This window comes from Phyllobacterium sp. OV277 (assembly GCF_900104355.1).
Lineage (GTDB): Bacteria > Pseudomonadota > Alphaproteobacteria > Rhizobiales > Rhizobiaceae > Phyllobacterium.
On record NZ_FNIY01000011.1, the window covers coordinates 1 to 57671 of the forward strand.

Below are 57671 nucleotides of genomic sequence, written 5' to 3' on the forward strand. Positions count from 1 at the left end.
CAGGTTCTGATCCAGCGTGCCAAGAAGCGTCTGGAAAACCTTGAATTCTTCCAGACCGTCAACATCTCGACTGCTCCAGGCTCGCAGCCTGATCAAGTCGTGCTTATTGTGGACGTCGTTGAAAAATCATCCGGCGATTTCTCGATTGGTGGCGGCTACACCACAAGTGGGGATGAGTCAGGTCCTTCAGTAGAAGGTTCAATCACCGAGAAGAATTTTCTTGGACGCGGCCAATATCTCCGCTTGTCGGCGGGAACAACCCTGTTCAACGATCAGAATTATCAATCCTATGGTCTGTCTTTCACGGAGCCTTACTTTCTCGGCGAACGCATCTCCGCAGGCTTTGACCTTTACAAACGCCAATCAGGGGTAACCGACAAATACCAGACAGATACCACAGGCGGGTCGATCCGTTTCGGACTCCCCATCGGTAATGATCTGACGGCGGGAGTGGCCTATAATCTGTCGCAGCAAACCATAACGATCGACGACGCTGCATTGACCGCAGCTGGCATTCCCGATCCGACGCAGGTCTCGCAAGCCTATATCGATGCTGCTGCGCAAGGCGCATGGGTAAAATCATCTGTGAGCTGGTCCCTCATCTACAACACCATCGATGACGTCAAGAATCCGCATGACGGGATTTACGCAAAGTTCGAGCAGGAAGCCGCCGGTCTTGGCGGCGATGCCAGCTTCCTCAAGACCACGTTCAAAAGCAGCGTCTACAAGACGCTGTCTGAGGAGCAGGATATCGTCGGGCTGGTGCGTGTTGGCGGTGGCTATATCAAGGAATTGGGAAGTAACGGCCTGAGTGTCTTTGATACGTTCCAGAATAACACCGATATGATCCGCGGCTTCAGTTCAGCTGGTATCGGTCCGCGCGACACCCGCGTTACGGACAGTGATGGCAGTTTCATCGGGGGTACAACCTATCTCAATGCGACGGCCGAGACCCAGTTTCCGATACCGCTGATACCCGATAGTGTTGGAATTAGAGGCGCTGTATTCAGCGATGTCGCCACGCTGTTCGGCAATGACAGTTCCTATGCCGCCAACACGGACATGCAGTGGCGCGCTTCAGTGGGCGCAAGCATTATGTGGGCATCACCATTCGGGCCGATACGCTTTGATTATGCAGTACCCGTGCTGAAGGTCGACGGCGATCAGGTGCAGAACTTCAACTTCAATATGTCGAGCAAGTTCTAGTCATCCAAGAACAGCGAAATCAGAAGTCGATGGATGCGTAGAAGATCGCAAAAACACCGTCCAGCACGATAACGATGAAAATCGATTTCACCACAGATGCAGTCACGCGCAGGCCCAGCGATTCAGCGCTGCCGCCAACCTTCATCCCTTCAACCGCTGCAATCGTCCCGATGATCATGGCCATAAAAGGGGCCTTGATCAGACCGGCCAGAAAATACTGGACGCTGATGGCATCACGCAGATTGGCTATGTAGATACCCGGTGACACGTCCGAATAAAGCCATAGGGCAACAGCACCGCCTGCAAGGCCGGCGAAATCTGCAATAATCGTCAGAAGTGGCAAGGAGATGCTCAACGCGACCAGACGGGGAAACACCAGCACGCTGATGGGATTGAGGCCGATGACGTGAAGAGCATCAACTTCCTCACGCATCTTCATGGACCCAAGCTCCGCTGTAATTGCACTCCCCGAGCGACCGGCGATCATAATTGCGGTGAGAAGAACACCCGTTTCACGCAGCACCAGCACGCCAACAAGGTTGACCGCATAGGCTTCGGCTCCATAGGTGCTGAGCATGTAAGCGCCCTGCTGCGCAACGATCGCGCCCATAATGAACGAGATAAGGACCACGACCGGAATTGCACCAACACCCAGCCGGTCGATCTGATGAAAGAATGCGGGATACCTGATCGGGCCGCCCTTGCCTGCCCGCACTTGGGAGCCTGTCACCACGGCACCCAACACATGCATTGATTTGATAAAATCGTCCCCGAAATTGACAACTGTTCTGCCAATTGTATCGAGAAGCTGAATACCGATATTCATCTTGTGCGGGGCCGCATAGGCATCTGCAGGCGCGGATGCGGTTTTGCCGACTGCATCAAACAAAGTTTCCCAGTGCTTCTTCAAGCCCCGGATTTCCACCTGTTTACCCGCACCCTCAAGGGACACACGCAACCGGTCCACCAGCCAGGCACCCGCTGTATCCAGGGCGTCCACATCCGACAGATCAATGACGGCACTTGAGAACTCTTTCCGGTGCTCGATCTTGTGCATCTGCGCGTTGACGCGCCCGACGTAGCGGGTGATCCAGGAACCTGCCAGCACAACTGTTGCCTGGTCATTCTCGGCACTGAAACTAACGTTGAGGGGCTGCCCAGAAACGCCGGATTCGTGTGTCGCATCAACCATGGCCGAAATACTTTCGATTTTTGAATTTGCTGTTCGAACAAGCAGGCTGCTTTATCCCCCGCCTGTGCGGTTCTGGCAAGCACAACCCAAAACAAATTGCCTCTGGCCCTCAATGGCTTGCCAAACATTTGCGCGACCGATGCATTCCAGCACCTGTTATTGAATCTCCCCTTCGAAACAGGGTCAAGCAATAAGAGAAAGCCGGTTGTCACACATGGTAACGACCGGCTTTCGATTTTCTGTCGGTAATAGCGCTGCGTAACTAGCTACCGCTACGGGAATGAAGCTGCGGAATGAACAGATCCGTCCAGCTTGCGGGTTTGACCTTGATCGTACCGGCAAGGTTCATGAACTCGGCAAACTGCATCACGCCATTTGGTGTTGTGGAGAATTTGGAGTCCTTGTCGTTCAACATTTCAAGAACTTCTTCGACGGAAACCTTTACCTTTGAACTCTTGGCAAAGATTTCTGCCGCAGCCTGCTTGTTACCGGCGATGAAAGCATTGGCCTCATCCAGCGCGGCCAGAAATGCCTCCGTGGTTTTCGGATTGGCATCGACAAATTTCTTGGGCGCGAAGGTAACATCAAGCGTGATATTGCCGATAACATCGACGGAATTGACCACACGATGCATTTTCGGGTCTTTCAACTCCAGATAGGAGAAGGGAGGCGAAGTGAAGTGCGATGTGATCTCGGTCTGGCCACTCGTCACCGCTGCCAAGGCTTCCGGATGCGGCAGGCTGACCGTCAACGGGTCGAGCTTTGCATAATTCTCACGCCCAAATTCGTGGGCTGCCATCATCTGCAGAACAACAGCCGAAAGCGACGTCTTGATCCCCGGCAAGGCAATCTTGTCCTTGGGCGTCAGATCCTTCAGCGTTTTGACTTCAGGATTATTCGAATTGAGCCAGAGCGATGTGGCGCTTAGCCCGCTGATGCCAACAACTTCAACATTGGGAATACCCTTGGCTTTTGCCCACAGGGTAACAAAACCGGGCGCTCCAGTTCCTGCGAAATCGAGCGAACCCGCCATCATGGCGTCATTGATCACATTTCCGCCGTCCAGCATCAGCCATGTGACTTTAACGTCGCCGAGGCCTGCCTTGGCTGCCTGCTTTTCCATCAGCTTCTGATTTTCCATAACGATCAGCGGCAGGTAGAGAATGCCGTAGCCTTTGGAAATCCTTACCTCGTTGACCTCAGCCTGGACGGGTGCAACTGCGCCTGCCAATCCAAGTCCGACGCCCAGCGCAGCGGCACATAGTTGTTTCAAGATGTTCATCATATTCCTCCCTTTATAGATACCGGCTCCCGGCGGTTTAGAGTCAAGCCTGCATTCCCCAGCGGCGAATGGTCTTCTTTTCAATCGTGGCAAAGATCAGGTTTTCAACGGCAAGGCCAATCAGGATAACGGTGAACAGGCCCGCAAAGACGTTGGCGGTTTCAAGCTGGTTGCGGTTTTCAAAAATGAACCAGCCAAGACCACCCGAACCCGAGGACACCCCGAATACGAGTTCGGCTGCAATCAACGTGCGCCATGCGAAAGCCCACCCCACCTTCAGACCTGTCAGGATCGACGGGAACGCGGCGGGTATCAGGATGTAGCGGACGAGCTTGAGGCCGCGCAGGCCATAATTGAGACCCACCATCCGCATCGTGTTGGATACGGATTTGAAACCGGCATGGGTATTCAAAGCAATCGCCCAGAGCACCGAGTGCACCAGAACAAAGATCACGCTTCCCTGTCCGAGGCCAAACCAGATCAGCGCCAATGGCAGCAATGCAATCGCCGGAAGAGGATTGAACATGGACGTCAAGGTTTCGAGCAGATCAGCGCCAATGCGCGACCCAATCGCCAGCGTGGTCAAAAGTGAAGCAAGCACAATGCCGATGCCATACCCGATGAGCAGGGTTTTCAGGGATGCCAGCGTTCTGGCCGGAATGGTTCCGTCGGCGATATTGGAGACAAAGGCAGAGAACGTTTGGGTAAAACTCGGAAACAGCAAGGGGTTACCCAGCCAGCGCCCGTACATCTCCCAGACAACAGCCAGAACGAGCAGGATAAACGCCTTTCGCACAGCACCGATACGGTAGATGCGTTCAAAGCCGGAAAGCGTCTTTTCGACCTGCAGAAAATCCTTCTTGCTGTCGCCACGCAGAATTTCCGGTCGTGTGTAGAGAACTTCGGTCATCATTTTATCCGATCTCAGCTGGCAAACAGCATGTCGTTGATGCGGGTTTCGAGAGCTGCCTGCGTACCGGTTCCAAGTTCGCTGGGAGGTATGCTGTTCAGCTCAGCCTTGACCTGTCCCGGATGGGGCGAAAGCAGCAAAATGCGTGTACCAATGCGGATTGCCTCTTCGATGGAGTGTGTGACGAACAGAACCGTAAAATGCGTGTCATCCCAAAGCTGCAGCAGTTCATCCTGCATCTTGCGGCGCGTCAGCGCGTCAAGCGCAGCAAACGGTTCGTCCATGAGCAGTACATCCGGCTCCATAGCCATGCCGCGCGCGATGGCGACGCGCTGCTTCATCCCGCCTGATAACATGTGAGGATAGCTGTCGATGAATTTTGTGAGCCCGACCTTGTCGATATAACTGCGTGCACGCTCGCGGGCTTCTGCCGGTTTTGCGCGACCGCTTGAAGTGAGTGCGAAGACAACGTTCTCGCCAACCGTTTTCCAGGGCAGAAGTTGGTCGAATTCCTGAAACACCATCATGCGATCAGGGCCGGGTTCCGTGACTTCCTTGCCCTTGAGCTTGATCTGGCCTTCGGTCGGCGTGAGATAGCCGCCAATTGCCTTGAGCAAGGTGGACTTGCCGCAACCTGACGGTCCAAGCAGGACAAAGCGATCGGATTGAAAAACCTGAAAATCGACACGGTGCGTGGCCGTAACCAGCGTGTCTTCGGTCTTATATTGCAATGTGACGCCCTCAACGCTCAGCAATGCGCCGCGAGCATCAATCGACTGATGCAAAGTCATACTTCCTCCCAGTGCGTCTTCTCTTTTGCGCAACGCTGTAACGTTGACAAAACTCCCAAGCCGACTGTACTTGCGGTAACTGACACATACCTGACTCAAGTTTCGGGGGCACGATTTGCGCATTCTTGTCGTGGAAGACATGCCCGACATCGCCAAGGCAATTGCCCAGCGTTTTGAAAAAATCGGGCATGCGGTTGATTGCGAAACCAATGGCCGCACCGCCAGTGAAGTGCTGCTGGTGCAGGACTATGACCTTATCATCCTCGACATGATGCTTCCCGGAGCAGACGGCTTTGAAATTCTCAAAGGACTGCGTGCTCGCAAAGACAAAACGCCGGTTCTGGTGTTGACTGCGCGCTCTGCTGTCGATGACCGCGTGGATGTTCTTGATCTCGGAGCCGATGATTATCTGACCAAGCCGTTCGATTTTCGCGAGTTGGAAGCGCGGGCCCGCGCGCTTCTGCGCCGAAGCGCGGGGATGTCTGACAATGCGCTGCGATTTGGTGATCTTGTCATCGATCAGGCCGGACGCACGGCAAGCATTGCCGGTACGGCTCTTGACCTCACCCGCCGCGAGCTGATCGTGCTGGAGATTCTGGCGGCACGGCCAAAGCGCTTCATCTCTAAGGAGGAGTTGGTGGAACAGCTTTTCAACTTTGATCAGGAGCCAAGCGCCAATGCGGTTGAGCAATATGTAACGCGCCTGCGGCGTAAACTGGCGGATACAACAATCGAAATTCGCACCACGCGAGGATTGGGCTACCAGCTTGCAATCAAGTGATATCCGTTATTCGCTCCACGTCCGGATCATTGTGTTCATCGCGCTCATTCTGGGTGTGGGCGCGATCGTCCTCGCTTTTGCCGCCTGGCAATATGCAGGAATCGCGGCGCGCGATGCCTATGACAAGCTATTGATCGGCGGCACAATACAGGTTGCTGAAAACGTCTATGTTCAGGGCGGGGTTGTAACGCTCGACCCTCCTGCGGCTGCTTTCGCCACACTTTCCGCCTATGATCTTGTCTTCTATCGCGTCACCGATCCGCGTGGGGTGGTTGTGGCCGGTTATGGCGATCTCGCCCCGAAAATTCCGTCAGAGGAAATCCGTAAGGGCGTGGTTCTCACCGATGATACCTATCAGGGGCAACCGGTTCGCATTGCGGCCATTGGCAAACAGATCGATACGCCCTCGGGGAGCGGTTGGGTGGAAATCGTATTGGCACAGACATTGCGGGCACGGCAGTCACTTGCATGGGATCTGACCGGCAAGGCTGTTGGAATGATTGCCATCATGAGCCTGCTTGCCTTGATAGCCGGAGCCATTTCCGTTCGCATCGCATTGAAACCACTCACGCGTATCGAACGGGAAATTGCAGCACGCAAACCTGATGATCTGCGCGCGATCCGCGTTACACCTCCCCATGAAATCCGCGCATTGGTTGGTGTTCTTGACGACTTCATGCGCCGTCTCGCAGACCGTATTGCCTTGATGCAACGTTTCATTGCCGATGCAGCCCATCAGATGCGCACGCCTTTGGCAGAGCTTAACGCGCAAGTCGAAATCCTCTCGAATGATGCAGACCCCAAACTGCAGAACCAGATTGGCAGGCTTGGCGCCAAAGTAACCGAACTCGGCAATCTCACCAGCCAGCTTCTGGACCACGCCATGGTCATCCACCGCGCCGGTACTGTTGCATTTACTTCGATTGAGTTGAATGGCTTGGCCAAAACCACTTTGGCGCAGTCGGTGCCGCTTTCTCTCGAACGCGAGGTCACGATTGCGTTCACGCCCAGCCCGGCAGAACTTCATATTCAAGGCGATGTGATCAGTATCCGGGAGGCGCTGACAAATCTCATCCAGAATGCCTTGATTCATGGAGCATTGACCCGATTGTCGGTGGAACTCAACCACGATGCCAGTAAGGCTTGGATCAATGTTTGCGATGATGGACCAGGTATTGCACCATCAGAACAAGAGCGGGTGCTGGAACCATTCGAAACAGGGCTTGGCCATACATCCGGTTCCGGTCTGGGCCTTGCAATTGCTGTCGAAGTAGCAAAAGCACATGGTGGAGAACTTACTTTCAGCAATGCACCGGGTGCATTTTGTGTTCGGTTGACCTTTCCACTTTGATTGAGTGAACGGGCGTAGCCATCGTCGTGATGTTTCGCATTATTTCTCGCAAGAGACCGGATTGATCTGCTATTGCCAGTTTCACAATATCTCTTTTACGGGGAACGGCATGTCGCGATTTTCGCCACTCGCCGCAATACTGATTGCGGTTGTGATATTTGCGCTGGATACGCTGACGAGCTTTGATATGGCCATCGCCGTGCTCTACGTCACGGTCGTGCTCCTTTCCCTCTCATTTGCCACGAGAAAGGGACTTCTGTTTATCGGCGCTGTTTGTATAGGCCTGACACTGCTCAGCTTTGCCGTTTCCCACGGCGAAAATCCCACGTCGGATTCTACCGCCCGGTGTTTTGTAAGCCTTGCCGCCATCGGCATCACCACGTTGCTGGCATACAGGGTCAAAACGGCTATCGCTGTCCTTGGCGAGAGTGAACAAAGATACCGGACCATCTTTCTCGCAACGGGCGTTGCTATCCTTGAAATGGATTTTACCGCCGTTAAAGCTGCAATTGAACGGCTCAAAGCCGATGGCTTCCCTGATATGCGGACAGCCGCAGAGGTCAATCCCGACTTTGCACGCACTGCAATCGGGATGATGAGGCTGACCAACGTCAACAACACCACCCTGACCACTTTCAAGGCAAAGGACCTTGATGCTTTCAGGACCGCTTTGCCAAAACTTATCGGCAAGGAAATGGAGGGATCAATCTGGGCATTGCTCGAGGCAATATGGGACTCCAACACATCATTCGAATCCGAAACGATGATGAACGATCTCGATGGCAACCGTATCTCTATCCTTTACAATGTTGCCATGCCGCATGACCGTCCATCGCTTGACATGGTGCTAGTGAGTATCGTGGACGTAACAGCGCGGCATGAGGCTGAAAATGAATTGCACCAGGCCCATGCGGAACTGGCTCACGTCACCCGTGTTGCCACGCTGGGGGAACTCACGGTGTCTATCGCCCATGAAGTCAACCAGCCGCTCGCGGCTATTGTTACCAATGGGGGAGCAGGTTTGCGCTGGCTCAAACGAAGTGAGCCTGACCTTGACGAGGTCGAAACATCAATGCAGCGCATGATCGCCGACGCGGGCAGGGCCAGCGAAGTTATCAAACGTTTGCGAGCGCTGTCGAGTAAAGCGACCTCGCAGACAATCCCTGTTAATCTCAACGAGGTCATCAGGGAAACCGTAGTGCTGGTTCAACGGGAATTGAGCAACCAGCGGATAGATCTGCAACTGGAACTCGTAGCTGACTCCCCATCGATTTCCGGCGATCCCATACAACTCCAGCAGGTCATCATCAATCTTATCCTCAATGCCGTTCAGGCGATGTCTGATCCGGCAATCAGGACCCGTAAACTTCTGGTGCAAACCGCCGTTGCCGGTGGCGTGGTTGTGACGAAAGTTCGCGACACCGGACCGGGTTTTGCCGCTGAGAAAGCTGCAAGCCTGTTCGATGCCTTTTATACGACCAAGTCAAACGGCATGGGCATGGGACTATCGATTTGCCGGTCGATTGTCGTTGCGCATGGCGGGCGGATCAATGCAAGCTCTGAACCTGGCAAAGGTGCCATCTTTGAGTTCACCATTCCGTTGCAAGAGGAAGCTGTGTCATGATCCAGAACACGCCGCCATTGGTGTTTGTCGTTGATGACGATGCTTCCTTGCGCGAGGCATTGGGCAGCCTTTTCAGATCAGTCGGTATGCAGGTCGAGCTGTTTGGCTCGCCGTCAGAATTTCTGGAACGCGGTCCCGTAGCGGCAGGCGAAAGTTGTCTTGTACTGGACATCCGCCTCCCCGGCGTAAGCGGGCTGGATTTCCAGAACCAGCTTGCGAAACTTGGCAATAATATTCCAATTATTTTCATGACCGGTCATGGCGATATTCCGATGTCCGTACGCGCGATGAAAGCGGGAGCACTCGATTTTCTTATCAAGCCATTCCGTGATCAGGATATGCTCGATGCCGTCTCGAACGCTCTCGCGCTTGATCGGGAGCGCCGCGCGACGGATGGCGAACTTTCCAATCTGAAGTCACGGTATGAGAGCCTGACGGCGCGCGAACGGGATGTTATTGCCTTGGTAACCACCGGGTTGATGAACAAGCAAGTTGCCGGAAAACTGGGCGTAAGCGAGATTACCGTAAAGATCCATCGCGGCCACCTGATGGAAAAAATGGGCGTCAGAACGCTTGCTGAACTGGTCAAGATTTACGAGGCGCTCCGGCCTGTTCTGGGCAAATAAAGCCGCGACCTAAACCTCTGTATGATATGATTCGGCGTCTGAAAAGCGCATCTTCGGCGTGCGTGAGCTGCATTGCGCATCCCATCAAAAGGACGGGCCGTGTCTGAAGTAAAATCCATAGCCATTATAGACGATGACGCGTCGGTGCTGGATGCTACCGAGAATCTGGTGCGCTCCTATGGTTTCAAAGTCAGCAAGTTTACTTCTGCTGAATCCTACCTTGCTTCCGTCGGAGACATCGAAATCGATTGCCTCATAACCGACGTACAAATGGACGGGATCAGTGGCGTCGAGCTGTCGCAAATCCTGTGGGAGAGCGGGGTCAAAACGCCGATAATCTTTATCACCGCGTTTCCCGATGAACGGATACGCAACCGTGTCATGGCGGCGGGTGCCATTGGCTTTCTGGGCAAGCCATTCGAAAGCAAATCCCTGATTGATTGCATCGAGCGTGCGCTGACCAACTGAGCGCTGCCCACGCGCTTGGTCTTTCCGATATCTGTATGATCCGACCAACACCTAAGTATGATTACCTAGACGAACCGCCGGATGTAACAATTGGTGAGTACACCCCGTACCTATCGACAGGAGACGCATCGTGACGTTTAGCAAAATCCTCGCTCCAGCCCTGGTTGCTGGCTTTCTTTCTATCGGTGTTTCCAGTGCCGCATTCAGCGCGCCACTGAAATGCGTCGTTCTCGTGCACGGTGCGTTTGTCGATGGATCAGGCTGGAAGCCCGTGTATGATATTCTCAACAAAAAGGGCTACAATGTCAGCGTTGTCCAGCAACCTCTCACTTCAGTTGCAGATGATGTCGCTGCAACCAAACGCGTGCTCGACCTTCAGCAAGGTCCGTGCATTCTCGTTGCCCATAGTTATGGCGGGGCCATCATAACCGAAGCTGGAAACGATCCCAAAGTTGCCGGGCTGGTTTATGTCGCAGCGCATGCGCTTGATCAAGGCGAAACCGAAGTCGGCAATGGCAAGCTCTTTCCTCCCGCTTACAAGTCTCTCGTGAAAACGCCTGATGGTTTTACCTATATTGACCCGGACCATTTTCATGCCGACTTTGCAGCTGATCTTCCGGCCAAGCAGGCGGATTTCGCGGCACACTCCCAGATGTGGACTGCCGCTGCGGTATTTTCGACACCAGCTACAGACCCCGCATGGAAGCATAAGCCGAGCTGGTACGTGGTGGCAAAGAGTGATCGGATCATCAATCCTGATCTGGAACGCATGTACGCCAAGCGTGCTGGCAGCCACACAATCGAAATAGCAGGTGCAAGCCACTCGGTTTATGAAACCCACCCTAAGGAAGTCGCAGCCTTGATCGAACAGGCTGCACAACAGTCGGTAAAATAGGTCGAGCCCCAAGGCAATGTACACCCCGCCACTGGCGAACGCCGGGGACGAGGTGAACTATTGGTCTACGGCATTCTCGTTGAACTTGATCTCCAAGAACCCTTGAACTTTGCATCTTGAAACCAGCGTAAAGCGTTTCTAGGGTTTGCGCAAAATGAACCTTTGGATACGAAGGAAGCAGGCGATGTTGACCCGTCGAATGATATTGGCTGCAATCGGCATGACCGCCCTCCCCACCAGACTTTTTGCCAGCACTGCTGATACCGTGCTTCCACTTTGGCCAGCGATACCGCCTGGTGGCGGTGGCCCAGCGGGTCCTGCCAGTGAAAGTGCCAAGGGCGCTCTCAGCAACATCGCTGCACCGTCGATAGAAGTGTTCCAACCCGCAAAGCCGAATGGCGTTGCGGTGCTCGTTGCAGCAGGCGGCGGTTACAAGCGGATTGAAATGAAAAAGGAAGCCCTTCCCGCAGCGAAGTGGCTGACAGACAGGGGTTTCACGGCTTTTGTCCTCACCTACCGGTTGCCGGGAGAAGGTTGGAGGGATGGGCCACTTGCGCCATTACAGGACGCGCAACGCGCATTGCGGCTGATCCGTCAGAATGCCAGTCGTTTCCAGATCGATCCGGAACGTATTGGCATACTCGGATTTTCCGCCGGTGGCCATCTGCTCGGACTGGCTTCCACGCGTTCAGCCTTCTCGTCCTATAATGCTGTCGATATGACAGACAGCCTTTCAGCACGGCCGATATTTGCAGGCCTGATCTATCCGATTATCACGCTGGAGGCACCTTACGATCATACGTCCACCCGCCGTATTCTAATCGGCAAACATCCAAGTCCTGCGGAAAGCGCGGAATGGTCGGTTCAAACCCATGTCCGCAGCCAATGTCCACCCATGTTTCTGGTTCAAGCGAAGGATGATCCCATTTCCGACCCGGCAAACACCCGCATCATGGCGGACGCCTGCAAACAAGCCGATATTCCAGTTGAACTTCATCAACTGGCAAGCGGAGGGCATGGCTTCGGAATGGGGGAAATAGGGACGCCAACCGGCGTGTGGCCGGATTATTTCGCCACCTGGCTTGCAAAGGTCGATGTTTCAGCGGCGCAACAACACCGCTGAAACCATTGACGCTCAGTTTCAGGCGGCGCGCGTGATGCGTATCGGGACCGACTTGAACGACGGTGTTCCCGATCGCTTGTCATAATGCGACAAGGCGACCAGCGTGTTCATCTCCGGATAATAACCAGCAGCGGAACCGCGCGGAATATTGTACATCACGGCTGTCACACGCTTGACGCGGCGTGGCCGGTCATCGGGTTCGCCAGGATTTCGGGCCGCTTCGATATCGATCATATCGCCATCCGATAATCCTCGGTCGGCCAGATCATCTGCGTTCAGAAAGATCACGTCGCGCCGCCCGAAAACACCGCGATAGCGGTCATCCATGCCATAGATCGTCGTGTTGTACTGGTCATGACTGCGGATGGTTGTGAGCGTCAGCACATTGGGTTCCAGAATGCGCGGGTCTTCATTCAGCCCATTGACCACCAGAAAACATGCCTTCTGGTTTGGCGTTTTCCACTCGCGATGCGATGCGGGGACACTCAGGCGAAAGCCACCCGGCTCTTTGATGCGCGCGTTGAAATCCTTGAAATCGGGAAAAACAACTTCGATCTTGTCGCGGATACGGCTGTAGTCTGCGATCATGGCGTCCCATTCGATACCGTAACGATCACCCAAAGTCGCTTTGGCCATCCCTGCAATCACGGCTGGTTCGGAGCGAATATCACCACTTGGCGGGTTAAGAAAACCGCGCGAGGCATGCACCATCGACATGGAGTCTTCCACCGTAACCGATTGCCTGCCGGTTTCCTGCATATCGGCATCGGTACGGCCGAGAACTGGTAAGACGATAGAGGTCTTGGCCGTCAGCAGATGTGAACGGTTGAACTTGGTCGTCATATGCACGGCAAAGTCGAGCTTGCGCATTCCGGCAAAAGTGGCATCAGGGTCCGACATGGCAACAGCCAGATTTCCGCCGAGGCAGACCAGCGCCTTGGACCGGCCATCAATAATTGCCTCAATGGCTTCGATGGCATTGTGGCCCCTATCGGCGGAGGGCTTGAAGCCGAAAGCCCGTTCCATGCCGTCAATCAAAGCGGCGTTGGGAATTTCGGTGATGCCAACCGTGCGGTCGCCCTGAACGTTGGAATGGCCGCGCAAAGGACAGATACCGGCGCCTTCCCGTCCGATATTACCGCGCAGCATCAGAAAGTTGGCAATCTGCTGGACGTTTGCGGTCCCGTTCCTGTGTTGGGTGATGCCCATGCCATAGCAGAGAATGACATTCTTCGATTTGGCATAGACATCGCCGGCGCTCTCGATAGCAGCACGGGTAAGGCCGGACATGAGTTCAATATCATCCCAGCTGGTCGCCTCGATATCATCCCTCAAAGCCTCAATGCCGTCCGTATGCTCAACGATGAAATCGCGATCAAGTACTCCGTTTCCGCCGCGTTCCAGATCAAGCCTGTCGAGCTCGAACACACGCTTCATCATGCCTTTGAGCACCGCGACATCGCCGCCGATACGAACCTGATGATAGGCCGAAGCAATATCCGTTGAGCCGAGCGTGACCATTTCTACGGGACTTTGCGGCGAAGCAAAGCGTTCAAGCGCGCGTTCTTTCAACGGATTGAAAACGATAATGGGAGCACCGCGCTTTGCTGCTTCGCGCAATGTTGTCATCATGCGGGGATGGTTCGTGCCGGGATTATGCCCAAAGCTGAAAATGGCATCGGCATGGTCAAAATCTTCCAGCGTCACCGTCCCCTTGCCGACCCCGATTGAATGCGGCAGACCGACACTTGTCGCTTCATGGCACATATTCGAACAATCGGGAAAATTGTTGGTTCCGTAGGCTCTGACAAACAATTGATACAGGAACGCAGCCTCGTTCGAAGCTCGCCCCGATGTGTAGAATTCGGCCATATTCGGATCAGGCAATGCATTCAATGCCGCGCCGATAGTCTCGAAAGCTCTCTCCCATCCAATGGGAATATAAGTGTCCGTTGCCGCATCATAAATCAGCGGATCGGTCAGGCGGCCCTGATCTTCGAGGTCGTGATCCGACCAATCCCATAGCTCCGTAACAGTGTGCGATGCAAAGAAGGAGGGCCCGACACGTTTGGCTGTCGACTCCCACGTTACAGCCTTTGCGCCATTTTCGCAGAATTCGAAAGAAGAGGTATGTTTCGGGTCGGGCCACGCGCAGCCCGGACAATCGAAACCATCGGGTTGGTTGGCCTTGAGCAAGGTTGCCGTGCCTTGGGCGACAATCTGCTGCTGGGCGAGACTTTCCGCAACCGCTTTCAACGCCCCCCAGCCACCCGCCGGTGCATTATAGCGCTCAATACCTTCGGGTCTCTTTTTGGCCATTTCAAACTCCTCGGAACTTAATCAACGATTGGCAGATATGTTGGGTTTCGTTGTAGCAGATAATAGAGCTTTTGAGTGCTGTGTGTCGTCTGACGATGTTGCATTTTGCCGAGACGCGGAGGTCTGCACCCAATATCCCAGAGCGATCATCACCGCGCCACCGCACAGATTTCCCAATGTCACGAAAGCAAGATTGTAGAAAGCGCCACCTACGGTAATGTTTACGGGATGCGTGCTTAAAAGTGCCAATGAAAAAGCGAACATATTGGCCACGCAATGTTCAAAGCCCGCAGCGACAAAGATCATGATCGGCCAGAAAATAAGGATGGCTTTGGCCGCGTCATTCTGCGTGCGATAGGTCATCCAGATGGCGAGGCAGACAAGCCAGTTACAGATCAGCCCGCGTGCGAACAACTCCGATGCAGGTGCATTCATTTTGGCGGCAACTGCTGAAATAAATGCTGCGTTTCCATCGCCGAGCAGGACGCCGCCGCCGCCAAGCTTGAAAAGCCACGCAAGCATGAAAGCGCCAAGCAGATTGCCGAGCCAACAGACCGCCCAAACTCTCAGCGTGTCCATAAAACTTACCTGCCTGCTCAGCAGCGCGAGCGGCATATACATGGCCGTTCCGGTGAAAAGTTCAGAGCCCGCAAAGATGACGATTGTTAAAGCCGCGGCAAAGACGGCACCCATCACCAGATGTGCCCATGCAGGGTCGGCATGGGCACCGACCGTGAACATGATGATGTCACCGAACCCGATATAAGCACCGGCCATGGCCGAGCCCACGATGAATGCGAGCGAATTGTATTTCAATGTGACGGATTTGGAGTGACCTGCCTCTGCAAGCCTGCTGATGGTGTCTTCGTACATGATGGTTTCCTTGCGAAATCACAATTCGCGTAAAAAGCGATCGACTTACACAAATCCGAGCCTATGCCGCGTTGTTCAACCGGGATATCGGATGTTGGTTTCGGCGACCCTATACCTTGGTATAGGCCTGCAAAATAGACCGGAAATCATGCATGAAATTCTGTCGCTCCGGCACAGGTGCACGCGGGCGGACAAATGCCAAAAAGCATTCTCGTATAAAAAGAAATGGGCACCACCGAAACGCATTCGGTGGTGCCCATGCAAACAAGCAAAAAGCTTATCTTAGTTTGCCGATGCAAGTGTCATCGATGTACCTGTAGCAGCAATGTTCAGGCCGATCTGGCCAGTTACACTGATTGCCTGCAGGTGAACCGAACCAGCAGTGCCGCCAAACAGAACGTTGGTACCAATGCCAGCGCCGAGTGTGGCTTCAGCTGTCGCACCGCGATAAACGCCGCTCAAGGAACCCTGATGGTAACCTGCTGTCGGCGCAAATACTGCCCAGACAAGACGGCTGCGTGTTGTGAAGCCAAGATCAACACCGAGCTTCTTGATCGCGCCGGTGTAGTGATCCGAACGCTCACGGCCGACAGTCGACCGGAAGACACAATCAACTTCCTTGGCCGAGCCAAGAACATAGCCAACGCCGCCATCGATATCGCACGTCAGATATCCGATCCGCACACCGTTGCGTGCGTCTTCTTCCTGGTAACGCGTCTGCATATCAGCTGCAGTGGCAGCCGTTACGCCAGCAATTGCCAAAGCTGTGGTCGCGAGTGCCATAGCAAGTGTCTTCTTCATCATTCTCTCCTTCAAAATTGTGACCGGTGCACCGCTATCGATCCTCCAGCCAACAAATTCAGCACCAGATTACGGACGATATCGCAGAGCGATTTTAATCGACGCAACTGACGCAGCACATGTTGAGGCGTGCCGGAATGCGCAAGTGACAGACGGGTTACAGTTCGCCTCATAATGGGACATTTTGAAGGCATCACGGAAAATGTTTACACAAAATTAACAGTTTAGCCTTGGCTGTCAGGAGTTATTCCTGTGACCGTTGCGCCTTTGCCACGGCAGGCGCAAAGCTGTGAATATCGTCTGCGGTAACGGATATTTCATTGTCCAACGTCATCCAGACTGGACGAAATTGCAATTTTAGATTGATCTCTTCGCCACGATTTGCAACGACACAGTTGTATTTTCCGTTCAACCGGTTTTCCCTATACATTCTGTTTCGGTCCGTTTCGTGGATACCAAGGCTGCCCTTTATGACGAAGAAAATGTACATTGTCGGTAATGGACCAATAAAAGAGGATTTGTCCGCCGATATCGACGGGTCTGACTTTGTTGTACGCTTCAACGAACCCAAGAGTTCCATTGGGATGTCCGGCACCAAGACGGACATACTTTTCATGTGCAATGCGGGTAAGCCGATGCAGCGGCGGCTGAACGACCCGCGCTTTATTGATTCCCCGATCGTCCGCGCGGCCAGCCAGATTGTCTTGGCCTATCATCCATTCATTATCGACCGTTATTTCCCGAAGCCGAATATCCTATCGCGCCTGAAAGGTCGCCGTTCTGACTGGACAATGGCAACGATCAGATCATTGGGCGGGGTAGGCAAGACAAACATTGTTCTGCCGGAGCAGTTCTATCTCGATGGCTGCCGGGAACTTGGACTGCCGGAATCCAAAATGGCCGAGGTTTTCCCAAGCACCGGTTTCTTCGGCATCTATTATATTCTCAACCATCCTGATTATGCGGGCTGGGACATATCAGTCTGCGGCTTCAGCTGGCAGGGATGGAAACGTCATGCCTGGGCGAATGAGCAGGAATGGGTAAGGAACAAGGTCGATAGAAAATTGTTATCTGTCATCGACTAATAAAAGTGACGTCTCTCGGAAGGAATGCAACATGACGGAACAACTCGACATCTACGTAGGGTGGGATTCACGCGAACCGATAGCCTATGAAGTGGCGAAAAGCACAATATTGAAACATGCATCGATTCCCGTTGGCGTCGAACCTATTGTGCTTGAGAATCTGGTGAGCAAAAATGCCTACACGCGTGACATCGATCCGCTTGCATCGACCGAGTTCACCTATTCGCGTTTTTTCACGCCATGGCTCGCTGACTATAAGGGTTGGGCGCTGTTTTGTGATTGCGATTTCCTGTTCTTTTCCGATGTTGCCGATCTGCTGCAATATCGCGATCCGAAGAAGGCCGTTTACTGCGTAAAACATGATTACACGCCCAAGGAAGGCACGAAAATGGACGGAAAGGTCCAGACCAGCTATCCCCGCAAAAACTGGTCATCATTCATGCTTTTCAATTGCGAGCATCCTTCCGTTCGCAAACTCACGCCTGAGCTTATCAACCGGGAAAGCGGCGCCTATCTTCACCGGATGCAATGGGCTGCCGATGATGAGATCGGAGAAATTCCAACAGCTTGGAACTGGCTTGAGGGCTGGAACGAAAAGCCCGCAAGCGGAACGCCGAATGCGGTTCATTTCACCAATGGCGGACCTTGGTTTAAAGACTGGCAGGACGTCGAATATGGCGATGTCTGGCGTAAAGAAGCCTTGAAAATCGATCCCGATTTCAAACCAATCTGAGATAATCATAACCCATCAAAATCCCGGCGTTTCCAGCGCCGGGATTTTTTATTTGCCCTTGGGAAGGCTGAAATTGACGGCTGCCAAATGCTCACATGCTGATTTCAGTTTCGCCTCAGCCTCATATAATTCTCCACTCAGCCATCTCTGATAAAAGCTGTGATGTATCTGGTTCGAATTCTCCTGTGCGGGCAGGAGCAATCAACCGGGAAACGCGTCTGCTGAGCGGTTATCCGGAGAATATACTCAATGCTTTTTGCACTATCTGCCCGCGATTGGTTTGTGATTCTGGCCACCATAGGCGCCAGCCTCAGTGCCTTGAAAGCCGCCTGGCACTGGCACGCCTCTACCGAGATATTGACGAGGGACGAAGTCGCGGGCCTGTCTGACGGGCGAAATGTACTCGATGACGTGCTCGACATCGCCCTTGCACAGAGTTTGGCGAATGCAAAGGCAGCTCAGGCCGCCATCTTCGCTGCTCTATTTGCCGTTATTGTATTCGTTACATGCCTGTCCAGCTGACAATATCGAGCCCGGGTGCAATCCAGTACGAATGCTCTACCCGTCGTGCGTCAGAAGAGAGCCGTCACTTAATCGATTGACAATTTTCATCCCAGAAGCTGCAGTTGATACGACCATCCAAGATGGGCATAACAACCGGAACTATGGGAATCCAATGAATTTTCGGCAGCTTGAAGTTCTTCGCACATTGCTTGTCACGGGCTCCACGACAGCAACGGCGCGAGCCATGGGTCTCAGTCAGTCAGGTATCAGCCGGTTATTGCAACAACTTGAATCCGATCTGTCGATGCAGCTTTTTGCGCGGGACAAAGGCCGGTTGATCCCAACCCCGGAGGCTGAAAAGCTTGCTTATGATGCGGAACTTGTCCTTGCGGGAATAGACCGGTTCACCAATCTTGCGCAGGATTTGCGCAGCGGTGCGGTCGGGCCGGAATCCGTGCGCATAGCTCTGCCCAACAGCCTTGCAGATCAGTTCACCCCCGATCTTCTGGCAGCCTTCGACAAGGATTTTCCACGCGTACGCATTGAGACTTTCTTTGATACATCAATGGCTATCACGCGGCTTATCGAACAGCGCATCGTGGATTTTGGTTTCCTTCGCTATGAGGGGCAACAAAGTGCTGGTGTTGAGCTGGACGTGATCGTCAGTGGCCGCAAAGTGTGTGTCATTCCAGCTGGTCACCCCTTGGCTGATCTGGAGGTGATTACCCCAAAAGATCTGCGGAATATTCCATTGATCCTGACAGGTCGTAACCGGCCCAATCGCATGAAACTTGATGAAATTTTCCGGCGCGCCAGCGTCACGCAAACGGTCAAAATCGAAACACACAGCAACAACTCTGCATTTGCCTATGCGGCCCATGGTCTTGGTGTTACGATCATCAGCAGTTTCTTCGCCAATCTCACCAAGGACCCAAGAGTCGTGATCCGCCCGTTTGAGCCGGCGCTGCGGCAAAGCTTCGGCCTCGCCAAGGCAGCAGGCGTTCCGCTTTCCATTGCCGCTGAAGCGTTGAACAATCGGATGAAGGAAATGCTTCTTGCGGTGCAAGACGTCAAAATCTAAGCCTGCGGGCGCTATTCGACAGCACTCATGATCTCCCGCTGAACATCCGCATCTTCATGCATAACACTATGACGTTTACTCATAATATTGCGCATACTTTCCACATATGCTCATAGTCCAGCACTCAATGGCCAGACAACCGCTGGATACATGCCATCGGTCAAAAGAGCAGAATGGGAACAACGTGATCAAATTTATACTCAGCCGAATGCTGATGGCTGTGCCCACGATTATCATTGTGGCAGTTGCAGTATTCACCCTTATACGCTTCATACCCGGCGATCCGGCCGCCCTTATGCTGGGGGACCTCGCTGACCCGCAACAGATCGCAGCATTACGTTCAACATTGGGTCTCGACCAGAGCATCCCCGTGCAGTTCATGATATGGGTCGGCCATCTGTTCCAAGGCGATTTTGGTAAATCCATTGTTACAGGCGAACCTGTCCTGCATCTCGTCTTGTCCCGGTTTTTCATCAGTGCCCAGATCGTTGTTCTTGCTGTTTTCATTGCAAGTGTGATCGCCGTTCCGGCGGGTGTTATTGCGGCATGGAAACAGAACAGCCTCACTGATCTTGCCCTCGTCGGTACGGCAACGGTTCTTTTGTCCATTCCGACTTTCTGGCTTGGGCTTTTGCTGCTGCTCTTCTTTGGTCTGAAACTCGGCTGGGTGCCGGTACTGGGCTACGTCTCCGTGACAACCGACTGGAAAGCCGGGCTCATCTACATGGCGCTTCCGGTTGCCACGCTTTTTATCCACGAGATGGGCGTCATCATCCGCATGGCTCGCGCCTCAACCCTTGAGGTCCTGCGTCTCGACTATATCACCCATGCGCGCGCCAAAGGGCTTTCCGAACAGGCTGTTCTCTGGCGTCATGCCTTCAAAAACGCTTTTGGTCCCACATGGACAATGATTGGCCTGATCCTCGGGAACCTGCTGGGCGGTATTGCAGTGATCGAAACTGTCTTCTCGATACCCGGCCTTGGCCGCTTGCTGGTCGACAGTATTTTCCAGCGCGACTACCCCGTCATTCAAGGCTGTCTTCTCCTCGTCGCCCTCGCCTATGTGCTGGTCAATCTCGTCATTGATCTTCTCTATCCACTCTTCGACCCGCGGGTGGTGGCAGAATGAAAAAGTTTACATTCAACGGCGTTATCGGCGGGACTATTATTGCCCTGCTGTTTGTGGTTGCCGCTATCGGAATGGTCTGGACGCCATTTGATCCGATGAAGCTCAGTTTTTCCGCGCGCCTTGCAGCCCCAAATGGGTTGCATCTTTTGGGAACAGACGAGTTCGGACGCGATGTTCTGAGCCGGTTGATAATTGGTGCGCAGGCCAGCGTCTGGATCGGCCTCGCAACGGTCTGTTTTGCGGTATTGTTCGGTACTTTAATCGGTCTGACCAGCGGATATCTGCGTGGCTGGGTGGACGGGATCATCATGGCATTCAACAATGCCCTTCTGGCATTTCCCGGCATTTTGCTGGCGCTCGGTCTCCTCGCGGTTTTCGGTGCCAACCAGTATGGCATCATCTTTGCGCTGGGTATTGCCTACACCCCCTCCATGGCACGTATTGTCCGTGGTGCAGTTTTATCCCTGCGTGAGCGGGAATTCATTGAAGCCTCGAAGGTTATGGGCAACAGCGAGATCTACACGATCCTTCGCCACATCCTTCCCAATTGTCTCGCACCGATCACCGTTCTTGCCACATCCATGTTCGGCTGGGCGATCCTTTCCGAAAGCGCCCTCAGCTTCCTCGGTCTTGGTGTGCCGCCACCCGCGCCAACCTGGGGCAATATGCTTGCAGCCGGTCGTCCGTTCATTGAGCAAGCCGCATGGCTCGGCTTCTTCCCGGGACTGTGCATCGCATTCACCCTTCTTGGCATCAACCTGCTTGGCGATGCCCTGCGCGACAAGCTTGATCCCCGCATGAGAGGTTTGAAATGAGCAGTCAGAACACCCTTCTCAGCGTTCGCGGGCTGACCCTTGAAGTCATCCACAATAATGGCGCGGTCGTCAAAAATGTCAGCTTCGACGTTTCATCCGGTGAGATCGTTGGTATTGTCGGTGAATCCGGATCGGGAAAAACCCTCGCGACTCGCTCCATTATTGGATTGATTGCGCCCGGTATCCGCCATACCAGCGGTTCAATCCTCTATAAGGGTCAGGATATCCTCAAGGCCGGTGATCGCGCGCTGCGGCGCTTGCGTGGTGGTGAAATCGGTGTCGTCTTTCAAGAACCGATGACTTCCCTCAATCCCTCGATGACCATTGGTCGCCAGCTGGAAGAAGGACTTATTCTCCACACCAAACAAACATCCGAGCAGCGCCGCACTAATATCCTCCACATGCTGACCCGTGTTGGCCTGAAAGACCCGTCGGGCGCATTGACGGCCTATCCGCATGAGTTTTCCGGCGGCATGCGTCAGCGCATCATGCTTGCCTCGGTCATGCTTCTGAAGCCTGCCCTGCTGATTGCCGATGAACCCACAACGGCACTGGATGCCGTTGTTCAGCGCGACGTCATGGAACTCATGGTGGAACTGACGAAAGAACAGGGCACCGCAGTGCTTTTGATCAGCCACGATCTGCCGATGGTCGCGCGATACACCAATCGTTTTGTCGTGATGGAACGCGGTGTCGTTGTCGAACAAGGCACGACGGAGGAAATCCTGTCGGCTCCGAAACATCCCTATACACGCAAGCTTCTGTCTTCCCTGCCATTCCGGGGAGATGTCCGCTCGATTGACACCACTGCGGGGCCCATAGTTTCCGCGCGCGATATCGTCGTCGATTATCCGGGGCGCAAAAGCCTGTTCAAGAAAGGCATTGCAAAGCGCGCCCTGCACGGCATCAGCATAGATATTCATCCCGGCGAGGTGGTGGCCTTGGTCGGTGGCTCGGGTTCGGGAAAAACCACTCTCGGCCGCACGATTGCGGGACTGGTCAAGGAGACAAGCGGCGAAATCCTGTTTCAGGGCAAGAGTCGCCGAAGTGACTGGTTTGATTACCGCATGAATTGCCAGATGGTCTTTCAGGACCCCTACTCATCGCTCGACCCGCGCATGACGATCATGGCTCTGGTCGAAGAAGCGCTCAGGCTCATCCCCGATCTGACAACGGCCGAGAAGAGACAACGCGCCGCCGAGACACTTGAAGAGGTTGGTCTCGATAAAGCATTTGCTGATCGTTATCCGCACCAGCTTTCCGGTGGCCAGCGGCAACGTGTTGCCATTGCGCGGGCGATTGCACGCCGCCCCAAATTCCTGATTGCGGACGAGCCCGTCTCAGCACTTGATGTCACCGTGCGTGCGCAGGTTCTCGACCTCTTTTCAAACCTGCAAAAACGGTATGGCTTTTCCTGTTTGTTCATCAGCCATGATCTGGGTGTCGTCGAGCAGATCGCCGATCGTGTCATCGTCATGCAGGACGGTGAGATCATCGAGCAGGGCGACCGGAACGCAATCTTCGATACGCCAAGGGAAGCCTATACCCGCAAGCTGCTTTCGGCCATTCCCGCGCTGGACCTCAACGACAATGGCGGCGTCAAACTCAAATGGCGGCTCGACGCCTGAACCAATGAAAAAGGGTGGAACATGAAGAAAATACTTCTCGCAGGAACAATCCTGATAACGACTGTTGGTCTGGCTCAGGCACGGGACATCAATATCGCGCAAAGTTCGGATATTCGCAGCAACATCCCCGGCGTTAATCGCGACGGCAATACGGACTCGGTCATCTTCCATCTGGTCGAAGGACTGGTTGGCTATACGGAAAACGGTGACGTAAAACCGCTTCTCGCGCAGTCCGTCAACGTATCAGCCGATGGCCTGACCTATACATTCCCTCTGCGCGACAATGTGAAATTCCACAATGGCGATCCACTGACGGCTGAAGATGTCGTGTGGAACTGGAACCGCTATATGGCGGAGGACACAAAGTGGACTTGCCGTGCGGATTTCGATGGCAGCAGGACCGTTAAGGTCACTGGTATTGAAGCTGTCGATCCCCATACCGTTGCCATGACGATTGCAGCACCCTCCGCTGTATTTCTCGGGCTCATGGCACGGCCCGAATGCGGTTATACCGGGATTATCAGCCCCAAATCGATAGCAGCTGATGGCAGTTTTGTGGCGCCTATTGGCACAGGACCATTCAAATGGGGTGAATGGAAGCGCGGCGAATATGTGCGGCTGGCAAAATTCGACGCCTATGTCTCACCACCAAACGATGGCAAACCCGATGGCATGGTCGGCTCCAAGCGGCCACTGGTGGATGGGGTAAAATTCACAGCAGTTCCCGATGCTTCAACGGTTAAGGCCGGATTGCTCGCAGGTGCGCTTGATGCGGCTGAGGTACCCGCCGACCTCGTCCCGGAACTGAAGGACAGCGCGATACAGCTGATCATGAAGCGCAACAACGGCAAAAACCTTCTCTATATCCAGACCCGCGATCCCGTTCTGAGCAAGGTCGGCGTGCGCCGTGCCATGGCTGCTGCGCTTGATCTGGATGATCTGGTCGGAGCTGTTTCCAATGGCACAGGGACCGCGAATGCTTCCATGGTTTCGCTGGACTCAATCTACTATTCCGGTGTTCAGAAAAAGCGGATTGCCACAGATCTCGAAGCAGCGAAGAAAGAACTCGCGGATTCCGGCTACAAGGGCGAACCAATCAAGATCATCGCGAACAAGCGCGGCAATGTTCCAAGCTATCCGGTGGCTGTTGTTGCTCAGGCCATGATGGCACAGGTCGGCCTCAATGTGCAGATCGAAGTTCTCGATTATGCCACGCAGGTCGACCGGCGCCGCAGCGGCAATTATCAGATTATCTCCCAGTCCGTCACGCCGCGTCTCGATCCGGCGCTGATGTATAGTTTCTATGTGGGCAACAAGGACAAGAACGCTTCGCTCATGTGGGATAATCCCAAGGCGATCGAACTCATGGATGCAGCTTACAAGGAAGCGGACCAGACCAAACGTCAGGCCATATTCGATCAGTTTCATGAACTCATGCTGCAGGAGGTTCCCGGCATCTTTCTTTATGATCTCATGGATCTGTGGGGCGCATCGAAAAAACTGCACGGCACACCCGTATGGCAGTCGAATGCACGCGTTTGGGAAGTATCGCTCGACGATTAATTCGAAGGTTTATTGCCGGGCATCCGTGTTCGGGCATTGAAGAACCAGAAGGAAGAAATGATGACGACCAAGCAAACTGTTGCGGCCATAGCCGCAGCTGTCGACCAGTTGCAGCCTGAATTTGCAGCCATGAGCGATGCTATCTGGGATTATGCGGAGCTGAGCTTTTCAGAGCACCAATCGGCACAGACGCAGATTTCCATGCTGGAAAAACACGGCTTTCGCATTGAGCGCGAAATCGCCGATATTGAAACCGCCTTTATCGGCGAGTCGGGCGAGGGCAAGCCGATCATTGCCTTCCTCGGAGAGTTCGATGCACTTGCAGGGCTGAACCAGAAGGCAGGCATTGCCATCGAACAGCAGGAAAAAACCGGCGGCACCGGTCATGGATGCGGGCACAATCTGCTTGGCACGGGTTCAATGCTGGCCGCTGTCGCCCTCGCGAAACATCTGAAGGCAAATAATCTGTCAGGCACCATCCGCTATTATGGCTGTCCCGGCGAAGAGGGTGGATCGGGCAAGACATTCATGGCCCGCGCCGGAGCTTTTGATGATGTGGATACGGCGCTGACCTGGCACCCTGCCCCGTTCAACGGCGTGCGGTCCACCAACAATCTGGCGGTGCTGGAGATTTATTACCGTTTCAAGGGCATCGCCGCCCATGCATCAAATGGCGCGCATCTTGGCCGTAGTGCGCTTGACGCACTCGAACTGATGAATGTCGGCGTCAATTTCCTGCGTGAACACATGCCGCAGGATTGCCGTGTCCATTACGCCATCACCGATGCCGGCGGCAAAGCCGCCAATGTGGTTCAGTCGCGCACCGAAGCGCTTTACCTCGTTCGTGCGCCGGAATTGCCGATCGCCCTCGACCTTGCCGCCCGCGTTGACCGGATTGCCAAGGGTGCAGCGATGATGACGGATACAGAGGTTGAAATCGTGTTTGACCGGGCAGCTACAAATCTTCTGCCCAACATCGCGCTTGAGAGCGCTATCCACGCCAATATGATTGATCTGGGTCCAGTACCATTTGACAATGCAGACATTGCCTTCGCGCAGGAGATACAGAACACACTGACGCCAGAAGCGGTTAAAAGCAGTGTCAGGCTTTACCAGATCAAAAACGACGTGTTCCTCAATGGCAAGGTCGATGGATCAAGCCCGCTGCATCTCGGCTTGCGCGACTTCGAAGGCGAATCGCATTTCCGCGCCGGTTCAACCGATGTCGGCGATGTAAGCTGGATCACGCCAACGGCCCAGTGCTGGGCTCCGGCATGGGCAATCGGTACCGCACCACACACATGGCAGGTGGTCGCTCAAGGCAAGAGCCCAGCGGCCCACAAGGCTTTTGTTCATGCCGCAAAATCTCTGGCCGCTACGGGTCTTGATCTCATTCTCAATCCCGATCTTCTGGCTCAGGCAAAGGCAGAATGGCGGGAAAAAACCGAGGGTCGCCCCTATCAATGCCCTATTCCAGCGCATATAGGCCCAAAGATCGGTAGACCCTAGACTTTACCGCAAGCCATGACTATCTAGCCAGTTACACCCAGTAACCTCTGACGGCAGCTATCACATTGCTCTGGAAGTTATGGCATATTTGCCGTAGAGGTTCTGGCGCAACGAGGCCCGAAGGCCTTGTTGGAGGCAAGATTATTATATCGCCCCACCTCGGCATAAAAGATCGTGAACTTGAATGCCTGCAGCCAACATAGCCGCCGAAGCGCCCGGAGCCATTGCAACACTTCTGAGCTTTGGTCTCGTCGGCTTTGGATCACTGGCACTCCTTGAAAAATTCATCCCGGTTATCCCATCTTACGTGCTCTTCATGCTTTTGGGCATGACCGTGCCGGATAGCGGTGGGCTGGGACTGGCTATTCTCGTTACCACAATCGGGTCTGCGGTCGGTGCGTTGGGCTGGTTTTCCCTTGGCTGGCTGCTTGGGCCAACAAGGGCCGAAGGGATTGTCGCGCGCTACGGCAAATATGTTTTCCTGAAGCCCGCCTTCTACGAACGTCTGACAAACTCCTATCGCAGCAATCATTTCTGGGTAACGCTGACGGGACAGATTATCCCAACAGTCCGGATCTATCTTGCGCTGCCCGCCGGAGTCCTTCGGCTTGATCCCCGTTCATTCACCGTGGCAACGACGGTTGGCACTTTCCTTTGGAATACGCCATTCCTGTGCCTGGGTTATGCACTGCGGGGCACCCCCTATGATCCAATTCACGTTGGATTCTGGGCGTCGATAATTCTGTTCGTTGCTGAAGGTTCGGTCATTCTGTTTTTCAGCCTGCGCCGCAAACGTCTGGCTCGACAGAGCTAGAAACTTTTCTGAAGCCGATGCCACTTTGATTGCAGGATAAACCACAGATCCGGCATGATCCCCAGCGCGTGCTCTATACGCACGGCAATATCGAGCGTTATCGGATGCTGTCCGCCGATGATCGCCTCAATGGTCTCCACCGGGATTTCCGCGAGCCGGGCAAAATTCTCGCGGGATAGCCCGTGCGCACTGATGCAAACGGCGAGATGCTCGCCGGGATGTACGGCCCAATGCGGGTTCCATTGATCTGCTGTCGAGTGCATTTTCCATAACCGATTCAGTTTCGCTTCGGTGAGAGATTCGTACCAGTTACTCATGTCAGGCCCATGTAAAAAACATGGCCTGAAAGTGGCAGTCTGCAAACAAATGTTTCTCCGAAAACACTTCTGAATCGAAAGAACCGCCAATAAATCTTGTGCACAGATTTTGAGCAATAACATAATTGCTCAAAATACCGTCTTGACGTCGTTTCAAAAATACCGTCGATTGAACCAATCCAACAATTGGTCCGAACCAATCACACATGGCAAGCAATCAATCCCAGGAGAATTCCAACTACGCGCTTGATCGACTGCGCCATCTTCTGATGTCGGAAGCATTCGAAAAAGATGGCAAACTACCGACAGAGCGGGCGCTTTCTGAGTCCCTTGGCGTCAGCCGTCGTTCAGTCCGCCGCGCGCTTGAGGTATTGGAAGCCGAAGGCCAGATATGGCGCCGTCAGGGTCATGGGACGTTTGCCGGGCGCAAACCCGATGGCTGGGGAGAACATGTCGGCACAATTATCGCCGGTACCGATTTCATGGAAATCATGGAAGTTCGGCTGAGGATAGAACCTCAATTGGCACAGCTGGCCGCAATGCGCGCCAAGGCTTCTGAAATCGCTCGTATGCGGGAGCTGGCGCTGAAATCAAGCGAAAGTCAGGACCCAGACTCGCATGAGCTATGGGACGGCGCATTACACCGGCAAATCGCCCAGAGCGCTGGCAATCAGTTTTTCCTGACTATCTTTGATGTGATCAACCGGGTGCGTTCTGATGAAGCATGGCAAGTCATCCGTGAACGGGCGCGCAGCGGAAACAACTCCGGATCAAAGTCTTACGCCCAGCATTTAATCATCATTGACGCCATTGAAGCCCGCGACCCGCTGAAAGCCGGTGAAGCGATGCGTCAGCATTTGTTGATGCTGCAGGAGTGGCTGATCCGGTTGACTTCAATGGATGGAGCTGAAACGGGCCAAACCAGCGAAGCGCCCTAACGCATATCATTACGACGTTACGATAAGGACCGGAGCATAACCGGCCATCAATACGGAACAAACAAGCGGATTTCACCGCTCTGACAAAAGAGGAGAACTTCGATGAAAAAGGCAAGGCTTCTTGCAACCCTGGTCGCTGGCATTCTTATCGCTGCCCCCGCTAGCGCCGCTGACTTGCGTATCGGCCTTCAGGACGATGCCGATGTGCTCGACCCCGCGCAGTCGCGCACCTTCGTTGGGCGCATTGTCTATACGGCATTGTGCGACAAGCTGGTGGATGTAAGCCCCACGCTTGAGATCGTGCCGCAACTGGCAACGGATTGGAAATGGTCGGATGATGGTTCTGAATTGACCATGAACCTGCGAAAGGATGTGGTCTTTCATGATGAGACGCCGTTCAATGCAGCGGCTGTCGTTGCCAATATCCAGCGATCACAGACCTTGCCGGAGTCTCGCCGCAAGAGCGAACTCTCTTCAGTAAAGAGCGTCGAGGCAACAGGTGATTATCAGGTCAAATTCACGCTGAAAAGTCCGGACGCCTCGCTGCTCGCGCAGCTGACGGATCGCAGCGGCATGATGGTTTCGCCGACAGCGGCCAAGGAACTCGGAGCCAATTTCGGCAATAAGCCGGTTTGCTCAGGTCCGTTCAAATTTGTCGAGCGGGTCCAGCAGGATCGTATCGTGCTGGAGAAATTCGCGCATTACTGGAATGCGGCCAATATATTCATCGACAAGGTAACTTTCCTGCCGATCCCCGACTCGACTGTCAGGCTTGCTAACCTGCAGTCGGGTGACCTTGATATGCTGGAACGGCTTGCCGCCACGGATGCCGCAGCCGTGAAAGCGAATTCAAATCTGACCTATGCCGATGCAATTGGCGTTGGATATCTAGCCCTCTATACCAATATCGCCAATGGCCCGCGTGCCGACAATCCATTCGGCAAGGACAAGCGGCTGCGCCAAGCCTTCTCTCTGGCCATTGATCGCGACGCGGTCAATCAGGTTGTTTATGAAGGCACATCCGTCGCCGGTAACCAGCCCTTTCCCCCCAACAGCCCCTGGTACGACAAGGACATTCCTGTACCTGCCCGGGATGTAGAGAAAGCCAAAGCCTTGATGAAGGAGGCTGGCTTTGAGACACTCGATATCGATCTGCAGATTGCAAACAACCCCGTACAAATGCAGATGATGCAGATCATCCAGTCGATGGTTGCCGAAGCCGGATTCAACGTCAAATTGAGGACGACGGAGTTCGCAACGCTTCTGTCCGAGCAGACAGCGGGCAATTATCAGCTTGGCCGCTCCGACTGGTCGGGTCGCGTCGACCCTGATGGCAATCTACATCAGTTTGTCACATGCAAGGGCGGTATCAATGATACCAAATACTGCAACCCCGAAGTGGACACGCTTCTCAACGATGCCCGCGCCTCAACTGATAATGCGGTGCGCAAGCAGAAGTACGATGCAGCGGCACAGATTCTCAATGATGACCTGCCCATCATCTATCTTGGCCATCAGGCTTGGATCTGGGCACTCAAGAAGAATGTGACGGGCTTTGTGCCCTCCCCCGACGGCATGATCCGCCTGCAGGGTGTCAAGAAGAGCTAACGAAACAGCGATGGGCAAAGCTGCGGGTTTTGCAGCTTTGCCGCAACGCGACACGTCAGGATTTTCAGGCCATGTATACTTACATCGGGAAGCGGCTATTGCTGGCCATACCGACACTGATCATCATTTCGATCTTTGCGTTCTCCCTGCAAAAGCTGTTGCCGGGGGATCCGATCCTTGCCATGGCAGGAGAGGAGCGCGATCCGCAGGTACTGGAATTCCTGCGCGACAAATATCGTCTGAATGACCCTGTCATCTTCCAGTATTTCTATTGGATCGGTTCTGTCCTCCAGGGTGATTTCGGCATATCACTGCGCACCAATCAGCCGGTTCTGTCACTCATTGCCGAAAAACTTCCTGTGACCGTTCAACTGGCCATCATGGCCATGAGTTTTGCCTTCGCCATCGGCGTTCCCATCGGAATATTGGCTGCGGTCAAGAAGAACACCGTCGTCGATTACATCGCCAACATCGTTGCTTTATCCGGTCTCTCCGTCCCCAATTTCTGGATGGGTATTATGCTCATTCTGCTCGTCTCGGTGAAACTTGGCTGGCTTCCGGCATCGGGTTACGAACCGTTCTTCAGGGACCCCGTGCGATCCCTGCAAACCATGATCATGCCAGCCTTCGTTCTCGGACTGGCACTGGCAGCGACACTCATGCGCCATACGCGATCGTCCATGCTGACCGTGCTGGGTGCCGATTACATCCGCACAGCCCGCGCCAAAGGCGTTTCGGAGCGCTCGGTCATTCTCAGCCACACGTTCCGTAATGCGCTTCTTCCGATCATCACAATGACTGCTCTGCTCTTTGGCGAACTTCTGGCGGGCGCCGTGCTGACAGAACAGATTTTCACCATTCCCGGCTTCGGCAAACTCATCGTCGACGCTGTTTTCAACCGTGACTACGCGGTTGTGCAAGGCGTCGTGCTGTGCACGGGGGCAGGCTTTATCCTGATGAACCTCGTTGCGGATGTGCTCTCCCTCCTCCTCAACCCAAGAATGAGGGCAGCGCTATGACCATGCCGCAAACAATGCCGATGGCACCACAGCAAAGCCGCTCAAACAACCGGGCATGGAAAAAACTGAAGGCCAACAAAAGCGCTCTTGCCGGTCTCATCATCATCAGCATCTTCCTGATCCTTGCGCTCGCCGCACCTCTGTTGCCGATAGCCGATCCCGTCGCTACGAGTTGGTCTGCAATTCGCAAGGCTCCCTCCGCTGCGCATTGGCTAGGCACCGATGATATCGGCCGGGATATTCTCTCTCGCATGATCTGGGGCGCACGCGCCTCGCTGATGGCCGGTGTGTTTTCCGTGGGAATAGCTGTTGCTGTCGGCGTTCCGCTCGGGCTCATTGCCGGTTATTTCGGTGGCTGGATCGACATTGTCATTTCGCGCATTACCGAGGCATTTCTGGCCATGCCATTCCTCATCACGGCCATTGCCTTGGCTGCCTTTCTTGGGCCAAGCCTTGGCAATGCGATGATTGCCATTGGCTTTTCCGCCATGCCGCTTTTTGTACGTTTGACGCGCGGGCAGGTGCTGACTGTAAAAACCGAGGATTATGTGGAAGGCGCGCGCTCCGTCGGGCTCAGCCACTACAGGATCATCACCCGTTACGTTCTGCCGAACGTGTTCTCCCCCCTGCTCGTCCAGGCCAGCCTTACTATAGCCACTGCAATTATCGCCGAGGCCAGTCTCTCCTTCCTTGGGCTCGGTCAGCAGCCTCCCGCTCCCAGCTGGGGCTCGATGCTCAATGTGGCAAAGAACTTCCTGTCCCAGGCTCCATGGATGGCCATGTGGCCGGGCGCTGCCATTTTTCTTGTCGTTATCGGCTTCAACCTACTTGGCGATGGATTGCGCGACGCCCTCGACCCGCGCGAAGCATAATTCTGAAAGGACAATTCAATGACCCGTTTTACCACCCGGCCCGAAATTCTAGGAACTTTTGGGGTTGTCGCGTCGACACACTGGATCGCCACAGCAGTCGGTATGAGCATTCTTGAAAAGGGCGGCAATGCCTTTGACGCGGCCGTCGCAACAGGCATGGTCTTGCAGGTGGTGGAACCGCATCTGAATGGCGCAGGCGGCGATATGCCTGCGATCTTCTACTCAAAGAAGAAGGACAAGGTAGAGGTCATTTGTGCGCAGGGTCCTGCACCGGCGCGTGCGACGATTGAACATTACAAGCGCGAGGGGTTGGATCTGATCCCCGGCGATGGCCTTCTGGCAACGGTGATACCCGGCGCATTTGATGGCTGGATGCTCATGCTTCGAGACTATGGCACGATGTCGGTCCGCGATGTACTGGAACCCGCAATCTATTACGCCGAGAATGGCCATCCCGTTTTGCCGCGCGTCTCGGATACCATCAGCGGGTTGGCCGAATTCTTCCGCAAGGAGTGGCCCACATCCTTCGCAACATGGCTGCCCGGCGGCAGTGCCCCCGCACCGCATTCAAACTTCAAAAATCCTGTGCTTGCCGCAACGTGGAAACGCATAATCGCTGAGGCTGAAAGCAAGAACGGCCGCGAGAACCAGATCGAGGCGGCGCGCGATGCATTCTATCGCGGTTTTGTTGCCGAGAAGATTGCTGACTATCTGCAAAGCGCCGAGGTCATGGATGCCAGCGGCAACCGCCACAAAGGCGTACTGACCGCTGACGATTTGGCAAACTGGCACGCGACAGTGGAAGCACCGCAAACCTATGATTATCATGGCTGGACAGTCGCTAAAACGGGGCCATGGGGTCAAGGGCCCGTGCTGCTGCAATCGCTTGCCCTCTTGAAGGGCTTTGATATCGCCGCGATGGACCCGAACAGCGCAGAATTCGTTCACACGGTGGTCGAAGCCCTGAAACTCGCCTATGCGGATCGCGAGGTCTATTACGGTGATCCAAATCATTGCAATGTGCCGATAGAGCATCTTCTGTCTGACACCTATGCCCACGAACGCCGCAAATTGATAACAGCGCAGGCTTCCCACGAGCTTCGACCGGGGAAAATCTCCGGCTTTGAGACGCAGTATGATCTCACCATGCAGATGTTGAAGGGCATGGGAGACGGCGCGGTCTATGAGCCAACCATGTCGCACCTTTCGGAGAAACGTGGTGACACAGTTCATATCGATGTGATCGACCGTGACGGCAATATGGTGTCGGTCACTCCATCAGGCGGCTGGCTCCAGTCATCACCAATCATTCCCGAGCTTGGCTTCTGTCTCAATTCGCGCGCGCAGATGTTCTGGTTGCAGGAGGGATTGCCGACATCGCTCGCTCCGGGCAAGCGCCCGCGCACGACACTGACCCCGACTATCGCGCTTTTTGAAGGGCGACCAACAATGGCCTTCGGCACGCCCGGCGGCGACCAGCAGGACCAATGGCAATTGCCGTTTTTCCTGCGCCACGTTCATCACGGCCTGAACCTGCAGGAAGCAATCGACCAGCCATTGTTCCATACAACGCACTTTCCAAGTTCTTTCTATCCAAGGACAGGAGAGCCGGGAAACATCACCATCGAAACCAGCATCGGCATAGAGGTGTTAAACGCACTGCGCCAGAAAGGACATGTAATCACCGCCGCCGACCCATGGTCCGTTGGTCGTCTGACGGCAGCAAAACGCGACGCTGACGGGTTGCTACGGGCAGCGGCAACACCACGCCTGATGCAAGCCTATGCGATAGGGCGATAGCCAAATGAAGGTGAACGCTGTGACAGCTCCCGAAACGGACCACGCATCAATAGCCACCGCTGCCAATCCGGTGCTGTCTGTCGAAGGGCTGACCACGTCCTTTCTCGTTGACGGCACGTGGAAAAGCGTGGTGCGCGATGTCTCTTTCAAAGTCATGCCGGGAGAAACCGTCGCTATTGTTGGCGAATCCGGTTCGGGCAAGAGCGTCACGTCACTTTCTGTCATGCGCCTTCTGGCAAAAGCATCCAGTCGCATTGAAGGCAGCGTTGTGCTCAACGGCAAGGACCTTCTTGCGCTGTCTGACAGGCAGATGCGGGATGTTCGCGGCAATGATATTGCAATGATCTTTCAGGAGCCGATGACCAGCCTCAATCCGATTTTCACCATCGGACGGCAGATATCCGAGGCATTGACCTGTCACAGCACCATTTCACAAACGGAAGCGCGCGCCGAGACAATACGCCTCTTGGAGAAAGTGCGCATACCCAATGCAGCAGCACGCTTCGATGAATATCCGCACCAATTCTCCGGCGGTATGCGCCAGCGCGTTATGATAGCAATGGCGCTTGCAAGCCGGCCGAAGCTTTTGATTGCCGATGAACCAACAACTGCATTGGATGTCACCATTCAGGGACAGATTCTTGATCTGATCAAGGTCCTGCAGGAAGAGGAAGGCATGGCCGTCCTTTTCATTACCCACGACATGGGCGTGGTCGCCGAGGTCTCGGATCGTACTATTGTGATGTATCGCGGTGAGGCCGTCGAAAGTGGCCCTACTGCCGATATTTTCCATCACGGCAAGCATCCCTATACGAGAGCGCTGCTTGCAGCCGTGCCCCGCCTCGGCTCAATGAAGGATCGGCACTGGCCGTTGCGCTTTCCGATTGTCGATATCAAAACCGGGCAATCGACCGTTCCGGTCGAGGTAGCCGATACGGTCGACAAGCGAAAAACGCCGATCCTCGAAGTCAAGAACCTGACCACGCGATTCGATATTCGTTCGGGTCTGTTCTCGCGGAAAACGGGCGCCATCCATGCGGTGGAAAACGTATCGTTTGACCTGTTCCAGGGTGAAACCCTATCGCTGGTCGGCGAGTCCGGCTGCGGGAAATCGACCACAGGCCGATCTATCACCCGTCTCGTGCAGCCCAATAGCGGGGAGGTTCTTCTGGACGGATATAATGTCCTTGCCCTTGATCCGATTGCCCTGCGCAATATGCGGAAAAGTATCCAGATGATTTTTCAGGACCCTTTTGCCAGCCTCAACCCGCGTATGAGTGTCGGCGCAACGATTGCAGAGCCGTTCATCGCTCACCGTCTCGGGACACAGAAGCAGGCTCGCGAAAAGGCTATAGACTTACTTGAACGGGTTGGTCTGACGGCCGATATGTTCACCCGCTATCCGCATGAGTTTTCCGGCGGCCAGCGCCAGCGCATTGCCATTGCCCGCGCCCTCTCCCTTGATCCCAAGGTCATCGTCGCAGATGAGTCCGTTTCAGCGCTCGACGTGTCGATCAAGGCGCAGGTGGTCAACCTACTCCTCGACCTCCAGCAGAATTTCAATCTGTCATTTCTGTTCATCTCGCATGATATGGCCGTTGTCGAACGGGTGAGCCATCGTGTGGCCGTCATGTATCTTGGCGAAATCGTCGAGATCGGTCCGCGCGCCGCGGTTTTCGATAATCCGCAACATGCCTATACGAAAACCCTGATGAATGCCGTTCCTGTGCCCGACCCGGCGCGCCGGGCAATCAGGCGCAATGCCACAATCAATGAATTGAAAAGCCCGGTGCGACCCGTGGGGTATGAATCGCCGCAGCGCGAATATCTGGAGGTGACGAAAGGACACTTTGTTCAGAGATAATCATGGCCGGCGCGCGGTGTCGAACCCCAACCCGCTAAACACCTGCCCCAATCTTCGCCTACTCCAAATCTTCCTGGCTGAAGGCTTCTGTAACGTGAAGGTCTGTCGTTTCCAGACGACCTGGGCCGAGGTTTACGAACTTGTGAGGAACATGAGCAGGACCGAACAAAATCTGACCGGCTTTCGCTTCTATCTGCTGCTCGCCAATTGTAAACAATGCACGCCCCTCCCGAACGATGAAAACTTCATCATATGGATGCCGATGGAGTTTCGGACCGTGGCCAATTTTATCGGTGGTGTAGAACATCACCGACACACCAGTGCCAAAGCGCATCCCTTCAAATTCGCCCTGCCATACATCTGGCTCCTCAGCCCATTGGTCACGATCAAGCACCATGGCCTTCTTTTGCATCAATTAACCTCTCATCGCCGCCCGCTAATTATTGTCGGCCATGTTTTAATATAATCTATGTTCAACGCAGTAATTCATTGGCAATCATTGCCGCCACCCATTTCGGAGCGTGGACCTTTAGCAGCTGAATGCTTGAAAAGGATATCCCTAAGATACTTTATTGTTTTTATTGAGTAATTTTATCAATTCGGCAATGAATATTGGTTTAGATACCACAGCATGGACTTTATCCACGATTTGAGGTGCTTAAATACAGGAATATCATAGCATATTTATGCTGTTGTGTGGATAAAATGCCTGCGCTTAAACCGATCTTCGTATTGTTTCGTTGATCTAACCCAATTCGCACCCCTCCCCTCTTCCCATAGTGGCTCGGTAAAGGCGGACAGGCCACGTTATCACCATTGTAAGTCCGCCTGCGATTGCTAGACTCCCACCATGATCAAATCATCTAAAACCAGCTTGCTTGGCTATGCGCGTGTATCGACAGAAGATCAGGCTAACGATGCCCAGATGATCGAATTGAAGGCTGCGGGTTGCACCACGATCTTTGAGGAGCACGGCTCCGGTACATCGCGGGCTCGCCCGGTTCTTGCCCGCCTCCTGCGCGAGATCGGACCGGGTGATGTTCTAATCGTTGTTCGGCTCGACCGGCTGGCTCGTTCAGTGAGCCACCTGCTCGCGGTCATCGAACAGCTCGAAGAAAAGGGCGCTCATTTTCGTTCACTGCACGATCCGATCGACACCTCGACACCGCAAGGCATGTTTTCCCTGCAGGTGCTTGGCGCCGTGGCTCAGCTGGAACGCGCGCTGATCTCGGAACGCACCAAAGCTGGCATTAACGCTGCCCGCGCACGCGGCAAACTTCCGGGCAATCCCGGCTTGCGTGAGAAGCACCCCGAGGCGCTTGCCAAGCTTTCAAAGGCGCGAAGGCGCGGACATCTGGCGGATCTTGTCGCCGCTATGCCGTCCTGGCTTCCCATCGTACAACGCATGCGCCCCGAACATCCATGGGAGGACGTTGCGCGTAGCATACAGCACCAGACGGGACAGAAGTGGAATGTTGATCGCCTGCGCCGGTCCGTGAGGCTGCTGGTGAGTGAAGGGCTTGCCGATACCAGATTGATAACCCCCTCCCCTCGCCGCACACCAGAAGACCGATTGCTGATGCTTGTAACCGGTATCGCAAATGCCAACCCGGATTTGACGCTTCGGGAAATCGCCAGCCAGCTTGAAGCCATGCATGAGCGCACCTCACGCGGCGCTTCGCGGTGGGCCGCGTCATCCGTCAAGAACCTTCTGGACAGAGCCAGAAAACTTGGGCTTGTTTCTTCTTGAAATGCTGTGGCGTCATCGCTCGTCTAGGCAGAAAACAAATTGACGACAAAGATAAACCGGAGACGGTCCACCGCTCCGGTTTGATGTTAATCTCGGCAAGAACGATAGACGCTGTGCCCTGCCCTAGCCAACCACGACGGTCGCCTTGCCTGACACGCGACTGTACAGGTCAATAATGTCCTGATTGATCAACCGCACGCAGCCAGACGACATCGACTGACCAATCGACCACCATTCGGGTGAGCCATGAATACGATAGCCCGTATCAGCGCCATCCTTGTAGATATAGAGCGCGCGTGCTCCCAGCGGATTCTGCGGTCCCGGCTCCATACCATTCTGATACTGCACGAGTTCAGGCTTGCGCTGGATCATTTCGCGTGGCGGCGTCCAACGCGGCCATTCCTTCTTATACTGGATGTTGGCGCGGCCACTCCATAGGAAGCCGGCCTTGCCGATGCCGACGCCATAACGAATAGCATCACCACCCGGTTGCACCAGATAGAGGAAGCGTTCCTGCAACCGCACAACGATTGTGCCCGGCTGCTCGCCCGTCGGATCAACGACGATCTGACGACGGAATTGGGCCGGTACTTTTTGATATGGAATGGCTGGAAGCGAATAAGGCCCCTCCTGCACTGCCGCATACATTACGTCAGGGACCGTCACGGATTTATCAATACTGATTTGCGGACGAATACTACCTGTTGACGTAGTGTCGACACCCATATCCGGAAGTTCGAATGTCTGTGAACAGCCCGATACGCCAAGGACGGCAAGTGAACCTGCGCCTAGCAAAAGATGACGGCGGGAAATGGCTGGGGTCTGCAGACTGTTGATGACTGCCTGATTACGCTTGGACAACTCGGTACTCGCTTACAACTGTGGCAATTGGATAAAACTCTATGGAAATGTGGTTTATAAAGAGTGAATCGGAACCGGACCATTTTAACCATAATGCTTGTGATGGAATCATGCGCGCAGTTGACAGCTGTCAACTCGCATTGGAATCGCAATTTACTCGACATGTCAGCGCCGCTCGAATTGTAGGATGAATTGCTCGTGAGACAGGAATCCAAGTTCCGCGCTGATCGTCACGCGGTCATCAAAATTGTTCGACCAGCGACCCCGATAGATTGAACTACAGCACCCGCCTTAAAAGGCCAGCTCTGGCTCTTCCCGACATCCGAGTTGACAGCTGTCAACTTTATAAAAAATGAGATGCGGCTTCTCCACCGCGCCTCAATATCCTCATCACCCCGTCAAGCAGCCGAAGCAACCGCAGACGGAACAATGATATCTATCGTTGTCGTGCTGTCATAGCGGCTTTGATCAAGAATGCCCTGACGCTTGGCAACAATCGTCGGGATCAAAGCCTGCCCTGCAACATTCACCGCCGTGCGACCCATGTCGAGGATTGGATCAACAGCAAGCAAAAGACCAACACCCTGCAAAGGCAGACCCAATGTCGAGAGTGTCAGTGTCAGCATAACGATAGCGCCAGTGAGACCCGCAGTTGCGGCTGAACCAATTACCGAGACGAAAGCAATCAGAACATATTCCTGCATGCCCAGCGGCACGTTATAGAACTGCGCAACAAAAATTGCCGCGATAGCCGGATAGATTGCAGCGCAGCCATCCATCTTTGTCGTAGCACCCAGTGGAACCGCAAAAGCAGCGTATTCACGCGGAACACCCAAATTGCCCTCAGTGACTGCTTCCGTCACGGGCAGTGTTCCGATGGATGAACGCGATACAAAACCAAGCTGTATTGCGGGCCAGGCACCGGCGAAAAATCTTGCCGGGTTAAGACCGTTCGCCAAAAGCACGATCGGATAGACAATGAAGAGGACCAGACCCAGCCCGATGTAAACCGCTGCAGAAAACCATCCAAGTTGGGCCAGCGTTTCCCAACCATATTGTGCAACCGCGTTTCCCAAAAGTCCGACAGTGCCAATCGGCGTCAAGCGAATAACCCACCACAGGATCTTTCGCACGACCGCCAGCAGCGCCTTGTTGAACTCCAGAAACGGTTCGGCCACGGCGCCAACGCGCAGCGCGGCAACGCCCACGACAATCGAAATGATGACAATTTGCAGCACGTTGAAAGACAGGGATGTGCTCGCGCTCCCATCGGAGACTTTTGTTGACGCCTGAAGGCCCAGCATATTGGACGGCACAAGCCCCTTCAAAAAGTCCAGCCACGAGCCCGTCGAGGAAGGAACCGCAGCCGCAGTAGCAAGCACTGCGGAATTGATTCCCGGCTGAATAATGAGCCCAAGGCCGATGCCGATAACCACTGCGACAAGCGCCGTTATCGCGAACCATAGCAAAGTCTGCCAGACGAGCGCGGCCGCATTGTTCAGGGCACGCAGATTGCTGATGCTCGCAACAATGGCGGTAAAGATTAAAGGCGGCACGAGAGCCCGCAGCAATTGCACGAATATGGAGCCAACCGTTTGCAGCGTGACGGCGAGCCAGTTCGCATTGCCGGCAACATCTTTCCCTATATCACGCGCGATAAGGCCCAGAACAAGCCCGGCAATCATGGCAAGCGTTACCTGAAACCCGAACGAACGATAGAATGGTTTTGGGTTGGCGGATGAAGAACCAGGCGATGTTTTGGTCATTTCGATAATCTCGCTGAGGGAAACACTTTGAAAACAGCCGCGCCCGCGACTCGTCAGAAGACAGCCAGCCTACCACCAACAATAGATCGCCAAGAACAACCAATTCCCGAGTTCTATTGCTATTCAACTATTTCTTTTCAGAATTCTGTCATCGCAAGCACAGGAATGCCTCCGTACTAAAGTCGTATTTACGCGTCGGGAATGTTCAAGTAGCAATACAACCTAAGCTTACATACCAATATTTTTCTATCATACCTTGCAATTTTGCCCTGTACGCCAATTTCAATCACGTCTCAATTTTTAGCCTGGAATTGAAGCAATGTTCGATAAATTTACGGATAGCTATCCGCTCCGCAAATCTGTTCTACACGGTCCGACACAGCCTGCGACCATAGAACCGCTGCCGCAATTTCGCAGCGCTGAATTCTTCCATCTCCCCCTGGATAGGGTGCATAATCTCAAAGAAACTCAAGTCATCTGTGGTTCGACCTACAATCCAATCGACGTTAAATCGAATGGCTTGGCGGACCAGCTTTCCTACATCTTTGTCATGAGTGGTCTTGTCGAAAGCCACAATACCCAGACCCATATATCAACCGTGCTACGAGCGGGGGCGGCTGGGGTCATTACCAACCATGCGTCTACAATACTCAAACTGGGACGAGGGTGTCGTTGGCTGGCGTTCCGGGTGCCGCTTTCGCTCCTGCGAAGCCAGTTTGGGATATGGTCGAGAAAGTTCTGCTTTCAGACCCCCAAATTTTCTACTGTTCCTGACTTCCACGATCATCCGGTGTCCGGTCTTTATCAAACACTGGAACTTCTGCTTGTCAAAAGAGGGGAGGGGGAGAAACCCCTGTTGGATGCGAGCTATGAGCAACTGCTCATGGCACAGCTCTATGCAATGGCTCCGCATAATCTTAATGGCGGAAATGCCAGCTTTCAGCCCCCTTGTCCGCGGCAACTCCGTTATGCCGAGGATTTCATGCGCAACAATCTCTATGTCTCAATAGCAATTAACGACATAGCCCGCGCAGCAGGTTGCAGCACGAGAACCTTGCAACGCATATTCAGACACTTTCGCGATGCGACCCCCATCCAAATTCTATGCCGTTATCGAATTGCAGCAGCGCACGACCTCATGCTCAGCGGCAAGGCGAGAACGGTGACTGATGTGGCGGCCAATCTACAATTTTCAAATCCGGCGCGCTTTGCCGTCATGTACCGCGAAGCCTACGGTCAAAAGCCCTCAACTGTCATCAGATTTTACAACGCACAATGAAATCCAACGGGCGTGCTGAGCAAGCTTTCAAGATCAACCGATGAGTTAGTTCCGCACGGGATATTTCGATAACTGCCTTCAACTGCGCAGCATCCACCATTTTTCAATAACCAAATCATTTTCAGAAGGAATACGACCATGGCGAAGGAACCAAAAATACAGCCGATTAAGCTGGATTTGGGCGGAAGAGGCACTCTTACGATTGATGGCGAGCACGTCACTTCAAATGGGCTGATTAATGTTGGCGCGCTTCACAGCGCGAGGGTTGATTTGATCAACGGAGCGCAACTTACGGTAAATTCGACGGCTCTTGGCATCAAGGCGCTTACAAACATCACCTATGGGGTAGGTGAACACTGCCAACTCGTACTAAAGGAGCCAAGTATAAATGTCGAAATTTCACACGCAACAACTATCGATTTCAGCAAATCTGAAGGCACTGGATTTCTGGAATATAAGCCCAGTGACGTACTGACGTTAAAAGCGGCCAGCCCTATTAAGCTCATCAATCTTCATGAAGGTGACACAATCAAGGTTGATGGCGCAACTTCAGCCAAGCTTGACGGCAAAGATCTCGTTTTTCGCACCCCAGGGCTGCTCGGTCTTGGAGGAACGGTCAAGTTTGCTATCGATCCGGATGCAACTTTTGCATTTGTCCGGGATGGCAAGGACGGTGAAATCACCATTAAAACGCCCTGCTTTCTCTCGGGTACACTCATAGCAACACCTTTGGGGGAGGTGCCGGTAGAAAAGCTTGGAAAAGGTGATCTTGTCTATACGATGAATGGCAATGCCGTTCCGGTCATCTGGGCTGGACGGCGTACCATCAATCCCAAAGCCATCGACAGATTGCGCGAGCATGTGCCCATTCGCATTCGCCCCGGAGCACTGGATCACGGTACACCGAACCGCGATCTCTATGTATCGCCTGACCATTGCCTGTTTTTGAACGGAACACTGATCCCCGCGAAATTCCTCGTCAATGGCAGGTCCATAACCCAGACCGCAATACTCGAGCCCTTCACCTATCATCACATCGAACTTGAACGACATGACGTGCTGATCGCAGAGGGCGCCTATGTTGAAAGTTATCTCGACCTTGGCAACAAAGTGATGTTTCTGGAACCGGGAACGCTGATGTTTACCGGACCTGCTAACCCCAGAAAGGCGGTCCACTGCTATCCTCCGGTTTATTCCGGTTCAATCCTCGATAGTATCCAGAAAACATTGGAGCAGCGTGCAGGCGAACTCGGCTACTTCAAGGATAGAAAGGAAATATCCCAAGCATCAATAACCAATGTATTTCCATTTTATAAGCAAATACAATGAGATAGAGAGGTCGATATAGATCGGGGCTCCTGCTGCCACCCATCTCTAGCGATAGGCGGCAGTGCGATCGAGGAAATCATGAAAATGAGAGATCACAGTGTCCCGGTCGATGAAAACAACGGCATAAGCAGGTGGTTCGAGCGTCGTCATGATCCTGTCAGGCGAAAAATCCAGCGCCGTCTGGTGGTTCGTTCCGCGTATTACGCTCACCGGGATGCCACGCCAACTGCCAGCCACCGGCCTGTGAGCATGACCGACAAAGATATGCCTGATATTGCCATGCGCACGAAGCAACGCGTAAAGCGCTTTAGCTTCAATAAGTCCCAGACTATCCAGTAAAGGCATGAAAATAGGGAAGGGGGGATGGTGCAGGAAGAGAAACACCGGTCGTTCAGCCGCTTCCTGCAAACGCTGCTTCAACCATGCCTGCCGCGCTTCGTCCAAACGCCCTTCGACAAAGCCTTCTGACAGCGTATCAAGGAATATCAGACGACCTTCTGCGGTATCGACAACACTTTGGACGAAACCATCTTCCGGTGTGATTGAATTAAAGACCCGGAGAAAAGCACTGCGATTGTCGTGATTGCCAAGAAGCAGCTTGTATGGCGGAATGAGCTTTTCCAATTCGCCTGCCAATGCCCGATACGTGTCATCACCACCCGTATCGCTGAGATCCCCCGTGAAGATCACCAATTCAGCGTCCGCATGGTTCTCATTGATGTTGGCAATGCAGGCCTGAAGATTTTTCAGGGGATCAAGCTCGCACAGCATATCACCGGGCGTAACAAGATGGAGATCGGTAACCTGTATGATTTTCATGGGGAGAAGCTCAGGGTTTGGTTGATGCAGAAATGCGGGCGCTGCCACGCAGAACGATATGTGTGCTCAGACGATCATGTACGGGCGGACGATCCGGTTCAGACTGCCGCTGATCCAGAAGTGCCACGGCATGTTCGGCCATGAGAGCCGGGTCCTGACGGAAGGTTGTAAGATTATAGGTATCCCATGCGGCCTCTGGTATGTCGTCGAAACCGATGACGGAAAGATCGTCAGGTATGTTCAGATTGGTATGCCGTCGCACATGGTCAATGAGACCAAAGGCCACCAGATCGTTGACACAGAACACAGCCTGCGGATGCTCATTGCCAGCAAAGAGTTGCCGGGCCGCTTCCTGCCCTCCAGCATAATCCGAATTGCCACCATGTCCCATGATCACTTTTGCGCCATGGGCTGTTGCTTCCCGGCAAAAACCGTTCTCACGTTCAACGGTGGTGGGTGTGCGGGAAACTGTTCCGGCAAAACCCAACGTCCTGAACCCATTGGCAAGAAAAACCCGGGCGGCCTCACGGCCAGCACCTTCATTGTCGATATTGACGTCATCGGCGCCGGTTTCGGACCGCCCAAGCACAATGAGCGGTTGACCGTTACGCCGGGCAAGTTCGACGAAAGATGAGGGCGGCGAGCCCGACAGAATAATCGTCGCCTCAGCACGGTAGCCGAACAGCGTTTTCTGTGCTGCCACCAGTTCTTCTTCCGTACGGCCGGTATTGATAACAATCGGTACACTGCCGCGATGGATCAGCGCCTTGGTCAAAGCCGCGACGAGATGTGAGCGATAGCCGAGTTCGGGGTTGGTAACAACGAGCCCGACCAGACGGCTTGTTCGCGCCAGCAGGCCCCGCGCCAGATCATTGACCTGATAGCCAAGCTCTTCAGCGGCAGCCATAATCTTTTCACGCTTCTTGGCCGAAACGCTGGCGCCTGGTGTAAACGCCCGCGACACCGCCGAACGGGAAACACCAGCTTTTTTCGCCACCTCGACAGCACTGACATAATGCTGCGTTTTTTTCGATGGTTCGTCGCCGTTCGAATCCATGCTCATTCCTTTAGTGACCAACTTTGGACAATACATCGGCCCGCAAGAATCGTTCCACCACCAGCATAAAGCCGATAGACGGGATGAGTAGCAGCAGGGCGGTGATCGAAGCAATCTGATAGTTGCCGCCCGACCCCGCCGTATAAAGCAGCAAAGGCAAAGTATTCACATCAGGGGCACCGACGAAATAGCTCCCCGTGAACTCGTCGAGAGATTCCAGAAACACAAAAATCGCGCTGGCGAGCAGTCCGGGCGCGGCGAGGGGAAGCGTCACGTCGCGAAAAGCCCGCATGGGACCTGCGCCGATGGAACGCGCCGCTTCCTCCAGATCAACCTGCACGGCGGAGAACGCCGCCGTCGCAATCCAGACCGCATAGACGAGACCATGGGTAACATGAACAAGCACAACACCCATGATCGTACCGTTCAGGCCAATCTGGTAGAAGAAACGGGCGATATTCACGTAAACGGGCAGATTGGGAAAAGCCTGCGGAATGAGGAAGGCAAGCAGGATCAGGCTGCGGAACGGCAGTTTCAGGCGGGATAGGGCGTAACCGGCGGGTACGGCCAGCGCCAGCGCTACCACCACCGTCAGGCTGGCCACCACAATGCTGGTCAATAGCGACTCCATGGCGTTGCCGCGCGGCGAAAACACCCGCTGCCAGAAGCTGAAACCATATTCCAGCGGCAACATATGCGGAAAATACCATTTCTCTGCCACGGTCCACAGCAGCAGATTGGTCAGGGGCCCGAAAATCACAAAGGCCAGCAAACCAAGGACAAGCGCGCGCGGCAGCCACCAGAAATCAATACGGGCCATTATGAGCGCTCCTTCACCGACTGGCGCAGATAGATGAGCGCAACACCGGCGGTTAGCAGCAGCGATATCATACCAAGCGCATTGGCAACGCCGTAATCGCCATGGGCATTGATGCGGAAGGCAATATCCGCCGTCAACATGGTGGGTGATTGGGCATTGATCATCAGCGGCACCGAAAGCACCGACATCATGGTGACGAATGAGAGGATAAGACCGACGAGCAGGGTGCCAGCGATTTGCGGCACGACGATCTCGATCAGGATGCGCAGGCGTGATGCGCCGAGATTGCGCGCCGCTTCGATGGTGCTGCGGTCGAGCGAGGCCATGGCTCCCGCAACCAGCAGCGTAACAAAGGGCGTTTGCTTCCAGACGAAGGCAATCACGATACCGCGCCAGTCAAGAAAGCCGACAGTTTGCAACGGCGTCAGCACGCCAAGACTGACAAGGATGTTATTCATCAGGCCATTCTTGGCAAGGAAAGTACGCAGGACCTGACCGACAACAATAAATGGAATGAACATGGGCCAGCGATAGAGCCAGCGTAGTATCGCAACAGCGCGGGGGTTTTCGCCCAGCGTGAGATAACCGCCAATAGCGATAGAGAACAGCCCGATGAGCAAGGTGGATAGGCCGACAATCAGCAATGTGAAGATCATGTCGCTGGAATAAAGTTCGAAGGATTTGGTGAAATTCCCGAAGCCATAGCTATCTCCGACCACGAAAGCACCGACGATCGATGCGCCAAGCGGCACAATGAAAAACAGCACGATCATAATCAGTGCCGGGATCACAAGAAGGATAGCGAGAAGGCGTTTCTGCATCGGGATATTCCAGAGAAGGGGAGGGGACCACTGACGAAAGCCAGTGGTCCAGAAGAGCACACGCTATTAATTGGCTACATTTTTCTCATATGCTTCGAGAATTGCCGAATTGTACTTGGCAATCGGGAAAGGCTTTGCCTTGGTGGCCAGATCATCAGGCGAAATGTCGACGAACAGCTTGTCCCAGCTGGCTTTGTCGAGTTCCGGTTGCACATACTTTGCATCAATGCCCGGATACCAGTTGAAGCGCTTGACGATGCCTTCGGCCTGAACTTTCGGGCTGGTGGCAAGAGCGACAAACTTCTCGGCCAGTTCCGTGTTTGGGCTTTTTGCTGGAATGACATAGTGCATGGGCTGACCTGGCATACCGGGCGCAGGCAAAAACAGCTTCATTTCAGGCGGCAACTTGCCATCGGCCTTCCACGAATAGAACATATCAACCCAGACCGGGCCCATGGCGATTTCACCGCGGCTCAGCATATCCAACGTCCCCGCATTGCCGGGTGTCAGCGTGGCATTGGTGGTGAAATCCTTCAGGCCCGCGAAAGCCTTGTCCCATTTCTTGGTTTCGGCTTCTTCGAACGGACCGTTCATCAACTTCTTGGCATCGCCATCACCAAAGGCATAAATCCAGCCCATGACGAAGCTGACACCGGAAGCGCCACCTTTAATGCCATTATAGCCGAACTGCTTCGGGTTCTTTTTCGCCCATGCAACCAGCTCTTCATAGCTCTTTGGTGGATTGGGGATCAGCGCAGGATTGTAGGCGATCGCTGTCTGGCTGGAGAACATCGGCATGACGTAACCGTCAACATTGGCGCCGAGTGCCATTTTGGCCTTGTCACTTGTTACCATTGCGCCTGAAGGAATTTTTGCGCGGTAGGATTCGAGATAGCCTTCCTTGACCATAGGACCGGCAAATTTTTCATGGACGACGGCCACATCCGCGTCCCACTTTTCCGTGTTGGCCTTGGACTGCGCATCGAAACGCTCGACAATCTTCTGCGAACCGGCGTCGCCGGGGCCTGTACCAACCACGCGCACCTTGGTGCCCGGATTTTCCTTTTCGAAGATGGGTGCGAGGTAATCATTGACGTAGTCGACCATGTTCTGGTCGCCCGCCGTCAATACTGTTAGATCACCGGCAGCGGCAGGTGTCGCTGCAAGCCCGAGAATAAGAGAAGCCTGTAATATTGTTTTCATCGTGAACTCCCGTTGAGCATGGATGTTTTGTTTTGGCAGTCTATGGGCAGCGGCCTTCAGGCCGTCTGTCCTCAATGGGTAAACGCAGCGGCAGAAGCCTGCGGTGCGTTAAAAATGAAAAGGGATTGCGCGGGGATATGCACCTTCACGGTTTCTCCCTCGGCGAAGGCTCTATCCGCATCGACGAGTATCTCGTCATCTCCAAGCCGCACCGCATGGCGCCAATGGCCGCCGGGATAACTGACGCTGGCAACCTGTCCCCGAAGTTCAAGTGCACCCGGCTCAGCCGAAACCGCGTCGCGGCTCCCGGTAAGGCGGGCTGCTTCAGCGCGAAACCGCAACTGCACTGGACCAGTGGAAAGTGGGCGGCCGGACCGTGCAGTGATCGTTGATGGATTGAACGCACCTTCTGCCAGTTCGACTTGTTCGCCGTTGACACGCGCTTGCATTGACAGAAGATTCTCCGCGCCCATGAACGCAGCAACGAAAGGGGAGGCGGGCTTGTTGTAAACATCCTCAGGCGTGCCCTGCTGCTCGATCCGCCCGGCATTCATGATGACGATGCGGTCAGCCATCACCATGGCTTCCTCACGATCATGGGTGACATGAATCGCTGTGATCCCAAGCCGCTTCTGCAACGAGCGTATCTCGTGACGCACCGTCAGGCGGATACGGGCATCGAGGTTGGAAAGAGGCTCGTCGAGAAGCAGAATTTCCGGGTCAATCGCCAGTGCCCGGCCCAATGCCACACGCTGGCGCTGCCCGCCTGAAAGCTGAGCCGGCTTGCGTGCGCCAAGACCGCCGAGCCCGAGCAGATTCTGCATCTCATTGACGCGAGCCTCGATGATATCCTTCGAATGCTTCTGCAGCTTCAGGCCATAGCCAATATTCTGTGCAACGGTCATGTGCGGCCAAAGCGCATAGGACTGGAAGACCAGTGCCATGCCGCGTTTGTCCGGCGGCATTTGTGTGACATCCCGATCCGCAACTTGAATGGAACCGCTGAAAGGTTTGGAGAAGCCAGCAATTGTGCGCAGCAATGTTGTCTTGCCACAACCGGACGAGCCAAGAAGCGCCACGAATTCACCCTTGTGAATATCGAGGTCCAGATTGTCGAGTACTGTCGTCTGGCCATAGCCGACGCTCATTCTCTCGACTTTGAGGAAAGCTTGTCCAGTCATTTTCCACCCCATTGCGCAGCTGTGCAATTTTTTTCTTTGTACTGTCGGTTTATAACAACGGGATGACAAGTGAAAAGTTTTGACACGTTCAACAGATCAATTCATCCCATGAAAAACGTCCGGCAGGAGGTTAGATTTCATATTCAAAATCCTGAAATTCCAAACGCAACCGCTGAATGAGAACTCGACCTATACATGACAACTTTTGTATAGATGTCATCGAACCGTTATCCGGCTTGTATAGGGGTAGCCGATCATCATGAGCCAGCATAAATCAAAGAGGGCTCGTTTCGTCCAGAAACAATAGGGGTTATCATGCGCCAACTTCTCGTAGCTTCCGTCCTGCTCGCCGCCGGGCTCCAACCGGTGTTTGCCGCCGATGGCAAACTGGTTCTCTATACCAGTCAGCCCAACACCGATGCCCAGCAGACCGCCGATGCATTCATGGCGAAAAACCCCGGCATCAAGGTTGAGTGGGTACGCGACGGAACGCCAAAAATCATGGCCAAGCTGCGCGCTGAAATCGAAGCGGGCCAACCCCAGCCCGACGTTTTGCTGATCGCTGATGTGGTCACCATGGAAGGCTTGAAGAAGGAAGGCCGTTTGCTGCCCTTCAAGGATGCTAAAACGTCAGGCATTGACGCTGCCCTTTTCGACAAGGACGGAACCTATTTCTCCACCAAGCTGATCACCACGGGCATTGTCTACAACACCAAAGCGCCTTTTGTACCGACAAGCTGGGCCGATCTTGCCAAGCCGGAAGCCAAGGGCCTTGTCACCATGCCGAGCCCGCTGACCTCAGGTGCTGCACTCATCCACACCGTGACCCTCACCGAAAACCTTACGCAGGGCTGGGACTATTATGCGGAGCTGGCCAAGAATGGTGCGCAGGCGGCAGGTGGTAATGGCGATATCCTGAAGGCAGTCAGTGGCGGCGACAAGCTTTATGGCATGATCGTTGATTACATGCCGATCCGTGAAAAGGCCAAGGGCGCTCCGGTCGAATTCGTCTTCCCGAAGGAAGGTGTTTCAGCCGTTACCGAGCCAGTCGGTATTCTGTCAACAGCCAAGAACCCGGAAGCCGCGAAAGCCTTCATCGACTTCCTGCTATCCAAGGACGGTCAGGAACTGGCCGCCAAGATGGGCTATATACCTGCAAGTGCCGATGTCGCTCTGCCCGCTGGCTATCCTGATCGCGCCTCAATCAAGGCCATGAAGTTTGATGCTGCAGCAGCTCTTGCCAACGAGACCAAAAACAAGGAAAAGTTCAGCGAAGTGATGGGACAGTAAAGACTCTTGGCTGTTATCCAATCCATACACAAATCCGGAAAACCCGCGTCAGTTGCTGCGGGTTCTTTCCATGGTTTGATGCGTACTATCAGGCAAAACGGTCGGCTGTCCGCCCTGCTGGTACTGGCCGCTATCTTTGTTCTCAGCTTCCTGCCGATGTTACGGCTGCTGGTGACAGCTATTGCACCGGGCGGCGAGATTGATCTTGCGGCATTCGCGGCACGGCTTTCCACCGTCTCTGTCATGCGCGCCACGCTCAACACGCTGGATACAGCATTCTTCGGCGCGTTGTTGGCGTTGCTGATTGGCGCGCCCTTTGCAATAGGCATTGCAATGACCGATCTGCCGGGACGCAAAAGTCTCGGCTTCCTGCTTCTATTGCCGTTGATGATTGCCCCTCAGGTCATGGCACTATCATGGCTGCATCTGTTCGGACCGTCGAGCACACTGCTCGGTGCTTTTGGTCTCGCACCACCGCCGGGCACATCCAATCCATTGCTTGGCCGCAACGGCATCATCCTGCTTTATGCGATCCAGCACGCACCCATAGTGTTTATAACACTGCGCGCTGGGCTGACCCGCGTGCCGCGCGATCTGGTTGAGGCGGCACGCTCCTCCGGCTCATCGCCAATGCGCGTTCTTCTGACGATTGTACTGCCGATGGTACGCCCCTATCTCGTCGCCGCAACCGCTCTCGCCTTTGTTTCGGGCGTCGGCAATTTCGGCATTCCTGCTCTGCTTGGCATGCCGGTCAATTACCTCACCCTGACCACGATGATCTACCAGCGCATTGCCAGTTTTGGCCCGAGCGTACTGCCACAGGTCGCCGCGCTTTCAGTTCTCATTGCCATACTCGCTTTGCTCGGCGTTGTTCTTCAGGCGCTGGCACTGAAGAAAGTCAGCCATCGCTTTACAGCAGGAACACCAGCGCGGTTCACTCTCGGCAGTTATCGCTGGCCATTTGCAGCGCTCGGCTGGCTTGCGATCCTGTTCATGCTCATTCTGCCGGTACTCGCTCTGGTGACCACTGCGCTGATCCCGTCTTTTGGCGTGCCGCTCAACTGGTCAACCCTGACATTCGCTAATTTCGAGGAAGTTCTCTACCGGCAGGCATCAACCAGTCGCGCTTTCTGGAATTCGGCAACACTGGCTGGAGCCGCTGCTTTGATCCTCGCCATCGGATCGATTCCCGTTGCCGTCGGACTGGAACGTTTCTCGCGTCTGTCGCAGCGTATCCTGCATGGCGCAATCGAACTGCCTTATGCCTTGCCGGGGATTGTCCTTGCCATTGCCTGCATCCTGCTGTTCCTGCGTCCGCTGCCACTCATCGGTAGTCTTTACGGCACGGCATGGATTATCCTCATTGCCTATCTCATGCGGTTCTTCGCCTTGGCAATGAAACCCGTCACAACGGCGATTGGGCAATTGTCGCGCGATCTTAATGAAGCTGCTGCGGTCTCAGGTGCCGGGCCACTGCGCCGTCTCATGACAATCACCGGACCGTTGACAGCACCCGCTGCCGTCGCTGGCGCGTTGCTTGTGTTCATGAGTGCCTTTAATGAATTGACGGTTTCGGCACTGCTCTGGTCAAGCGGCCATGAAACGCTTGGCGTTGTCCTGTTCAGTCTGGAAGAAGCCGGGCTCGGCACCCATGCAGCGGCCATTGCCGTGACAACCATCATCATTGTCGTGGGGCTTCTGGCCGTGCTTGATCGTCTTGGTAAAAAGCTTCCATTAGGTGTGTTGCCCTGGCGCTAGCTCAGCCGGGAATAATCCACGCATCGGTAATGGCAATATGCACGGTGTCGCCAAGGCGCAGGGCCGAGGCACTGTCGAGTGTCAGGCGCTGGCCATTGGGAAGTTCAAGCCGGGTTTCATAAACGGCGCCACGATAGGTGCTTTCCTGTACGCGTACTGCAATTCCCTTTTCCGCAAGGCTGAGAGATTCCGGACGCAACAGCAATTTGACGGCATCGGAGCCATTCGCGACTCCGCGAGCCGACAGACGGAAACCTGCTACCTCAACGATCACCGATGCTTCCTGCCGTTCGACAACGGTGGCCGAAATCGGCATACCCCGTCCAATGAAACCGGCGACCCGCTGATCCGCAGGCGAGTGGTATACTTCCGTTGGCGATGCAATCTGCAGGATGTTCCCGGCACTCATCACCGCAATTCGATCAGACAGAGCCAATGCTTCAGCCTGATCATGTGTGACATAGACGATGGTGGCGCGGGTACGTCTGTGAATATCGCGAAATGCCTCAATCATCGAAGCGCGCAGATGCATGTCCAGATTGGCCAATGGCTCATCAAAGAGAATGATTTTTGTATCGGCCACCAGACAGCGTGCCAACGCAACCCGCTGCCGTTGACCGCCCGAGAGTTCTTCGATGCGGCGATCGGCAAAACCATCAAGGCTGACACTGTCCAGCACAGCTTTGACGCGACTTGCAATTTCGGCCCTGGCGATCTTGCGGGTCTTCAGCGGATAGGCAACATTCTCGGCAACATTCATATGCGGCCACAGGGCGTAGGACTGAAAGACCACGCCGACGCCGCGTTCCTCGGGCGTTTTCTGGCGGTGGGTATCCGCCACCCGCTCATCGCCGAAGGCTATGGAACCATCATCCGGCGCTTCAAACCCGGCAATGAGCCGCAGCAGTGTTGTCTTGCCGCACCCGGATGGCCCAAGCAGCGAGGTGAACGAGGCTGCAGGAAAATCAATGGAGATATCCTTGAGCGCAATCGTCTCGCCGAAACGCTTTGTCAGATTCTGGATGTGAATGTCTGTCATGCGCCGCTTTTACAATGCTTTTTGATCTTTGACACGGCCTATGCGCCAGCCGCGTTACAACCATGTGACGCGCTGGCGAATGTCTCGGAAATCTTTTGCCGGATAAGGCCTTTGAGGGGTGCCGTCAAAATTCCCATCAAAACCACTCAAAAAGAGTTGCACACCTCATTTCCCTGATCTAGCATATCAGGTGGAGGAGAATTCTCGTGGTAAAGATGACGCTTGAAGACGTCGCCCGAGAAGCCGGTGTCAGTCTTGCAACGGTTGATCGTGTTGTGAACGGCAGGAATGGTGTGCATGCGCGCACCATCGAGCGCGTCAACGCGGCTATTAAACTGCTTGGATTTCACCCGGACCAGCACGCTTCGCGGCTTGCGCGCGGACGCGACTATGATTTCCGCATTATCCTGCCTACAGGCGAAAACGAATTCATGCAGGCGCTCGACGCGGAATTCCGCGCGACCCGTGAACGCCAGTTGCTGGAGCGGGTGCGTCTCTCCATTCACTATGTCGATACTTTTGACGGCGAAGCTCTGGCATTGGCGCTTGAGCAACTGCCCTCTGGCATTGATGGTGTGGCTGTCGTGGCGCTCGACCATCCTGCCGTAACCGAAGCCATCAACACTCTTGCCGATGCCGGTGTTGTGGTTCTGACACTGGTCTCCGATGTGCCCAATTCGCGCCGCGCCCATTTTGTCGGCATCGACAATTATGCGGCTGGCCGCACCGCTGCATCGCTGATCGGCCGCTTTGTTGGACCGCGCAAGGGGAAGGTTGGCATGATTGCCGGCTCTCTTGCACTACGCGACCATGTGGAGCGGCAATTCGGTTTCGAGCAGGTCATTTCCCGCGAATATCCTGACCTTGAAGTTTTGCCTGTGCGCGAAGCACGCGATGAGAATGCACGCGTCGAGGCTGTCACCCGCTCGCTCCTGCGCGATCACGCTGATCTGGTCGCCATCTACAATGCCGGTGGCGGTCAGGCAGGTGTCGTGAAGGCGCTTGAAGCAACCGGCCACGTATCCGATGTGATTTTCGTGGCACATGAACTGACAGCCTCGACCCGCCGTCATCTGGTGCGCGGCACCGTGGATGCGCTGATCAATCAGGATGTCGGTCATATGGCACGCAGCACGGCGCGTATTCTGACAGCCCTGCGTGAAGGCCGTCCCATTGTGCAGGGGCAGGAGCACATTCGTATCGATATTTTTCTCAGGGACAATATGCCCTGAGGACCCGAGCGGTGCCTACCCGAGGCACCCAATGAATTGGAGGAGACGAGACATGAAGACGATCAAGGGACCAGCCATTTTCCTCGCGCAATTTGCGGGAGATGCGGCACCGTTCAATTCTTTCGATGCGATCTGCAAATGGGCGGCATCGCTGGGCTATCAAGGTGTTCAGATCCCCACCTGGGATGCGCGGCTGTTTGATCTCAAAAAGGCTTCTGACTCCAAGACCTATTGCGATGAAGTGGCAGGCATTGCCAGTTCACACGGGCTCACCATCACCGAACTTTCAACACACTTGCAGGGCCAGCTTGTTGCCGTTCACCCTGTCTATGACGAGTTGATGGACGGGTTTGCCGTGCCTGAAGTGCATGGCAATCCGAAAGCGCGGCAGGAATGGGCGGTTGATCAGGTCAAGCGGGCAGCGCGCGCCTCAAAACACCTCGGTCTGAAAGTCATGCCGACCTTCTCCGGCGCATTGGCCTGGCCATTCCTTTATCCCTTCCCGCAGCGGCCTGCCGGTCTGGTGGAAGCGGCATTCGATGAACTGGCCAAGCGCTGGACACCGATCCTCAACTATCTCGATGAGCAGGGGGTTGACGCGGCCTATGAAATCCATCCGGGCGAAGACCTGCATGACGGCGTGACCTATGAGATGTTCCTTGAGCGCGTGAACAACCATCCGCGTGCCAATCTGCTTTACGATCCCTCGCATTTCGTGCTGCAGCAGCTCGATTATCTCGACTACATCGATATTTATCATGAGCGTATCAAAGCGTTTCACGTCAAGGACGCCGAATTCAACCCGACTGGACGGCAGGGCGTCTATGGCGGATTCCAGTCCTGGGTCAATCGTGCTGGCCGTTTCCGTTCGCTCGGCGACGGGCAGGTGGATTTCGGTGCCGTCTTTTCCAAGCTGACCGCATATGATTTCGATGGCTGGGCCGTGCTGGAATGGGAATGCGCACTCAAACATCCCGAGGACGGCGCACGGGAAGGCGCAGAGTTTATCAGCGCACATCTGATCCGCGTAACGGAGAGAGCATTCGATGACTTCGCTGGCGCAGGAACCGACGACGCGGCCAACCGCCGTATCCTTGGTCTGGTATAAGAACGGAAGGAAGCGGCAATGGCTATTGAAGCAAGCAAGCAAAAGGCAGCAACCCGGCGTATTCGCATCGGCATGGTCGGAGGAGGGCAGGGTGCCTTCATCGGCGCCGTGCACCGTATCGCCATGCGCATCGACGACCAGTACGAACTCGTTGCCGGGGCGCTCTCCTCCGATCCTGATCGAGCCAAGGCTTCGGCGAAGGAACTTGGGATCGCGGAAGACCGTGCCTATGGTTCTTTCGAGGAAATGGCGAAAGCGGAAGCCAAGCGCCCCGATGGCATTGAGGCGGTGGCTATCGTTACGCCGAACCATATGCATGCACCCGCCGCAAAGGCTTTTTTGAAAGCTGGCATCCATGTGATCTGCGACAAGCCCCTGACGACGACGGTCAAGGACGCAAAAGAACTTGTAGCTTTGGTGAAAAAATCAGGCAAGATTTTTGCCGTCACCCACAATTACACCGGCTATCCGATGATCCGGCAGGCGCGCGCCATGGTGGAAAAGGGTGTGCTTGGTACGATCCGTCTGGTGCAGGCCGAATACCCACAGGATTGGCTGACCGAGAAAGCCGAAGACAGCGGATCAAAACAGGCGGAATGGCGCACCGATCCAAAACGCTCAGGCGCTGGCGGTGCCATCGGCGATATTGGTACCCATGCCTATAATCTTGCCTGTTTCGTCTCCGGCCTCACGCTGAAGCAACTCTGTGCCGAGCTGACAAGTTTTGTCGAAGGTCGCAAGCTTGATGATGATGTGCAGATTCTGATGCGTTTCGATGGCGGCGCAAAGGGCATGCTCTGGGCAAGTCAGGTTGCACCCGGCCATGAGAATGGTCTGAAGCTGCGTGTCTATGGCACGAAAGGCGGATTGGAATGGACGCAGGCCGACCCGAACTATCTCTGGTACACGCCGTTCGGCAAGCCCAAGCAGTTGTTAACCCGTGGCGGGGCAGGAGCCTATCCCGAAGCCGCCCGCGTGACCCGCATCCCCGGTGGCCACCCTGAGGGCTATCTCGAAGGTTTTGCCAATATCTACACCGAGGCCGCACAGGCCATCATCGCTGCCCGTACAGGCAAGAAGACGCCAAAGGATGTCATCTATCCAACCGTTGAGGATGGTCTTGCAGGTATGGAGTTCATCGAGGCCGCGGTGAAATCATCCAAGGCCGGTGGTGTGTGGACCAAGGTGTGATGGTTTAAATGATGTACCTTTCCTCACCCCCCTCTGTCCTGTCGGACATCTCCCCCACAAGGGGGGAGATCACATCGACATATCTGCTTTCGCGTAAACTGCACAATCGAAGGTTGGTCGAAACGGTTATACAGGCTGATCTCCCCCCTTGTGGGGGAGATGCCCGACAGGGCAGAGGGGGGTGAGTACATCAATGTCCACGCATCCCAACCCACAACAACACCAGCCGCCCGTCCTCGAAGCGCGCAGCATTGCCAAGGCTTTCGGGCCGGTGGAGGTGCTCACTGATATCAGTCTCACCATTCAACCCGGTGAGGTGCATGCGATTATCGGCGAGAACGGTGCGGGAAAATCCACGCTGATGAAGCTTCTGAGCGGCCATTTGCAACCGACACGCGGTTCTGTTGCGATGGACGGCGAAGATGTGCACCTTGCTGGCCCTGTTGATGCGGAGCATCGCGGTCTCGTGCTGGTGCATCAGGAAATTCTGCTCGCACCGCATCTGACCGTTGCGCAGAACATTTTCATGGGCCGTGAGCTGAAACGTGGCCTCATGGTCAATGATCGCGAGATGAACAGGCTGGCCGCTGAAGCCGTGCGCAAACTTGGTGCCGATATTGATCCCACCACACCTGTATCGCGGCTTTCCATTGCACGGCGGCAGCTTGTGCAGATTGCCCGCGCGCTGCAAGTGCCGCATCGTGTCGTGATATTTGATGAACCCACAGCATCCCTCACGCCGATTGAAACGGAAGCGCTTCTCAAGGTCATCCGCAATCTGCGCGACCAGAATGTCGCCGTTCTCTACATTTCGCACCGCTTGCCTGAAGTCGCCGCCATAGCCGACCGCATCACCGTGCTGCGCGATGGCAAGTTGATTGCAACGCGCAATGCTTCAGAATTGCAGCCTGTTGATATGGCAAAGCTGATGGTCGGGCGCGATATGTCGAAGCTTTACCCCGAGCGGGAAGAGACGGCGACGCGCGAGACCATTCTTGAAGTCACCAATTTTGATGTTCCTGATTATGCGCGCGGAGCGTCGTTTTCCCTACGCAAAGGTGAAATCCTTGGCTTCGCCGGGCTGATCGGTGCAGGGCGCACGGAATTGCTTGAGGGCATTGTCGGGCTGCGAGCGGGCCAAGGCCAGGTCAAGCTGAATGGCAAGCCGGTTCGCTTTCACGGGGTGCGTGACAGCATGGCGGCCGGGATTGTTTATCTGAGCGAAGACCGCAAGGGCAAAGGCCTGCTTCTGGCGCAGAACCTGCGTACCAATCTGACGCTTGCCTCGCTTGAGAAATTCACCAAAGGCCCGCTGATCGAGCGCAAGCGCGAGGAGCAGGGGCTGGACAAGGCAATCGCCGAATTCGACATTCGCGCCCGTCGCCGCGATTTGCTTGCGGGCCAACTCTCCGGAGGCAACCAGCAAAAACTGTTGCTTGCCAAGATGATGCTGCTTGATCCGAGCATCGTCATCATCGACGAGCCGACACGCGGCATCGATATCGGCACCAAGGAACAGATCTACAAATTTATCGCCGATCTCGCCAAGTCAGGGAAATCGGTCATCGTCATCTCATCCGAGATGCAGGAGCTGATCGGCATCTGCCACCGCATCCTCGTCATGCGTTCATCGCGCATTGTCGGCG

The 57671-nt window shown here is 54.6% G+C and carries 51 protein-coding genes (1 of these 51 running past the window's edge); 33 read left to right on the plus strand and 18 right to left on the minus strand.

Features of this window, described 5'->3' with window-relative positions; genetic code table 11:
* Positions 1 to 1206 (plus strand): outer membrane protein assembly factor BamA (bamA, locus tag BLU05_RS22750; protein WP_139210509.1); only part of this gene is annotated, 1206 nt, incomplete at its 5' end.
* A 19-nt stretch (positions 1207 to 1225) separates the two neighbouring features.
* Here the strand turns inward: bamA and BLU05_RS22755 are convergent.
* The 4 genes from BLU05_RS22755 to BLU05_RS22770 form a co-directional block, all read right to left on the minus strand.
* The gene (locus BLU05_RS22755) at positions 1226 to 2398 is read right to left on the minus strand and encodes an ABC transporter permease (protein WP_091885280.1); all 1173 of its coding nucleotides are present in this window, start codon (positions 2396 to 2398) and stop codon (positions 1226 to 1228) included.
* A gap of 262 nt (positions 2399 to 2660) precedes the next feature.
* Complete coding sequence (locus BLU05_RS22760) at positions 2661 to 3680, minus strand: ABC transporter substrate-binding protein (RefSeq protein ID WP_091885282.1); 1020 nt, start codon at positions 3678 to 3680, stop codon at positions 2661 to 2663.
* Between the two features lie 43 nt (positions 3681 to 3723).
* A complete protein-coding gene (locus tag BLU05_RS22765; RefSeq protein ID WP_091885605.1) occupies positions 3724 to 4590 on the minus strand; it encodes an ABC transporter permease in 867 nt (288 codons plus the stop codon).
* A gap of 14 nt (positions 4591 to 4604) precedes the next feature.
* On the minus strand, positions 4605 to 5381 hold the full coding sequence (locus BLU05_RS22770) for an ABC transporter ATP-binding protein (protein ID WP_091885286.1): 777 nt from the start codon (positions 5379 to 5381) through the stop codon (positions 4605 to 4607).
* Positions 5382 to 5496: 115 nt separating this feature from the next.
* Here BLU05_RS22770 and BLU05_RS22775 point away from each other — a divergent pair, with 115 nt between their 5' ends.
* From BLU05_RS22775 to BLU05_RS22805, 7 genes are all read left to right on the plus strand, one after another.
* Positions 5497 to 6162, plus strand: coding sequence for a response regulator transcription factor (locus BLU05_RS22775; protein ID WP_091885289.1), 666 nt, complete (start codon positions 5497 to 5499; stop codon positions 6160 to 6162).
* On the plus strand, positions 6149 to 7513 hold the full coding sequence (locus tag BLU05_RS22780) for a sensor histidine kinase (RefSeq protein ID WP_091885292.1): 1365 nt from the start codon (positions 6149 to 6151) through the stop codon (positions 7511 to 7513). The genes BLU05_RS22775 and BLU05_RS22780 overlap by 14 nt, the downstream gene beginning before the upstream one ends.
* Positions 7514 to 7622: 109 nt before the next feature.
* A complete protein-coding gene (locus BLU05_RS22785) occupies positions 7623 to 9137 on the plus strand; it encodes a PAS domain-containing sensor histidine kinase (protein WP_091885295.1) in 1515 nt (504 codons plus the stop codon).
* Positions 9134 to 9763 carry a response regulator transcription factor gene (locus tag BLU05_RS22790; protein ID WP_091885298.1) on the plus strand — a complete coding sequence of 210 codons (630 nt, stop codon included), beginning with the start codon at positions 9134 to 9136 and terminating at the stop codon, positions 9761 to 9763. Before BLU05_RS22785 ends, BLU05_RS22790 begins: the two co-directional genes overlap by 4 nt.
* Positions 9764 to 9862: 99 nt before the next feature.
* Positions 9863 to 10231, plus strand: coding sequence for a response regulator (locus tag BLU05_RS22795; protein WP_091885609.1), 369 nt, complete (start codon positions 9863 to 9865; stop codon positions 10229 to 10231).
* A 130-nt stretch (positions 10232 to 10361) separates the two neighbouring features.
* On the plus strand, positions 10362 to 11126 hold the full coding sequence (locus tag BLU05_RS22800) for an alpha/beta hydrolase (protein ID WP_091885301.1): 765 nt from the start codon (positions 10362 to 10364) through the stop codon (positions 11124 to 11126).
* A gap of 220 nt (positions 11127 to 11346) precedes the next feature.
* Entirely contained in the window at positions 11347 to 12249 is a 903-nt protein-coding gene (locus BLU05_RS22805) for an alpha/beta hydrolase (protein ID WP_244518506.1), read from the plus strand.
* Positions 12250 to 12267: 18 nt separating this feature from the next.
* On the opposite strand, the gene BLU05_RS22810 is transcribed toward BLU05_RS22805, so the two are convergent.
* From BLU05_RS22810 to BLU05_RS22820, 3 genes are all read right to left on the minus strand, one after another.
* A complete protein-coding gene (locus BLU05_RS22810; protein ID WP_091885307.1) occupies positions 12268 to 14568 on the minus strand; it encodes an FdhF/YdeP family oxidoreductase in 2301 nt (766 codons plus the stop codon).
* A 21-nt stretch (positions 14569 to 14589) separates the two neighbouring features.
* Positions 14590 to 15441, minus strand: coding sequence for a formate/nitrite transporter family protein (locus BLU05_RS22815; protein ID WP_091885310.1), 852 nt, complete (start codon positions 15439 to 15441; stop codon positions 14590 to 14592).
* Positions 15442 to 15723: 282 nt separating this feature from the next.
* On the minus strand, positions 15724 to 16242 hold the full coding sequence (locus tag BLU05_RS22820; RefSeq protein WP_091885313.1) for a DUF992 domain-containing protein: 519 nt from the start codon (positions 16240 to 16242) through the stop codon (positions 15724 to 15726).
* Between the two features lie 470 nt (positions 16243 to 16712).
* Between BLU05_RS22820 and BLU05_RS22825 the strand changes: the two genes are divergently transcribed.
* From BLU05_RS22825 to BLU05_RS22870, 10 genes are all read left to right on the plus strand, one after another.
* The gene (locus tag BLU05_RS22825) at positions 16713 to 17327 is read left to right on the plus strand and encodes a hypothetical protein (protein ID WP_091885316.1); all 615 of its coding nucleotides are present in this window, start codon (positions 16713 to 16715) and stop codon (positions 17325 to 17327) included.
* Between the two features lie 31 nt (positions 17328 to 17358).
* Complete coding sequence (locus BLU05_RS22830; protein ID WP_091885319.1) at positions 17359 to 18060, plus strand: glycosyltransferase; 702 nt, start codon at positions 17359 to 17361, stop codon at positions 18058 to 18060.
* Positions 18061 to 18309: 249 nt separating this feature from the next.
* Complete coding sequence (locus BLU05_RS22835) at positions 18310 to 18582, plus strand: hypothetical protein (protein ID WP_091885321.1); 273 nt, start codon at positions 18310 to 18312, stop codon at positions 18580 to 18582.
* 154 nt (positions 18583 to 18736) lie between these two features.
* Positions 18737 to 19645, plus strand: coding sequence for a LysR family transcriptional regulator (locus BLU05_RS22840; protein ID WP_091885324.1), 909 nt, complete (start codon positions 18737 to 18739; stop codon positions 19643 to 19645).
* A gap of 184 nt (positions 19646 to 19829) precedes the next feature.
* Positions 19830 to 20774 (plus strand): ABC transporter permease, encoded by a 945-nt coding sequence (locus BLU05_RS22845; protein ID WP_091885327.1) that lies wholly within the window; start codon positions 19830 to 19832, stop codon positions 20772 to 20774.
* On the plus strand, positions 20771 to 21589 hold the full coding sequence (locus BLU05_RS22850) for an ABC transporter permease (RefSeq protein WP_091885330.1): 819 nt from the start codon (positions 20771 to 20773) through the stop codon (positions 21587 to 21589). Before BLU05_RS22845 ends, BLU05_RS22850 begins: the two co-directional genes overlap by 4 nt.
* Positions 21586 to 23217 (plus strand): ABC transporter ATP-binding protein, encoded by a 1632-nt coding sequence (locus BLU05_RS22855; RefSeq protein WP_091885333.1) that lies wholly within the window; start codon positions 21586 to 21588, stop codon positions 23215 to 23217. Before BLU05_RS22850 ends, BLU05_RS22855 begins: the two co-directional genes overlap by 4 nt.
* Before the next feature lie 21 nt (positions 23218 to 23238).
* Positions 23239 to 24780 carry an ABC transporter substrate-binding protein gene (locus BLU05_RS22860; RefSeq protein WP_091885336.1) on the plus strand — a complete coding sequence of 514 codons (1542 nt, stop codon included), beginning with the start codon at positions 23239 to 23241 and terminating at the stop codon, positions 24778 to 24780.
* 60 nt (positions 24781 to 24840) lie between these two features.
* Positions 24841 to 26289 (plus strand): M20 family metallopeptidase, encoded by a 1449-nt coding sequence (locus BLU05_RS22865; protein WP_091885339.1) that lies wholly within the window; start codon positions 24841 to 24843, stop codon positions 26287 to 26289.
* A 184-nt stretch (positions 26290 to 26473) separates the two neighbouring features.
* Positions 26474 to 27103 carry a DedA family protein gene (locus BLU05_RS22870; RefSeq protein ID WP_091885342.1) on the plus strand — a complete coding sequence of 210 codons (630 nt, stop codon included), beginning with the start codon at positions 26474 to 26476 and terminating at the stop codon, positions 27101 to 27103.
* On the opposite strand, the gene BLU05_RS26045 is transcribed toward BLU05_RS22870, so the two are convergent.
* A complete protein-coding gene (locus BLU05_RS26045) occupies positions 27100 to 27366 on the minus strand; it encodes a helix-turn-helix transcriptional regulator (RefSeq protein WP_139210510.1) in 267 nt (88 codons plus the stop codon). The two genes, BLU05_RS22870 and BLU05_RS26045, sit on opposite strands and share 4 nt — an antisense overlap.
* 260 nt (positions 27367 to 27626) lie before the next feature.
* Here BLU05_RS26045 and BLU05_RS22880 point away from each other — a divergent pair, with 260 nt between their 5' ends.
* From BLU05_RS22880 to BLU05_RS22905, 6 genes are all read left to right on the plus strand, one after another.
* Positions 27627 to 28358, plus strand: a complete 732-nt coding sequence (locus BLU05_RS22880) for a FadR/GntR family transcriptional regulator (protein ID WP_091885348.1) — start codon at positions 27627 to 27629, stop codon at positions 28356 to 28358.
* Positions 28359 to 28460: 102 nt separating this feature from the next.
* The gene (locus BLU05_RS22885) at positions 28461 to 29966 is read left to right on the plus strand and encodes an ABC transporter substrate-binding protein (RefSeq protein ID WP_091885350.1); all 1506 of its coding nucleotides are present in this window, start codon (positions 28461 to 28463) and stop codon (positions 29964 to 29966) included.
* 71 nt (positions 29967 to 30037) lie between these two features.
* Positions 30038 to 30985, plus strand: coding sequence for an ABC transporter permease (locus tag BLU05_RS22890; RefSeq protein WP_091885612.1), 948 nt, complete (start codon positions 30038 to 30040; stop codon positions 30983 to 30985).
* Positions 30982 to 31857 (plus strand): ABC transporter permease, encoded by an 876-nt coding sequence (locus tag BLU05_RS22895; RefSeq protein WP_091885353.1) that lies wholly within the window; start codon positions 30982 to 30984, stop codon positions 31855 to 31857. The genes BLU05_RS22890 and BLU05_RS22895 overlap by 4 nt, the downstream gene beginning before the upstream one ends.
* 18 nt (positions 31858 to 31875) lie before the next feature.
* Positions 31876 to 33657, plus strand: coding sequence for a gamma-glutamyltransferase family protein (locus BLU05_RS22900; RefSeq protein WP_091885356.1), 1782 nt, complete (start codon positions 31876 to 31878; stop codon positions 33655 to 33657).
* 19 nt (positions 33658 to 33676) lie between these two features.
* The gene (locus BLU05_RS22905) at positions 33677 to 35521 is read left to right on the plus strand and encodes an ABC transporter ATP-binding protein (protein ID WP_244518503.1); all 1845 of its coding nucleotides are present in this window, start codon (positions 33677 to 33679) and stop codon (positions 35519 to 35521) included.
* Positions 35522 to 35579: 58 nt separating this feature from the next.
* On the opposite strand, the gene BLU05_RS22910 is transcribed toward BLU05_RS22905, so the two are convergent.
* A complete protein-coding gene (locus BLU05_RS22910) occupies positions 35580 to 35933 on the minus strand; it encodes a cupin domain-containing protein (RefSeq protein WP_091885361.1) in 354 nt (117 codons plus the stop codon).
* Positions 35934 to 36371: 438 nt separating this feature from the next.
* Here BLU05_RS22910 and BLU05_RS22915 point away from each other — a divergent pair, with 438 nt between their 5' ends.
* Positions 36372 to 37271 (plus strand): recombinase family protein, encoded by a 900-nt coding sequence (locus BLU05_RS22915; protein ID WP_091885364.1) that lies wholly within the window; start codon positions 36372 to 36374, stop codon positions 37269 to 37271.
* A gap of 123 nt (positions 37272 to 37394) precedes the next feature.
* Here the strand turns inward: BLU05_RS22915 and BLU05_RS22920 are convergent, their stop codons facing one another.
* Together BLU05_RS22920 and BLU05_RS22925 are read right to left on the minus strand one after the other, a co-directional pair.
* Positions 37395 to 38099, minus strand: a complete 705-nt coding sequence (locus BLU05_RS22920) for a L,D-transpeptidase (RefSeq protein ID WP_175540723.1) — start codon at positions 38097 to 38099, stop codon at positions 37395 to 37397.
* A 431-nt stretch (positions 38100 to 38530) separates the two neighbouring features.
* Positions 38531 to 39898: a dicarboxylate/amino acid:cation symporter gene (locus tag BLU05_RS22925; RefSeq protein ID WP_091885369.1), complete on the minus strand. Its 1368-nt coding sequence runs from the start codon at positions 39896 to 39898 to the stop codon at positions 38531 to 38533.
* Positions 39899 to 40217: 319 nt separating this feature from the next.
* Between BLU05_RS22925 and BLU05_RS22930 the strand changes: the two genes are divergently transcribed.
* Together BLU05_RS22930 and BLU05_RS22935 are read left to right on the plus strand one after the other, a co-directional pair.
* Entirely contained in the window at positions 40218 to 41177 is a 960-nt protein-coding gene (locus tag BLU05_RS22930) for an AraC family transcriptional regulator (RefSeq protein WP_091885372.1), read from the plus strand.
* A gap of 138 nt (positions 41178 to 41315) precedes the next feature.
* Complete coding sequence (locus tag BLU05_RS22935) at positions 41316 to 42506, plus strand: Hint domain-containing protein (protein WP_091885375.1); 1191 nt, start codon at positions 41316 to 41318, stop codon at positions 42504 to 42506.
* A 45-nt stretch (positions 42507 to 42551) separates the two neighbouring features.
* Here the strand turns inward: BLU05_RS22935 and BLU05_RS22940 are convergent, their stop codons facing one another.
* From BLU05_RS22940 to BLU05_RS22965, 6 genes are all read right to left on the minus strand, one after another.
* Entirely contained in the window at positions 42552 to 43325 is a 774-nt protein-coding gene (locus tag BLU05_RS22940; RefSeq protein ID WP_091885378.1) for a phosphodiesterase, read from the minus strand.
* A 10-nt stretch (positions 43326 to 43335) separates the two neighbouring features.
* Positions 43336 to 44382: a LacI family DNA-binding transcriptional regulator gene (locus BLU05_RS22945; protein ID WP_091885381.1), complete on the minus strand. Its 1047-nt coding sequence runs from the start codon at positions 44380 to 44382 to the stop codon at positions 43336 to 43338.
* 10 nt (positions 44383 to 44392) lie between these two features.
* Positions 44393 to 45202, minus strand: a complete 810-nt coding sequence (locus BLU05_RS22950) for an ABC transporter permease (RefSeq protein WP_091885384.1) — start codon at positions 45200 to 45202, stop codon at positions 44393 to 44395.
* Positions 45202 to 46023: an ABC transporter permease gene (locus BLU05_RS22955; RefSeq protein ID WP_091885387.1), complete on the minus strand. Its 822-nt coding sequence runs from the start codon at positions 46021 to 46023 to the stop codon at positions 45202 to 45204. The genes BLU05_RS22950 and BLU05_RS22955 overlap by 1 nt, the downstream gene beginning before the upstream one ends.
* 66 nt (positions 46024 to 46089) lie before the next feature.
* Positions 46090 to 47226 carry an ABC transporter substrate-binding protein gene (locus BLU05_RS22960; RefSeq protein WP_091885389.1) on the minus strand — a complete coding sequence of 379 codons (1137 nt, stop codon included), beginning with the start codon at positions 47224 to 47226 and terminating at the stop codon, positions 46090 to 46092.
* Positions 47227 to 47297: 71 nt separating this feature from the next.
* Entirely contained in the window at positions 47298 to 48407 is a 1110-nt protein-coding gene (locus BLU05_RS22965) for an ABC transporter ATP-binding protein (RefSeq protein ID WP_091885393.1), read from the minus strand.
* A 315-nt stretch (positions 48408 to 48722) separates the two neighbouring features.
* Between BLU05_RS22965 and BLU05_RS22970 the strand changes: the two genes are divergently transcribed.
* Complete coding sequence (locus BLU05_RS22970; protein ID WP_091885396.1) at positions 48723 to 49697, plus strand: ABC transporter substrate-binding protein; 975 nt, start codon at positions 48723 to 48725, stop codon at positions 49695 to 49697.
* A gap of 78 nt (positions 49698 to 49775) precedes the next feature.
* Entirely contained in the window at positions 49776 to 51455 is a 1680-nt protein-coding gene (locus tag BLU05_RS22975; RefSeq protein ID WP_091885614.1) for an ABC transporter permease, read from the plus strand.
* A gap of 1 nt (position 51456) precedes the next feature.
* Here the strand turns inward: BLU05_RS22975 and BLU05_RS22980 are convergent, their stop codons facing one another.
* On the minus strand, positions 51457 to 52494 hold the full coding sequence (locus BLU05_RS22980; RefSeq protein ID WP_091885399.1) for an ABC transporter ATP-binding protein: 1038 nt from the start codon (positions 52492 to 52494) through the stop codon (positions 51457 to 51459).
* Between the two features lie 215 nt (positions 52495 to 52709).
* On the opposite strand from BLU05_RS22980, the gene BLU05_RS22985 reads away from it, so the two are divergent.
* The 4 genes from BLU05_RS22985 to BLU05_RS23000 form a co-directional block, all read left to right on the plus strand.
* Positions 52710 to 53726: a LacI family DNA-binding transcriptional regulator gene (locus BLU05_RS22985; protein WP_091885402.1), complete on the plus strand. Its 1017-nt coding sequence runs from the start codon at positions 52710 to 52712 to the stop codon at positions 53724 to 53726.
* A gap of 52 nt (positions 53727 to 53778) precedes the next feature.
* Complete coding sequence (locus tag BLU05_RS22990; protein ID WP_091885405.1) at positions 53779 to 54834, plus strand: sugar phosphate isomerase/epimerase family protein; 1056 nt, start codon at positions 53779 to 53781, stop codon at positions 54832 to 54834.
* An 18-nt stretch (positions 54835 to 54852) separates the two neighbouring features.
* A complete protein-coding gene (locus tag BLU05_RS22995) occupies positions 54853 to 56025 on the plus strand; it encodes a Gfo/Idh/MocA family protein (RefSeq protein ID WP_091885408.1) in 1173 nt (390 codons plus the stop codon).
* A gap of 193 nt (positions 56026 to 56218) precedes the next feature.
* Positions 56219 to 57671, plus strand: the 5' portion of a protein-coding gene (locus BLU05_RS23000) for a sugar ABC transporter ATP-binding protein (RefSeq protein WP_091885411.1). It continues 98 nt past the right edge of the window; only the first 1453 of its 1551 coding nucleotides appear in the window; its start codon is at positions 56219 to 56221; its stop codon lies beyond the right edge, outside the window.

Excerpts from the sequence above, each read along its gene's own strand:
- BLU05_RS22755 (WP_091885280.1), bottom strand. The coding sequence starts at position 2,398 with ATGGTTGATGCGACACACGAATCCGGCGTTTCTGGGCAGCCCCTCAAC.
- BLU05_RS22760 (WP_091885282.1), bottom strand. The coding sequence starts at position 3,680 with ATGAACATCTTGAAACAACTATGTGCCGCTGCGCTGGGCGTCGGACTT.
- BLU05_RS22765 (WP_091885605.1), bottom strand. The coding sequence starts at position 4,590 with ATGACCGAAGTTCTCTACACACGACCGGAAATTCTGCGTGGCGACAGC.
- BLU05_RS22770 (WP_091885286.1), bottom strand. The coding sequence starts at position 5,381 with ATGACTTTGCATCAGTCGATTGATGCTCGCGGCGCATTGCTGAGCGTT.
- BLU05_RS22785 (WP_091885295.1), top strand. The coding sequence starts at position 7,623 with ATGTCGCGATTTTCGCCACTCGCCGCAATACTGATTGCGGTTGTGATA.
- BLU05_RS22790 (WP_091885298.1), top strand. The coding sequence starts at position 9,134 with ATGATCCAGAACACGCCGCCATTGGTGTTTGTCGTTGATGACGATGCT.
- BLU05_RS22805 (WP_244518506.1), top strand. The coding sequence starts at position 11,347 with ATGACCGCCCTCCCCACCAGACTTTTTGCCAGCACTGCTGATACCGTG.
- BLU05_RS22810 (WP_091885307.1), bottom strand. The coding sequence starts at position 14,568 with ATGGCCAAAAAGAGACCCGAAGGTATTGAGCGCTATAATGCACCGGCG.
- BLU05_RS22815 (WP_091885310.1), bottom strand. The coding sequence starts at position 15,441 with ATGTACGAAGACACCATCAGCAGGCTTGCAGAGGCAGGTCACTCCAAA.
- BLU05_RS22820 (WP_091885313.1), bottom strand. The coding sequence starts at position 16,242 with ATGAAGAAGACACTTGCTATGGCACTCGCGACCACAGCTTTGGCAATT.
- BLU05_RS22825 (WP_091885316.1), top strand. The coding sequence starts at position 16,713 with ATGACGAAGAAAATGTACATTGTCGGTAATGGACCAATAAAAGAGGAT.
- BLU05_RS22830 (WP_091885319.1), top strand. The coding sequence starts at position 17,359 with ATGACGGAACAACTCGACATCTACGTAGGGTGGGATTCACGCGAACCG.
- BLU05_RS22835 (WP_091885321.1), top strand. The coding sequence starts at position 18,310 with ATGCTTTTTGCACTATCTGCCCGCGATTGGTTTGTGATTCTGGCCACC.
- BLU05_RS22840 (WP_091885324.1), top strand. The coding sequence starts at position 18,737 with ATGAATTTTCGGCAGCTTGAAGTTCTTCGCACATTGCTTGTCACGGGC.
- BLU05_RS22850 (WP_091885330.1), top strand. The coding sequence starts at position 20,771 with ATGAAAAAGTTTACATTCAACGGCGTTATCGGCGGGACTATTATTGCC.
- BLU05_RS22855 (WP_091885333.1), top strand. The coding sequence starts at position 21,586 with ATGAGCAGTCAGAACACCCTTCTCAGCGTTCGCGGGCTGACCCTTGAA.
- BLU05_RS22860 (WP_091885336.1), top strand. The coding sequence starts at position 23,239 with ATGAAGAAAATACTTCTCGCAGGAACAATCCTGATAACGACTGTTGGT.
- BLU05_RS22865 (WP_091885339.1), top strand. The coding sequence starts at position 24,841 with ATGACGACCAAGCAAACTGTTGCGGCCATAGCCGCAGCTGTCGACCAG.
- BLU05_RS22870 (WP_091885342.1), top strand. The coding sequence starts at position 26,474 with ATGCCTGCAGCCAACATAGCCGCCGAAGCGCCCGGAGCCATTGCAACA.
- BLU05_RS26045 (WP_139210510.1), bottom strand. The coding sequence starts at position 27,366 with ATGCACTCGACAGCAGATCAATGGAACCCGCATTGGGCCGTACATCCC.
- BLU05_RS22880 (WP_091885348.1), top strand. The coding sequence starts at position 27,627 with ATGGCAAGCAATCAATCCCAGGAGAATTCCAACTACGCGCTTGATCGA.
- BLU05_RS22885 (WP_091885350.1), top strand. The coding sequence starts at position 28,461 with ATGAAAAAGGCAAGGCTTCTTGCAACCCTGGTCGCTGGCATTCTTATC.
- BLU05_RS22890 (WP_091885612.1), top strand. The coding sequence starts at position 30,038 with ATGTATACTTACATCGGGAAGCGGCTATTGCTGGCCATACCGACACTG.
- BLU05_RS22895 (WP_091885353.1), top strand. The coding sequence starts at position 30,982 with ATGACCATGCCGCAAACAATGCCGATGGCACCACAGCAAAGCCGCTCA.
- BLU05_RS22900 (WP_091885356.1), top strand. The coding sequence starts at position 31,876 with ATGACCCGTTTTACCACCCGGCCCGAAATTCTAGGAACTTTTGGGGTT.
- BLU05_RS22910 (WP_091885361.1), bottom strand. The coding sequence starts at position 35,933 with ATGCAAAAGAAGGCCATGGTGCTTGATCGTGACCAATGGGCTGAGGAG.
- BLU05_RS22915 (WP_091885364.1), top strand. The coding sequence starts at position 36,372 with ATGATCAAATCATCTAAAACCAGCTTGCTTGGCTATGCGCGTGTATCG.
- BLU05_RS22925 (WP_091885369.1), bottom strand. The coding sequence starts at position 39,898 with ATGACCAAAACATCGCCTGGTTCTTCATCCGCCAACCCAAAACCATTC.
- BLU05_RS22930 (WP_091885372.1), top strand. The coding sequence starts at position 40,218 with ATGTTCGATAAATTTACGGATAGCTATCCGCTCCGCAAATCTGTTCTA.
- BLU05_RS22935 (WP_091885375.1), top strand. The coding sequence starts at position 41,316 with ATGGCGAAGGAACCAAAAATACAGCCGATTAAGCTGGATTTGGGCGGA.
- BLU05_RS22940 (WP_091885378.1), bottom strand. The coding sequence starts at position 43,325 with ATGAAAATCATACAGGTTACCGATCTCCATCTTGTTACGCCCGGTGAT.
- BLU05_RS22945 (WP_091885381.1), bottom strand. The coding sequence starts at position 44,382 with ATGGATTCGAACGGCGACGAACCATCGAAAAAAACGCAGCATTATGTC.
- BLU05_RS22950 (WP_091885384.1), bottom strand. The coding sequence starts at position 45,202 with ATGGCCCGTATTGATTTCTGGTGGCTGCCGCGCGCGCTTGTCCTTGGT.
- BLU05_RS22955 (WP_091885387.1), bottom strand. The coding sequence starts at position 46,023 with ATGCAGAAACGCCTTCTCGCTATCCTTCTTGTGATCCCGGCACTGATT.
- BLU05_RS22960 (WP_091885389.1), bottom strand. The coding sequence starts at position 47,226 with ATGAAAACAATATTACAGGCTTCTCTTATTCTCGGGCTTGCAGCGACA.
- BLU05_RS22965 (WP_091885393.1), bottom strand. The coding sequence starts at position 48,407 with ATGACTGGACAAGCTTTCCTCAAAGTCGAGAGAATGAGCGTCGGCTAT.
- BLU05_RS22970 (WP_091885396.1), top strand. The coding sequence starts at position 48,723 with ATGCGCCAACTTCTCGTAGCTTCCGTCCTGCTCGCCGCCGGGCTCCAA.
- BLU05_RS22975 (WP_091885614.1), top strand. The coding sequence starts at position 49,776 with ATGCGTACTATCAGGCAAAACGGTCGGCTGTCCGCCCTGCTGGTACTG.
- BLU05_RS22980 (WP_091885399.1), bottom strand. The coding sequence starts at position 52,494 with ATGACAGACATTCACATCCAGAATCTGACAAAGCGTTTCGGCGAGACG.
- BLU05_RS22985 (WP_091885402.1), top strand. The coding sequence starts at position 52,710 with ATGACGCTTGAAGACGTCGCCCGAGAAGCCGGTGTCAGTCTTGCAACG.
- BLU05_RS22990 (WP_091885405.1), top strand. The coding sequence starts at position 53,779 with ATGAAGACGATCAAGGGACCAGCCATTTTCCTCGCGCAATTTGCGGGA.
- BLU05_RS22995 (WP_091885408.1), top strand. The coding sequence starts at position 54,853 with ATGGCTATTGAAGCAAGCAAGCAAAAGGCAGCAACCCGGCGTATTCGC.